The sequence below is a fragment of the Saprospiraceae bacterium genome (assembly GCA_016710235.1).
Classification (GTDB): Bacteria; Bacteroidota; Bacteroidia; order Chitinophagales; family Saprospiraceae; genus Vicinibacter.
The window spans coordinates 1,470,244-1,527,914 of sequence record JADJLG010000001.1 but is presented as its reverse complement, the minus strand read 5'-3'; the positions used below and the strand labels follow the sequence as shown (position 1 = coordinate 1,527,914).

At 38.9% G+C, this 57,671-nt stretch carries 45 protein-coding genes (2 of these 45 only partly in view); 26 read left to right on the top strand and 19 right to left on the bottom strand.

Features of this window, described 5'->3' with window-relative positions; all coding sequences use genetic code 11:
- Positions 1–297, bottom strand: partial view of a polyphosphate kinase 2 gene (ppk2, locus tag IPI99_06315; protein ID MBK7340124.1) — the 5' end (the start) only. Its footprint begins 669 nt before the window's first position; the window shows 297 of its 966 coding nt (coding positions 1–297); the start codon lies at positions 295–297; its stop codon lies beyond the left edge, outside the window.
- Between the two features lie 423 nt (positions 298–720).
- Between ppk2 and IPI99_06310 the strand changes: the two genes are divergently transcribed.
- The 4 genes from IPI99_06310 to IPI99_06295 are packed head-to-tail and all read left to right on the top strand — an operon-like array spanning position 721 to position 4,670.
- On the top strand, positions 721–2,721 hold the full coding sequence (locus IPI99_06310; GenBank protein ID MBK7340123.1) for a hypothetical protein: 2,001 nt from the start codon (positions 721–723) through the stop codon (positions 2,719–2,721).
- A gap of 30 nt (positions 2,722–2,751) precedes the next feature.
- Positions 2,752–3,453: an SDR family oxidoreductase gene (locus tag IPI99_06305; GenBank protein MBK7340122.1), complete on the top strand. Its 702-nt coding sequence runs from the start codon at positions 2,752–2,754 to the stop codon at positions 3,451–3,453.
- Complete coding sequence (locus IPI99_06300; GenBank protein ID MBK7340121.1) at positions 3,450–4,115, top strand: nitroreductase family protein; 666 nt, start codon at positions 3,450–3,452, stop codon at positions 4,113–4,115. Before IPI99_06305 ends, IPI99_06300 begins: the two co-directional genes overlap by 4 nt.
- 18 nt (positions 4,116–4,133) lie before the next feature.
- Positions 4,134–4,670 carry a dCTP deaminase gene (locus IPI99_06295; GenBank protein MBK7340120.1) on the top strand — a complete coding sequence of 179 codons (537 nt, stop codon included), beginning with the start codon at positions 4,134–4,136 and terminating at the stop codon, positions 4,668–4,670.
- Between the two features lie 412 nt (positions 4,671–5,082).
- On the opposite strand, the gene ftsH is transcribed toward IPI99_06295, so the two are convergent.
- Both ftsH and rsfS read right to left on the bottom strand, forming a co-directional pair.
- Positions 5,083–7,062 (bottom strand): ATP-dependent zinc metalloprotease FtsH, encoded by a 1,980-nt coding sequence (ftsH, locus tag IPI99_06290; protein ID MBK7340119.1) that lies wholly within the window; start codon positions 7,060–7,062, stop codon positions 5,083–5,085.
- 63 nt (positions 7,063–7,125) lie between these two features.
- Positions 7,126–7,521: a ribosome silencing factor gene (gene rsfS, locus IPI99_06285; protein ID MBK7340118.1), complete on the bottom strand. Its 396-nt coding sequence runs from the start codon at positions 7,519–7,521 to the stop codon at positions 7,126–7,128.
- 47 nt (positions 7,522–7,568) lie between these two features.
- Between rsfS and IPI99_06280 the strand changes: the two genes are divergently transcribed.
- Positions 7,569–8,351 carry a biotin--[acetyl-CoA-carboxylase] ligase gene (locus IPI99_06280; protein ID MBK7340117.1) on the top strand — a complete coding sequence of 261 codons (783 nt, stop codon included), beginning with the start codon at positions 7,569–7,571 and terminating at the stop codon, positions 8,349–8,351.
- On the opposite strand, the gene IPI99_06275 is transcribed toward IPI99_06280, so the two are convergent.
- Together IPI99_06275 and IPI99_06270 are read right to left on the bottom strand one after the other, a co-directional pair.
- On the bottom strand, positions 8,352–9,668 hold the full coding sequence (locus IPI99_06275; protein ID MBK7340116.1) for an ABC transporter permease: 1,317 nt from the start codon (positions 9,666–9,668) through the stop codon (positions 8,352–8,354). It lies immediately after the preceding gene.
- The gene (locus IPI99_06270; GenBank protein ID MBK7340115.1) at positions 9,661–10,569 is read right to left on the bottom strand and encodes an ATP-binding cassette domain-containing protein; all 909 of its coding nucleotides are present in this window, start codon (positions 10,567–10,569) and stop codon (positions 9,661–9,663) included. The genes IPI99_06275 and IPI99_06270 overlap by 8 nt, the downstream gene beginning before the upstream one ends.
- 164 nt (positions 10,570–10,733) lie before the next feature.
- On the opposite strand from IPI99_06270, the gene IPI99_06265 reads away from it, so the two are divergent.
- From IPI99_06265 to IPI99_06255, 3 genes are all read left to right on the top strand, one after another.
- Positions 10,734–11,402 (top strand): hypothetical protein, encoded by a 669-nt coding sequence (locus IPI99_06265; protein ID MBK7340114.1) that lies wholly within the window; start codon positions 10,734–10,736, stop codon positions 11,400–11,402.
- A gap of 344 nt (positions 11,403–11,746) precedes the next feature.
- Positions 11,747–13,252 carry a replicative DNA helicase gene (dnaB, locus tag IPI99_06260; protein ID MBK7340113.1) on the top strand — a complete coding sequence of 502 codons (1,506 nt, stop codon included), beginning with the start codon at positions 11,747–11,749 and terminating at the stop codon, positions 13,250–13,252.
- Positions 13,230–14,024, top strand: a complete 795-nt coding sequence (locus IPI99_06255) for an rRNA pseudouridine synthase (protein ID MBK7340112.1) — start codon at positions 13,230–13,232, stop codon at positions 14,022–14,024. The genes dnaB and IPI99_06255 overlap by 23 nt, the downstream gene beginning before the upstream one ends.
- Before the next feature lie 223 nt (positions 14,025–14,247).
- Here IPI99_06255 and IPI99_06250 read toward each other — a convergent pair whose 3' ends face one another.
- The 3 genes from IPI99_06250 to IPI99_06240 form a co-directional block, all read right to left on the bottom strand.
- On the bottom strand, positions 14,248–15,909 hold the full coding sequence (locus IPI99_06250) for an FAD-dependent oxidoreductase (GenBank protein MBK7340111.1): 1,662 nt from the start codon (positions 15,907–15,909) through the stop codon (positions 14,248–14,250).
- Between the two features lie 154 nt (positions 15,910–16,063).
- Positions 16,064–16,393: a hypothetical protein gene (locus tag IPI99_06245; protein MBK7340110.1), complete on the bottom strand. Its 330-nt coding sequence runs from the start codon at positions 16,391–16,393 to the stop codon at positions 16,064–16,066.
- Between the two features lie 4 nt (positions 16,394–16,397).
- On the bottom strand, positions 16,398–18,182 hold the full coding sequence (locus tag IPI99_06240) for a hypothetical protein (protein MBK7340109.1): 1,785 nt from the start codon (positions 18,180–18,182) through the stop codon (positions 16,398–16,400).
- Positions 18,183–18,308: 126 nt separating this feature from the next.
- Here IPI99_06240 and IPI99_06235 point away from each other — a divergent pair, with 126 nt between their 5' ends.
- From IPI99_06235 to IPI99_06225, 3 genes are all read left to right on the top strand, one after another.
- Positions 18,309–18,743, top strand: coding sequence for a DUF4293 domain-containing protein (locus IPI99_06235; GenBank protein MBK7340108.1), 435 nt, complete (start codon positions 18,309–18,311; stop codon positions 18,741–18,743).
- Positions 18,744–18,825: 82 nt separating this feature from the next.
- Positions 18,826–19,077, top strand: coding sequence for a 30S ribosomal protein S20 (locus IPI99_06230; GenBank protein ID MBK7340107.1), 252 nt, complete (start codon positions 18,826–18,828; stop codon positions 19,075–19,077).
- A 625-nt stretch (positions 19,078–19,702) separates the two neighbouring features.
- Positions 19,703–21,682: a T9SS type A sorting domain-containing protein gene (locus IPI99_06225; GenBank protein ID MBK7340106.1), complete on the top strand. Its 1,980-nt coding sequence runs from the start codon at positions 19,703–19,705 to the stop codon at positions 21,680–21,682.
- Between the two features lie 131 nt (positions 21,683–21,813).
- Here the strand turns inward: IPI99_06225 and IPI99_06220 are convergent, their stop codons facing one another.
- The 3 genes from IPI99_06220 to IPI99_06210 are packed head-to-tail and all read right to left on the bottom strand — an operon-like array spanning position 21,814 to position 24,934.
- Positions 21,814–22,494: a rhomboid family intramembrane serine protease gene (locus IPI99_06220; GenBank protein ID MBK7340105.1), complete on the bottom strand. Its 681-nt coding sequence runs from the start codon at positions 22,492–22,494 to the stop codon at positions 21,814–21,816.
- A 13-nt stretch (positions 22,495–22,507) separates the two neighbouring features.
- Entirely contained in the window at positions 22,508–23,536 is a 1,029-nt protein-coding gene (locus IPI99_06215) for a tetratricopeptide repeat protein (GenBank protein ID MBK7340104.1), read from the bottom strand.
- Positions 23,537–23,548: 12 nt separating this feature from the next.
- Positions 23,549–24,934: a Gfo/Idh/MocA family oxidoreductase gene (locus IPI99_06210; GenBank protein MBK7340103.1), complete on the bottom strand. Its 1,386-nt coding sequence runs from the start codon at positions 24,932–24,934 to the stop codon at positions 23,549–23,551.
- 107 nt (positions 24,935–25,041) lie between these two features.
- On the opposite strand from IPI99_06210, the gene IPI99_06205 reads away from it, so the two are divergent.
- Positions 25,042–25,971: an isoaspartyl peptidase/L-asparaginase gene (locus tag IPI99_06205; GenBank protein ID MBK7340102.1), complete on the top strand. Its 930-nt coding sequence runs from the start codon at positions 25,042–25,044 to the stop codon at positions 25,969–25,971.
- 22 nt (positions 25,972–25,993) lie between these two features.
- A complete protein-coding gene (locus IPI99_06200) occupies positions 25,994–27,523 on the top strand; it encodes an NAD(P)H-hydrate dehydratase (GenBank protein ID MBK7340101.1) in 1,530 nt (509 codons plus the stop codon).
- An 18-nt stretch (positions 27,524–27,541) separates the two neighbouring features.
- On the opposite strand, the gene IPI99_06195 is transcribed toward IPI99_06200, so the two are convergent.
- Complete coding sequence (locus IPI99_06195) at positions 27,542–28,834, bottom strand: methionine adenosyltransferase (GenBank protein MBK7340100.1); 1,293 nt, start codon at positions 28,832–28,834, stop codon at positions 27,542–27,544.
- A gap of 80 nt (positions 28,835–28,914) precedes the next feature.
- Positions 28,915–29,688, bottom strand: coding sequence for an AMP nucleosidase (locus tag IPI99_06190; protein MBK7340099.1), 774 nt, complete (start codon positions 29,686–29,688; stop codon positions 28,915–28,917).
- An 82-nt stretch (positions 29,689–29,770) separates the two neighbouring features.
- Between IPI99_06190 and IPI99_06185 the strand changes: the two genes are divergently transcribed.
- Genes IPI99_06185 through IPI99_06175 form a run of 3 tightly spaced genes read left to right on the top strand, consistent with a single transcriptional unit; the run spans position 29,771 to position 33,396 of the window.
- Positions 29,771–30,763, top strand: a complete 993-nt coding sequence (locus IPI99_06185) for a polysaccharide deacetylase family protein (protein MBK7340098.1) — start codon at positions 29,771–29,773, stop codon at positions 30,761–30,763.
- On the top strand, positions 30,753–31,847 hold the full coding sequence (locus tag IPI99_06180; protein MBK7340097.1) for a GNAT family N-acetyltransferase: 1,095 nt from the start codon (positions 30,753–30,755) through the stop codon (positions 31,845–31,847). The genes IPI99_06185 and IPI99_06180 overlap by 11 nt, the downstream gene beginning before the upstream one ends.
- A gap of 52 nt (positions 31,848–31,899) precedes the next feature.
- Positions 31,900–33,396: a polysaccharide biosynthesis protein gene (locus IPI99_06175; GenBank protein MBK7340096.1), complete on the top strand. Its 1,497-nt coding sequence runs from the start codon at positions 31,900–31,902 to the stop codon at positions 33,394–33,396.
- A gap of 501 nt (positions 33,397–33,897) precedes the next feature.
- Here the strand turns inward: IPI99_06175 and nadC are convergent.
- Together nadC and IPI99_06165 are read right to left on the bottom strand one after the other, a co-directional pair.
- Positions 33,898–34,734, bottom strand: coding sequence for a carboxylating nicotinate-nucleotide diphosphorylase (gene nadC, locus IPI99_06170; GenBank protein ID MBK7340095.1), 837 nt, complete (start codon positions 34,732–34,734; stop codon positions 33,898–33,900).
- 7 nt (positions 34,735–34,741) lie between these two features.
- On the bottom strand, positions 34,742–35,452 hold the full coding sequence (locus IPI99_06165) for an outer membrane beta-barrel protein (GenBank protein MBK7340094.1): 711 nt from the start codon (positions 35,450–35,452) through the stop codon (positions 34,742–34,744).
- A gap of 146 nt (positions 35,453–35,598) precedes the next feature.
- Between IPI99_06165 and IPI99_06160 the strand changes: the two genes are divergently transcribed.
- The 6 genes from IPI99_06160 (at position 35,599) to phoU (ending at position 41,110) form a co-directional block, all read left to right on the top strand.
- Complete coding sequence (locus tag IPI99_06160) at positions 35,599–36,663, top strand: hypothetical protein (GenBank protein ID MBK7340093.1); 1,065 nt, start codon at positions 35,599–35,601, stop codon at positions 36,661–36,663.
- A gap of 237 nt (positions 36,664–36,900) precedes the next feature.
- Positions 36,901–37,869, top strand: coding sequence for a PstS family phosphate ABC transporter substrate-binding protein (locus IPI99_06155; protein MBK7340092.1), 969 nt, complete (start codon positions 36,901–36,903; stop codon positions 37,867–37,869).
- A 9-nt stretch (positions 37,870–37,878) separates the two neighbouring features.
- Complete coding sequence (pstC, locus tag IPI99_06150) at positions 37,879–38,769, top strand: phosphate ABC transporter permease subunit PstC (GenBank protein MBK7340091.1); 891 nt, start codon at positions 37,879–37,881, stop codon at positions 38,767–38,769.
- Positions 38,762–39,634, top strand: a complete 873-nt coding sequence (gene pstA / locus IPI99_06145) for a phosphate ABC transporter permease PstA (GenBank protein ID MBK7340090.1) — start codon at positions 38,762–38,764, stop codon at positions 39,632–39,634. The genes pstC and pstA overlap by 8 nt, the downstream gene beginning before the upstream one ends.
- A 9-nt stretch (positions 39,635–39,643) precedes the next feature.
- The gene (locus IPI99_06140) at positions 39,644–40,396 is read left to right on the top strand and encodes a phosphate ABC transporter ATP-binding protein (GenBank protein ID MBK7340089.1); all 753 of its coding nucleotides are present in this window, start codon (positions 39,644–39,646) and stop codon (positions 40,394–40,396) included.
- A gap of 33 nt (positions 40,397–40,429) precedes the next feature.
- On the top strand, positions 40,430–41,110 hold the full coding sequence (gene phoU / locus IPI99_06135; GenBank protein ID MBK7340088.1) for a phosphate signaling complex protein PhoU: 681 nt from the start codon (positions 40,430–40,432) through the stop codon (positions 41,108–41,110).
- Between the two features lie 39 nt (positions 41,111–41,149).
- Here phoU and IPI99_06130 read toward each other — a convergent pair whose 3' ends face one another.
- The 3 genes from IPI99_06130 to IPI99_06120 all read right to left on the bottom strand — a co-directional run bounded on the left by IPI99_06130 (position 41,150) and on the right by IPI99_06120 (position 44,433).
- Positions 41,150–43,012, bottom strand: a complete 1,863-nt coding sequence (locus IPI99_06130) for an ABC-F family ATP-binding cassette domain-containing protein (GenBank protein ID MBK7340087.1) — start codon at positions 43,010–43,012, stop codon at positions 41,150–41,152.
- Between the two features lie 85 nt (positions 43,013–43,097).
- Entirely contained in the window at positions 43,098–43,358 is a 261-nt protein-coding gene (locus tag IPI99_06125) for a 4a-hydroxytetrahydrobiopterin dehydratase (GenBank protein ID MBK7340086.1), read from the bottom strand.
- 37 nt (positions 43,359–43,395) lie between these two features.
- The gene (locus IPI99_06120) at positions 43,396–44,433 is read right to left on the bottom strand and encodes a M42 family metallopeptidase (protein MBK7340085.1); all 1,038 of its coding nucleotides are present in this window, start codon (positions 44,431–44,433) and stop codon (positions 43,396–43,398) included.
- A 332-nt stretch (positions 44,434–44,765) separates the two neighbouring features.
- On the opposite strand from IPI99_06120, the gene prfA reads away from it, so the two are divergent.
- Complete coding sequence (gene prfA, locus IPI99_06115; GenBank protein MBK7340084.1) at positions 44,766–45,836, top strand: peptide chain release factor 1; 1,071 nt, start codon at positions 44,766–44,768, stop codon at positions 45,834–45,836.
- Here prfA and IPI99_06110 read toward each other — a convergent pair.
- On the bottom strand, positions 45,833–49,033 hold the full coding sequence (locus IPI99_06110; protein ID MBK7340083.1) for an ATP-dependent helicase: 3,201 nt from the start codon (positions 49,031–49,033) through the stop codon (positions 45,833–45,835). The genes prfA and IPI99_06110 overlap by 4 nt on opposite strands.
- 402 nt (positions 49,034–49,435) lie before the next feature.
- Here IPI99_06110 and IPI99_06105 point away from each other — a divergent pair, with 402 nt between their 5' ends.
- From IPI99_06105 to IPI99_06095, 3 genes are all read left to right on the top strand, one after another.
- Positions 49,436–51,562, top strand: a complete 2,127-nt coding sequence (locus tag IPI99_06105) for a T9SS type A sorting domain-containing protein (protein ID MBK7340082.1) — start codon at positions 49,436–49,438, stop codon at positions 51,560–51,562.
- A 289-nt stretch (positions 51,563–51,851) separates the two neighbouring features.
- Positions 51,852–55,343 carry a gliding motility-associated C-terminal domain-containing protein gene (locus tag IPI99_06100; GenBank protein ID MBK7340081.1) on the top strand — a complete coding sequence of 1,164 codons (3,492 nt, stop codon included), beginning with the start codon at positions 51,852–51,854 and terminating at the stop codon, positions 55,341–55,343.
- A gap of 288 nt (positions 55,344–55,631) precedes the next feature.
- Positions 55,632–57,671, top strand: partial view of a VCBS repeat-containing protein gene (locus IPI99_06095; protein MBK7340080.1) — the 5' portion only. It continues 1,521 nt past the right edge of the window; the window shows 2,040 of its 3,561 coding nt (coding positions 1–2,040); its start codon is at positions 55,632–55,634; its stop codon lies off the right edge, out of view.

The window sequence follows — 57,671 nt, the reverse complement described above, 5'->3', positions numbered from 1 at the left end:
ATTCTTGGCCTGAATCCACCGCTGCAATTTTACCAATTCAATTTGCAATTTCTCAAGTTCTTCTTCATACCTGATCGATTCGATGACTTTGGCTGCATCGCTGTTATTTTTCTGAAAAAGATTGCGCAGATCACTTTTGGTTTTGAGGCTGCTCAACTCACTTAACTTTATTGTAGCATCGCTACTATCAGTAGTAGAAACTATGTTTTCTGCCACTGTTTTAGGTGATTTGCCTTTTAGGAGAGTCTTCTCCACTCCATTTTCCTTAATTGGTTTTCGACCAGTTTGAATTGCCATATTTATGATTTAAATCCTTTAGTAAAATTCTAATTTTTAATGAGCTGTAATTTCGGACTTTTTAGTGTTTTATTTTTTAGCGTAACAATTAATTAACATCAGTGATTCCATCGAATACTTTTTGGGATGTTGAAATACAAATTTCTAGCCAAATTCAATGCTATTTGATGGTGAAAACAAGGATGATATCTTTCAATAATTCATGAGTCAAAAGCCTTATAGACCGTAAACCCGAATAAAATCAACTTTGCATTTACATATTTAATATTTATATGCGAATAATTATATTCTGTTACTATGCCAAATCAGCAAAATTATACTTTAGTAAGTATGAGAATATTTGTCAAAACCCAATGTGATGAGGCAACATTCTTGCAAAGCTGTCAATTTAACTGTAAATTAGGGCTTTAAAAAGACGCAAGCATGAGTAAATTTTTAATGTCGATCACAGGCATATTTTTTCTATGCAACGGAGCCTGGAGTTCTTCACCATTAACCTTGACAGTGTCTTGTCCTCCAACGATGAATATCGTCGAAGGAATGCGTACAGATACCGGAACTTTAGGTGCACCAAAAGTGACCAGCAATACCGGAGGTGCTGTTACCATCACTTACTTTGAAGCATTTAGCAGGGGAGATTGTCGTACGAAGTCAGATGTGATTACTCGATTTTTCACGGTATCCAATGCCGATGGCGAGCAAGTGCGCTGCATTCAATCTATCAATATTGCTTGGGTGAATGCGACATCAGTTTACATCACTCCTGACACTTTTATTAACTATGTGGATGGAATTGATTTTACAAACACCATTTTGAGATTGACCAGAGACCCCGGCAGCTTGATTATTAGTTATAAAGATTCATTGATCTCAGGAAATAACTGTCACGGTGACGTCAGAATGTTGAGGAGATGGACAATTCAAGACAAGTGTCTGCCCAATGTTACTAGGAAAGCGAATACATATGTGACAATTTACAACTATGCTCAGTCCTTTGATCAAAATCAACATTTTTCAGAGGCTGTCTGTGAGAAAGAAGGTTTCATTGAGCTGAATGCTAAAGGATCTTTCACTCCATACACCTATCGTTGGGCAGACAGCACTATATCCAATAGTCGCCATCAACTTGAATCAGGCATTTATATGGTCACTGTCACGGATGCGAACAAGTGTTCCAGTGTACTGACTTTCGAACTGCAGTCAATGTCAATTCGCGCAGATATCGGAGGAAGAATTCAAACCCTCAATGGATATCGAGTTTATCCCGATGAAATCAAAATAACAGATGCGGACAATGTTGAACTATTCTGTGTCTCAAGAAATGGAGGTTTGCAGTATGGGTATATATTGGACAAGATCAAAACGGGTTTTCATGAATTTAGCTTTAGTAAAAACTCTGAAGCATTGAATGGAGTCAGTACTAAAGATATTGTCATTATCCAAAAACATATTTTGGGTATCAAAAAGCTTGAAGATACTCTGAGGTATATAGCTGCAGATGTCAACTATAATTACAATATCACCGCATCAGACATATCTGAAATTCGAAGATTGATCCTTGGTATTAAGCTCAATTTTTCAGCTGTACCTTCTTGGTATTTTCTTAGACCCGATTGGGAGAGTGTAATCAAACCTTATCAGACTCTTAATTCGATCTTGTTCAAGGGACTTAGTATAAGCAACTTCCCTAGACAAAATGCAGACGTACTTGCTCTCAAATTAGGAGATATGGATTTGAGTTACAGAGACAACAATCTCTATTCCGGTCAAAGCAGAACTAGCGGTGCAAATGACTATAGGATCATTTATGGCATACCAAAAAAACAATCTGATGGACGAATGATCATGCCTGTAAAGTTGAGGAGTATTTCAAATTATCAAGGAATTCAATCAAAATGGGATATTGATCCGGCTATCGACAATTTTGAATTAATTTCAGCTATAGATGACGAAGAAGGAGTATTTCTGGATCAAGCTTCGAGAAGCATTACTTTAAGTTATAGCACGGGAAATGATTTAAAAGTAGATCCCGACAAGGCAATGTTTTATTTTGTTTATTCAGCTGATGTTACAAATCCTTCAACACCCTTGCATTTAAATCCTGAATTCGCAAACGAAATTTACATTGGTCCCGATCTGAACACTTTCAGCTTAACAGAGGGGACGGAAATCAATATAAATTCAGAGATACAACAGTTTCGTGTGTATCCAAATCCTGCTTCAAAACAGATTCACTTTTTATTTGATCCTTCTATTAAAACTCTGAAGGGATTTCCTCTTAGAATTTGGGATGTTTTCGGGCATGAAATTTACAGTTCAAAAGAATTTCTGGAATCCACAATAGCCACAGATTCTTGGCCTGAAGGATTTTACTTTATACAAAGCCCATGGCAGGTAGAAAAAATTGTCATCAACCATCAGTAGAGCTCATTCGAATTGTTTTAACTTGCCGCCATGCTAATTTTAATCACAGGTGCTGGCAAGGGAATAGGCAGAGCAACAGCTTTAAAGTGTGCTGACTTTGCTAGCGGACTAATCATACACTCGCGTACAGAAGTTGATTTGATTTCGCTTCAAAAGGAGTTATTGGATAAAAACCAAAATCTCAAGGTTTATATCTGCGTATCTGAGATATCGACAGGGGAGGGAATTAACAAGTTGAGCGAGTATTGCTTGAAGTCAGGTCTCTTGCCTGATGTACTTATCAACAATGCAGGGATTTTCCTACAAGGTAGTATCATAGATCCTATTGAGGACAATTTAGAGATCATGATGGATACCAACTTTTACAGCGTGTACCATTTGACTCGTGCATTACTGCCTGAAATGATCAAGCGCCAATCTGGGACCATCGTGAACATGTGCTCCATTGCCGGACTGGATTACTATCCCGGTGGGAGCCACTATTGTATCAGCAAGTTTGCTCTGAATGGATTTTCAATTTGCCTCAGAGAAGAATGTAAACCTCATGGTATCCGTGTTGTGACAGTTTATCCCGGAGCTACTTGGTCAAACTCATGGAAAGGTGTTGATCTACCCAAAAACCGACTTATGCCTGCTGAAGATGTTGCGGCAATGATATGCGCAACTATACAGTTAGGCCCTGATTCAGTCGTAGAAGAAATCATTATGAGACCACAACTTGGAGACTTATGAAATCCCAAGTATTCATTGATTATTGTTCTGTGCGCTATCCAGTTGAGACTATGCTGGATAGGGCGAAGAGTTTCTATGGATTCATGAATAGTAGGAGAACGGTTCGTGACTTCGCCCCAGATGAGATTCCGGATGATTTGATCAGAGACATTCTCCTTGCTGCAGGCACAGCACCATCGGGAGCGAATAAGCAGCCTTGGACATTTTGTGTTGTCCGAAATCCAGAAATCAAAAGAGAAATTCGCATTGCAGCTGAAAAAGAAGAATACGACAATTACCATGGGAGGATGCCTGAAGAATGGCTCAAAGATCTGGAACCCTTAGGAACCAATTGGGAAAAACCATTTCTTGAAATTGCCCCGGCACTTATTGTTGTCTTTCGTAAAAACTACGACATTCTGGAAAACGGGAGCGGTTCTAAAAACTATTACGTACACGAATCCGTTGGGCTGGCATGTGGCATTTTAATAACTGCAATTCACAATGCTGGGCTCGTTGCGCTTACGCACACTCCAAGTCCTATGAATTTCCTTCAAACTTTGTTGAAAAGACCTCAAAACGAAAAACCGTTTTTGCTTATACCTATCGGATTTCCTGAGCAAAATGCCAAGGTGCCTGATATTCACCGCAAAAAGCTGGAAGAAATTGCTATTTTTTATTAATTCAAATCTATACGACCAATGATTTTTAGTGACCAGAAGATACTTGAATCCATCGAAAAAAAACAGATTGTTATTATACCCTATGATCAAAACTGTCTAGGAACGAATTCATACGACGTCCACTTGGGAGGCACGCTTGCAGTCTATGAAGCAGCTGAGCTTGATGCTAAACATCACAATAAAATTAGATATTTTGAGATTCCTGATGAAGGTTATGTCATTCAACCTGGTGTCCTCTACCTTGGCGTTACCATGGAATACACAGAAACCCATAATGCCGTCCCATTTTTAGAAGGAAAATCCAGTGTAGGACGCCTGGGTATTGACATACATGCGACAGCCGGTAAGGGTGACGTTGGATTCTGCAATACCTGGACTTTGGAGATCAGCTGTGTGCAGCCTGTCCGAATTTATAAAAGCATGCCCATCGGCCAACTCATTTACTTCGCTGTAGAGGGCAATATATCCAACTTATATCATTCTAAATCTAATGCGAAATACACGGAAAGAACCGATAGACCTATCGAAAGTATGATGTGGAAAAATAAATTTTAATTCCAATTTTACTTTGGGATCTTTTTGAGAATCATATGGCCTATAAAATCAAGAGCTAGGATCTGACCGAAATGGTTTCGCAAAGCGATTATCGAGTGAAGGATTTCACTGGATAATGAGGGAACCGAGCAAAACTTTGCTCGGCATTGCGATTGCACTTTTGAGAGTAAACTTTGAGTACTCTTAGATTTTAATCGGATCAATTATTAAGGAAACAAGTCGAAGCCCAATTAACTAGATTAAAGTATTGTATAAAAAATACTAAGCTTACGAATCCTAAATAGAACAAAGCCTCGATATTAAGGTCATATTGCGTCTGAACAGATCTCATCGGTAATATTTGAATTTTATTACCTCGAATCTAGCACTATTGACTGTTGTACAGTCAATCTTTATATTCTTGTTCAATTATTTAATCCACGTTTTCTATTCCTGTACCAGGCTTTTCATCTGATACATGCTGCCCACTATGTGGGACAGGCTCTTGGTGTTTGTCTTTATGATAAGGTGATGGGCCGATCAAACGCTCTACGTCAGATTTCAGCAATACTTCTTTGTGCAGTAATTGTTGAGCCAATGTTTCCAATTCTACTTTGCGCTCCAATAGTAATTCCTGCGCACGTTGATATTGTTCTTCGATGAGTTGGCGCACTTCCTGATCCATCAACTTTGCAGTTTCTTCGCTGTAAGGACGCTGGAAATTTTCCTGAGCCATTCCATAAAAAGATACATTTCCAACTTTATCGTTCATTCCATATACAGAAATCATGCTGTAGGCCATTTTGGTAACCTGATCCAGATCGCTCTGTGCACCTGTGGAAATTTTGTCAAAGATGATTTTTTCGGCTGCTCTGCCACCCATAGTCATACATACTCTGTCCAATAGAGCATCTGTCCGAGTGATATACTCTTCTTTTGGTAGATACTGGGCATAACCCAATGTTCCAATTCCACGAGGCACTATAGTTACTTTCACCAATGGGGACGCATATTGCAAATACCAGCCACAAATCGCATGCCCCGCTTCATGATATGCGATCACTTGTTTTTCTTCCGGAGAGATCAGCTTATTTTTCTTTTCGAGACCACCAATCACCCTATCCAAAGCATAATTAAAATCGTCTAATGCGATTTCTGTTTTGTTTCGACGAGCTGCCACGAGAGCAGCCTCATTGCACACATTGGCTATTTCTGCTCCGGCAAATCCAGGAGTCATTTCTGCCAATACTTCAGGCGTAACCTCCGGAGAAAGTTTAAGTTTTTTCAGGTGCACTTTAAAAATCTGTGCCCTTCCCTTGAGATCCGGTGGATCTATGGATATCTGTCTGTCGAAACGTCCCGGTCTCAGCAAAGCAGTATCCAATATATCTGGACGGTTGGTAGCTGCCATTAGAATTACTCCTTTATCGGTAGAAAAACCATCCATCTCCACCAACAATTGATTGAGGGTGTTTTCTCTTTCGTCATTTCCACCCTGAATTTGCGTTCTTCCTCTTGCACGTCCAACCGCGTCAATTTCATCAATAAATACGATACAAGGAGCTTTCTCCCTCGCTTGCCGGAATAAATCCCTGACTCTGGATGCGCCAACACCTACGAACATTTCCACAAAATCAGATCCCGAAATCGTGAAAAAGGGCACTCCGGCTTCGCCTGCTACCGCTTTGGCTAGCAAGGTCTTACCAGTTCCAGGAGGACCAACAAGGAGCACTCCTTTTGGAATTTTACCACCCAGAGAGGTATATTTTTTAGGATTTTTTAAAAAATCGACAACTTCCATCACTTCCTCTTTCGCTTCCTCAAGTCCTGCAACATCTTCAAATGTGACATTCGTATTCTGGTTCTTTTCAAACAAAGTTGCCTTGGATTTGCCTATATTGAATATCTGACCTCCAGGTCCGGAGCCGCCTCCACTCATACGTCTCATGACGAACATCCAGATACCTAAAATAATGAGAAATGGTATTAAAAACTGTAAAATTGGACTTAACCAATTCTGTCTATCCTCATAGACGATATCCATTTTTGTGGGGAGTGTTTCGTTGATTTTGTCGACACGCTCCGAAAAATTTTCTGCCGGGCCAATGTTAAAAATATAATGCGCTCGATCGTTAAAACTGGATTTCACTGCATCCTCATATTCGGGTTTCCCTAATGCTTCTTTACGGAGGAAGATGCTCGCATATTTGTTATTTGAAATCTCTATTTTTTCAATATCGCCTTGCTTTGCCATAAGGTCAAAGCGGTTGATCGTGAGTTGACCTCCTCCGGGGTTAGCAAAATAAAATAAATTGACTCCTATGATTGCAAGAAAGAGTATGCCATAGATCCAGTATGCATTAAATCCATTGCCGTTTTTGCGTGGTGGTTGTGGATTCTGATCTTGTTCCATTGATTATTTGATATGGTTTTAATAAATAAAGAACGCCTGGTTTTAGTTCAGTGTTGCGGCCTTCTATAAATTTTGGTATTGCCTGAAGCTTGCGTCACTCCACAAATCTTCCAAGTCATAATAGGATCTTGTTTCTTTATCAAAGACGTGGAGCACCACGTCAAAAAAATCAACTAAAACCCATTTTGCTCCCGGTTGTCCTTCGATATGAGCGGCTTTTACTTTAGCTTCGTCTTTTGCTCTGCGATAGGCATTGTTTGCAATGGCTTTAATTTGGGTTGAGCTTTCGCCCTCACAGATCACAAAGTACTTTGCAGGTGCATCATGAAGAGCTGTGAGATCAAGCAAAAGTATATTTTTACCTTTGATGTCCTGAATACTGTCAATGATGAGTTCTAAAAAAGCTTGTTCTTGATTTCCCGGATGGGAAGTGGCAGAATTTTGTTTCGCTTTAGGCAAATGAATAAGGTTTGAACGAATTTATAATTTGATTAAACACAAAACTATTGAATTTAGATCATCTTATCGGTCAAAGAGACGAATTTAACTATAATTTAATCCACCTCAGCAAGACAAGCTCAACCAATGATTTTGCTATAGACATTATATCAAAAAGTGAGCCTGAAGGGATTTTTGTTGTATTTGCTGACGAACAGACAGCCGGGAGGGGACAATATGGCAGAAAGTGGCAGAGTGAGGCTGGGAAAAACCTCCTATTTTCTGTATGTTTCTCTTCTGACTGGCTCCCCTTAGACCGAATCTTCGATCTCCAGCTTTTGGCTTCCTGCGCACTGTGGGAATGTGTTTTTCCGCTTTTGAGCCAATCGATTACTCTCCAAATTAAATGGCCAAACGACTTGATTGCCAATCATTCCAAATTGGCTGGAATACTTATCCAAAACAGCATTCGCGATTACAAATTAAGCTGGTCAGTGATTGGTATCGGACTGAATGTGGATCAGACAGATTTTCAGTCTTTGGACAAAGCGACGTCCCTCAAAATACTGACCAATCAAAGTTTTGATCGCATGAAAATTTTAAAACAATTCATGAATGTATTTCTTGAAAGGCTCAATTTATTGAAAAACGGCCCTCAGGATATTTTCATGAATCTTTACAGAAAACACTTATACGGATCAAATGAATATTTGACAGCTGAAATTAATGGGAAAAAAATCGACCAAATAAAAATAATCGACGTATTACCAACCGGGCAGATTAACGTGGAAATCTCTGGCTTGCAGAAAATTTTTTCTTTTGGGGATATCAGGTTTTTTCTTTCGGACTAATTAATTTTTTGCCCATATCCACTTTGCCAGTTCTTTAAAACTTGCTTTTTTACCATACATCAATATTCCTGTTCTATATATTTTTCCTGACAACCAAATCATAAATATCGCAAATGCACACAGGATTGCAACTGACAAAATTATCTGCCACCAAGGTGGATCAAAAGCGAGTAATGCAGGCATCACAATAGGTGAAAACAATGGGAAAATGGAAGCAAAGAATGCCAAGTTGCTTTCAGGAAGCCGTATTGCTTGAAACATAATGTATATCGACAACACAATGGGCATCGTGACGATCAATGTGTAAGATTGGGAATCAGATGTATCATCTCCCATAGCAGCACCCAGAGCTGCAAATTGAGATGCGTAAATGTAATAGCCACCAATAAAGTACAAAATAAACAGGAAGAAGATCTTGAACCAATTCAATTGAAAGATTTCATGAAATACAGACTGAATTTCAAATTCATTGATTTGAGACTTTGCACCCGCCAAATCACCTGACATAGTCTGTACTTCATCAGGATTGAGTCCTGTAAGTTGTGTGCCAATCGTCATAATAATTGGAATCAAAACCATCCAGATCAACAACTGGGTGATTCCTACTAATCCTACTCCTGTAATTTTTCCTAACATCAATTGTGTTGGTTTGACTGATGAAATCACCAACTCAACTATTCGGTTGGTTTTCTCCTCAGATACTGATCGCATCAACATCGCTCCATACAAGATGATGACGATGAAAATAATGTAACCCATCACACCTCCAAGAACCATTGCGATTTTACCAGTAGAGGCAGTGCGGTCTCTTTGATCAAGCGCAATGGGCTCCGGATCTAGGGTCAGATTTAAATCCAGCTTTTTTAAATTTTCTGGGTCAATCTGTAGGATTCTGGATTTTTCATCCCGAAATGATTTTTCAAGAACTTTTTGCACATCTTTCTCTATTACAATGTCTAAAGCGTCATCCGAGTAATAATATGTTGTATAGTCTTTCACATCGACTCCTGAAAATCTAGGCAGTACCAATATACCGTCGGATTTACCGTTTTGATACTCTGACTTCAATTGGTCCAGGGTTTTATCAGACAAATGGAAGTTTAAGTTTGCCTTATTCTCGGGAAGCTTGACTCCCACACCACTTTGATTGATTACTTCAATATGATAATCCCGAGCGCTTTCATAACTAAATATCCATCCAACCGTCAAAAAGAAAAGTAATAGCACAAGAGGAGTGATGAGAGTGGTGATAAGGAATTTCTTATCCCTTACTCTGGTCAAGTACTCTCTTGCAATGATAAGCCCTATTTTATTCATGGTTGGCGTTGTTTACAAGGCGAATAAATATCTCATTGAACGTTGGTAGAATATCTTTAAATTCTGAAATTTCAACACCTGACTGGATCACTTCCAATAACAATTGAGTTGCCGGAATTCCTTCGCTTTTGAAATAGTATGATTGAGGAGCATAAGTCTCTAACTTATATTTATCAATTATAATGGGATCAAGGCTTGCCTCCGTCTTCAGGTCATATTTTGATTCTCTAAATGCTTTTTTCAGTTGATTTACTTCGCCTTGGAGGATAATCTTGCCTTTGTTGATCAATACGATTTCATCGCACATTTCCTCTACCTGTTCCATCCTGTGCGTTGAAAACAAAATGGCTACACCCTGATGCTTTAGATGGGCAATTTCCTGTTTGATCATCTGGGTATTGATAGGATCCAATCCTGAAAAAGGTTCATCCAGAATAATCAAGTTTGGCCTGTGCGCTACTGTGGCAATAAACTGGACTTTTTGGGACATGCCTTTCGACAATTCGTCAATCCGTTTATTCCACCAGCTGGTAATTTCAAATTTCTTCATCCAGCTCACAACTTCTCGTTCCGCATCTTTTGCGGACAAGCCCCGAAGCCTACACAAATACACCAGCTGTTCACCTACTTTCATTTTCTTGTACAAACCACGTTCCTCCGGCATATAGCCTATAGATGGGTCAGTGATATCCTGTACAGGCACGCCTGAAAGCAGAACCTGGCCTGAATCGGGTCTGGTGATTCCTGTGATAATGCGTATCAGACTGGTTTTTCCTGCGCCATTAGGCCCCAGGAGTCCAGTAACACAGCCTGTCGATAAGCTAAAACTCACCTGATCGACTGCACGGGCACTTTGATATTCTTTAATTACTGATCGAAGGTCAAGAAGGAGATTATTCATAAATCAATTCAGATTTCAAAGTTATGCACTTGGGGCTTCCTGATGGTCGAAATTTAGACAGAATAGACAAATTTTAGTGTAAAAGTGAATTTTCGGCCTCAAAATTGTGTTTTTTGGGCTGTTATTTCGTCTAAAAAACATTCAACAATTAAATCCACCAAAAAATGAAAAAATTTACATTATTGACTTTTATCGCATGTTTCTCAATCCTTTCAGGTACTGGTCTTTTAGGACAGGTAGCTCAAGCTAAAAAACAAATGAGCCTTGGAATCCAAAACGGATTTTCTATTTCCCTTCCAGATACTGAGGATAAGTTCATTGAAAAACAGTGGAAAAAGTTCACCAAGGACTATGGCAAAACAAAGGAAAATAAAAAAGCAGACGAAATTTTTATCGAAGGCGCAGTGATCAAAACGATCAATGGAGAGAATGCTATGGATATTTATACCGCAATAGAAAATAACTCTATAGCTGTATTTTTTGATAATAAAAACGGTTTTATCAACTCAATAGACAACCCTAAAGAAGCGAAATCCGCGGAAGAGTTCATTCAGGAGTTTGCCTATGAAGTTCAAAGGGAAAAAACAAGAATTGAGCTTGACAATGAGAAGGACCAATTAAAAAAATATGAGAAAAATCTGGAAAAACTAAAACGAGATTTGGATGGATATAATAAAGATATAGAGGTTGCCAAGGATAAAATCAAAAAAGCCGAAATGAATATCGTCCAAAATGGCAAAGACCAAGAGAAAGCACAGATCGATATCAATACCCAAATGAAAACAGTAGAAATGGTCCAAAAAAAGTTATCTGAAATTGGTAAGAGCAAGTAATATATTAAGATAAATAATATATAAAATATTTTTTCACATGTTCTTGCTCCTGTAAAACTTATCACCAGAAATTATCGCTTTCAGAGGCTAAACTGGTACAGCTGAGAAATGTATTTTATCGCAAGGTAATAATCACTATCTGTTTGATTATCAACTTCTGATTAATCTCCTTTAATTATATTGCAATTTCTTGTAATGTGTAAAGAAATTGTGCGAATATTGCTGATTAATTATCCACAAGTTTTCAACACTTTATCAACTGTTTTTCATTTTGTTGTAAAACATATGTAAATTGTAGATCATTTGATTAAGTCTAATTTTGCAAGCGCAAGCAAGACGAATATATGGCAGAGCCGATAAAAAATACCTTGAGACCTATCTCAGGATCTGGAAGACAGCAACAATCGGCTGATTTTTCAAACATTGCATACGAGAGAATTCAACCGCAGGCCAATGATATGGAAGAGGCCGTTCTTGGAGCAATCATGCTGGATAAAAATGCCATCAACGAAGCGCTGGAAGTTCTCAGACCGGAGTCTTTTTATAAACCTGTGCATCAGAAAATATTTGCAGCCATGATGACACTGTTTAACATGACTCAGCCTATTGATGTGCTTTCTGTCACAGAGCAGTTGCGCAAAACTCAAACTTTGGAAGAAGTGGGGGGAGTGCCTTTTATTTTGGAACTTTCCAATAAGGTGAGTTCTTCTGCAAATGTGGGACATTATGCGCGGATTGTCTCCCAGAAATATCTTCAACGTGAACTTATTCGAGTGTCAACACTAGTCATCAAAGACGCATTTGAGGACAGCAAAGATGTCTTTGACATGCTCGACAGTGCTGAACAAAACTTATATGCCATCACCGACAAAAACCTGAGAAGAGGATATGAAAGTGTTGGCTCATTGGCCTATCAGGCACAAAAGCAACTTGAAATATTGTCGCAAAATGCGGATCAAGTAGTGGGTGTTCCTTCTGGCTTCCCCGATTTGGATAAAATCACTTCCGGTTGGCAAAAATCAAACTTAATCATTGTAGCTGCAAGACCAGGTGTGGGAAAAACCAGTTTTACTTTGGCTTTAGCCAAAAATGCAGCCATGGATTACAAAAAACCGGTTGCGCTCTTCTCTCTGGAGATGAACAATCTGGAACTAGTGAATCGTCTTATATCTATGCATGCCGAGGTCAACGGATCGAGTTTGAGAAGTGGAAAGCTTTCTGACGATGAGTGGACGGGAATCCACCACGCCATTCAAGAATTGAGTGAAGTACCTATCTATATCGACGATACTCCTTCACTTAATATTTTCGAGCTGAGGGCCAAATGCAGAAGACTCCACCAACATCACAATGTCAGTTTGATCATCATCGACTACTTACAATTGATGACGCTGGGTACCAATGACAAACGCGGGTCGAGAGAACAAGAAATTTCGTCTATATCAAGAGCATTAAAAAGCCTGGCCAAAGAGCTCAATATCCCAGTAATAGCTTTGTCACAGCTCAATCGTGCTGCTGAAATGCATGGTAGTAAACGTCCGCAACTTTCGCATCTGAGAGAGTCAGGAGCGATAGAGCAAGATGCCGATATGGTTCTGTTCATCCACAGACCAGATTATTGGGATAACGCCGCTGATATGCCTGAGGTGCCCAAAGGGTATACAGAACTCATCATTGCCAAGCACAGGAATGGTTCAGTGGGCAGTATTTTCTTGAAATTTGTCTCGGATTATGCGAAGTTCTTGCCTGCAGAAAGTAGCTTTTCTTCCATGGGAGGAGGATTCCAAGATAGTATGCAGGTGATGATTAAACCTTCCAAACTCAACGATGATGACTACGTTCCATTCTAAGCCTCCAAGAGAAAAAAAACAGCGGACAGCTTCCGTCAAAGTGTCTGCACCTAAAGATGAATTGATGCGACTGAATAAATACGTCGCACATTGTGGCATATGTTCCAGAAGGGAAGCTGCTGAACTTGTCAAAAAAGGATTGATTTTGGTTAACAAGCAGGTGGAACTCAATCCATCATATATTGTCCAATCGAAAGACAAAATTTTTTACCAGGGAAATTTGATCACTCCCGAAGAGAAAAAAGTATATATTCTCATAAATAAGCCTAAAAACACGGTTACAACTTCCAAAGACGAAAAAAACCGCAAAACCGTCTTGGATATGGTCTCTAGCAGCGTCAAAGAACGCGTATATCCTGTTGGCAGATTAGATCGAAATACTACGGGTCTTCTGCTTTTGACAAATGATGGTGAATTATCACAAAAATTAGCACATCCATCTTTTCAAGTCAAAAAAATATACCATGTAGTTTTACACAAAAATCTTTCTGTCCCTGATTTTCAAAAAATATCTGAAGGCTTAATACTAGAAGATGGAAAAGCAAAAGTGGATGGAATCAGTTATGTAGATGGCAAAAAAAATGAAATAGGAATTGAGATACACTCAGGAAAAAATCGAATCATCAGAAGGATTTTTGAGAATCTCAATTATCAAGTTGAAAAACTGGATCGCGTCTATTATGCTGGTTTAACTAAAAAAAATTTACCACGCGGTAAGTATAGGCATTTGACCTCTCAAGAAGTGATTAACCTCAAGCATTTTTTGAAATAAATATCTGTCAATTAAGATTCATTTCCCCCTTGATCATAAATAAAGACTCGAAGATCTATTGCGCAGCTAATTGAATTTGAATTCAGGGATAATTGCAATAGTAAATTAGATATTGGAAAAAATTATAATTTGAATTGTTTGATACATACTTGGTTCCGTTCCTTTCAAGGAATGAATAAGTTGGAATGTTAGCCAACAATCTTGGCTCAATCCACAGAACTAATTAAGTAATCTGCAATTCCTTATCACAGAAACTCCAGGAATAGTAGCCGCCGGCCAAGTTGATCACGTCTGTAAAACCTCTTTGCCGCAAGATCCTCTCTGATAAATATCCGCGCAACCCCACTTGACAGTAAACGATCACCGGTTTATTCGGATCCAATTCTGAGATTCTGTCCCGCAGTTCGTCAATTGGAATGTGAAGGGCTTGTGGTATATGGCCTTTTTCAAATTCAGCCCGGGTACGTACATCCACAAGCTGGGATTCATTTGGTCTGAGTTTCAATTCATCCCATGTGATGGCTTTGCTTTTGCCTGTTAATCTGTTTTGTGCTACGAATGCTGCCATGTTCACCGGATCTTTTGCTGAAGAGTATGGAGGCGCATAAGCGTGTTCGAATTCTGTCAGTTCTTCAATAGAAGCTCCTCTCTGGACAGCAGTGGCCAGCACATCTATCCGTTTGTCCACTCCCTGAACCCCGATAGCTTGTGCACCCAACAATCTACCATCCAACTGTGAAACTGCCAATTGAATACTCATCAGATGTGACCCGGGATAGTATGTTGCATGTGAAGCGCTGTGAGTTGTTGATACTATATGTGGTACCTGAGCTATTTTCAGATGCTTGGAAGCCACACCTGAAGTTGCAATCGTTAAATCAAAGAGCTTCACGATAGCAGTGCCAATAGCGCCTTTGTATTTGGATTGATTTCCGAAGATTATATTATCTGCAACGATTCTACCCTGTTTATTGGCTGGTCCAGCAAGGTATGTAGGCATGGATTTGTGAAGGATCGGATGATCAAATTCAATAGCATCTCCCAAAGCATAAATATCCGGATCCGAGGTTTGTAAATACTCATTTACTTTGATAGCCTTGGTCGGACCTAATTCAAGTCCGGAGCTCTGAGCCAACTGGGTATCCGCTCTGACTCCAATGCTGAGGATGACTATATCAGCTTCTAGGGATTCTTTTTCCTTCAAATCGACAAATAAATGGGAATCCTCTAGGCGGATTCCGGTCATAGAGGTATTGAGATAAAGGTCCAGACCTTTGTGTCTTAAATGTTGCTGGGCGATTGCTGCGATCGCAAAATCTACAGGTGCTAAGATCTGTGACGCCATTTCTACTACACTAACATGCATGCCAAGATGATGTAGATTTTCTGCCATTTCAAGTCCAATAAATCCAGCTCCTATGACTACTGCTTTCGCATTAGACTTTCCCTCAGTAAATTTTTTGATTGCATCTGTGTCAGCAACATTGCGGAGTGTAAACACTCCCGGAAGTTGAAGACCGGGTAATGGTGGTCTGATAGGCTCAGCACCTGGTGATAAAATCAATTTATCATAATGCTCCTCGTAGGTCTCTTCAGAATTCAGATTCTTGATCAATACCGATTTTCTGTCTCGATCGATACGAATTACTTCACTACTAATCCGCGCATCAATTTGGAACCTCTGCCTGAACGAGGAGGGCGTTTGTACAAATAATTTTTGTCTATCATGTATCACGCCACCTATGTAATAGGGTAATCCGCAGTTTGCATAAGATATATATGCTGACTTCTCAATCAGAACGATTTCTGCGTTTTCGTCCATTCGACGCAACCTTGCTGCAGCGCTAGCTCCCCCTGCAACACCGCCAATAATCACTACTTTCATACTTTATTTATTCTCGTTGGGATCCCAAACGTACCCAATCTAATAAACTAAAAATGATTTTGTTTAAGATAACATCCAAAAATATTAAACAAAATAAAGCCTAAACAAAAATTGTGATATCCTCTATCCGTGATTTGGTCAAATCATAGAAACACTATTTTTTCCAGATATCTCTGACAAAAACAACTTCTTCCGAACAAACAGGTGGTTGGCACTCTCCGCAGATCAGGCATACTGTATCACATTTAGAATCAATAAAATAATCAGCACCGTCCACTGCTGCATGTTGTCTGTCCAGAAAGTACCAATTTTTCTCTCTAAATCTGTAAAGAGCAAAGCTGTGGGCATCCCCCAAACCCTTGAATTCCTCTAGTCTTTGTTGAACACATTCGCTTAGATCCGAATCAGTAAAATCACATTGTTTCTTGCATGACATAAGAAGTACGATGCCTGAAAACAATATGATTAATTTAAATGATTTCATAATATTATTGGATGATTTGTTTTAAAGATATAGGTTTTTCATTGAGTCTGGGTCTAAATCCTTCCAGAACTTTTGACTTTCCATCTTGTACAGGCAGCAGCTGTCCACTCGGCTTGATATAAAAATCTATATGTGATACTTTTTGATCTGGTGTAAAATGCAGGTTCATTCTACTGCATTGGATATAATTAGTTCCAATGTATTCTTTGGTGTCATCTTGAAGAAAATAAACTGACTCTGCATTTCCGGTGACAAACATTTGATGAAGCTTTTTTTGATTAAACACAGCGATGATTTCCCTTCCTTTAACCTGACTAATCAAACTATCCCTAGAGTCATTTAAAATAAACGCCTTTGGACGCATGGTTATTTCATCAAGGGAATTGTTTTTGAGCAATAACCAGACAGTATCTCCTGAAAACTGAGTGGTATCCGCCCACATTACAGGGTCTCCCAGCAGATGAAAAGTAGAATCTCGACTTTCAAAAAATACGGAATCACACTTCGCTTGGAGATTGTGGGACCATACCAAAACGTTTCCGTCTGCATTAAGCACTCGTGAGGAATCCGTTAGATAATATCGAATCTCAGAACTGAGTTGATCTGCCGCCAGATATAAAGAATCTTGATCAAGGACTGTAGCCAGATAAGGTCTATGCCCAAGTGCTTTAAAATATTGGTTCTGCTTGTGATAAATGAGTGTATCGGCAAACAAAGAATAATTGGCTATCGTATCTCTAACCTCCACCCGCCCTGTGGCTAGTCCGGAATCTGTAACAGATTGATAGTCCAATCTGTCCGAGATTATCGTCCTTGCTCCTTCCAATACTTCTGACCTACCTGTCATCAAAAGTGAAGATGTCTTACGATTGAATTGAATCGTGTCCCCTTTCAGGGTCCTTTCACCTTCCTTATACATGGAATTGCCTATGATGTATACCCAATTGGTGATTTCATTAAAATAGATACTGTCTCCTCTGGCTTCCTTTAGACTATCCCGAATCCAGGCATTGTTCTTCAAAGTAATGACGCCATTGCGTGTATCGTAACGAATGACCTCCGCATCTGCTTTCTGGCCTCCGTTTGTGTACTGCGGGTTATTCCTGAACTCGGATTGCTCTTTCTGAGTGTCGTAATAACCAGCTTCAGTATAAATTTTCAATTCCCCTTTGCGTATGGCTGTTGGGCCGGTGAAAACAACGATTTGCTTTTTCGCTTGATATACCAATGAATCCGCCAACAGCTGCATACTGTCTTTGAGTAGTACAATCACGGAGTCTTTGAAAAAAGCTTGTTCCTCCCGTGCGTGATAATAGCCTTTCTTACTGGTCAAATGTGTACTTCCACTGGTCAGGAGGGCGGATTGTGAATAACTGGCAATTCTACTCCTCAAATCATACCGCAACCTATTGGTAAACAGCTGTCTATCTCGATGCCTTAAGACTACCTTACCCGTAAAGTCAGCTTCAAGCTTATCGCCATCATAATAAAGAGTATCCCCAAAAATTTGCAGACTATCGCCTTCAACAATTCTCACATGACCCACTGCTTTAACTTTGTTGTCGAGGATAATCGCAGAATCGCAAAGCAGGTAAGTCTGTTTATGCTGAACCAATACATCGTGACTCAAATACTGGTATTCTTTACCATCAAATCGTTCAAACTTCCAAATATCTGCATGGATGACCGTGACTTTCCCACTGTCAGCTTGTGCGGCTATTTTGATAACACAGGAGACCAAAAAGATAAAAAGGATGAGACGAAATCCCAAAGTCGATGATTTTTGCAAATGAAACGCAAAAATAAAGCAAATCGTGCTTGTTAAGAATGAAATGGCTTGTATCTGATGAACAATGACTTCCAATGTCGTAAAATGCGGATGAAACAGTACATTTACAGCTCAAAAATCAAATCGATGATACAGCGAATTCAAACTTTATGGTTGTTCATGGCTGCACTCTGTTTTGGAATATCCCTAGTACCTCCCGTGTACTTACTTCAAACACAGTCTCCAGGGAGTGGTGTATTTTCAGACCAGATTCTTCACATCACTGAAAATAAGATATTATTGGGCGCTTGTATCTTATCTTCCTTACTTGCGCTGACGGCAATATTTCTGTTTAACATCAGAATCAGACAAGCACTTTTGAGTGGGATGGCAGCAATCATCCAATTGGTAGGGGTCCTTGGAGTTGGAATATGGTTGACTTATGAAAATCAACATCTAAATGACATGATCCCCGGAATTGCCATGTTACTCGGTGTCAGCGGCATATTATTTTGCTGGCTTGCTAATCGAGCAATTCGGAAAGACGAGACTTTGGTCCGATCCATGGATAGGCTTAGATAAATTTTAAAATTAAAAAAACATCCGTAGTTATTGAAAATATTGCTCAATGTTCACTATATTTGCGGTCCTTTAAAAAATATATATGGCAAATCACAAATCAGCTCTCAAGAGAATCCGCCAAAACATCGTGACCAGGATGGCAAATCGTTATTATAAGAAGTCTGCACGGACTGCAATAGCGAGGTTAAGGACAACGGAAGATAAGGCAGAGGCCAAGAAACAGTTACCTAAAGTAATTGGAATGATTGACAGGTTGGCTAAGAAAAATACATGGCATAAAAACAAGGCTTCTAATCTAAAGAGCAGCCTTATGAAGCGAGTTGCTTCTTTGTAGTAGATAGATATAGATACAAAATCAAGATAAAAAGGTCGGGTGGAAGATTTCATCCGACCTTTTTATTTACCGGCTTTCGGCATGAGAATCCTGTCAATCATTACATACCATTCATACTGCATTATTATTTATATATATATATTATTGTTTGTCAATACTTTGTGAAGACAAACAGCTTTTGTTCTGAAATGACAATCCATGCCAAATTTTTAGCAGAATTTTTTTAAAAAATAAAAAAAAACTTGACAGAAGTAAAAGTCGCTGTATATTTGTGCCTGCAACGCCAATACTTAGACTACTAAGAGAATTTTGTAAAATGTTGACAAAATTAATTGGGAAGTTTGCAAATAAATTTGAAATTTAGGGTGTTCTCATAGTGTTATTATTAAGGAGGTCGGGCCGCTCGGGTCCGGCCTCTTTTTTTTTTATATGTCATTTGCTCAAAGCCTAGTATTTTGTTCTCCTTGGAGATTCCACCTAACTTTTCGTGATGTTTGGATTAGTTAAAATTGGGTGCAATCCTAATCTTTTAAGAATTTTTTTACAACAATCGACCGAGAATGCTTAATATTGTTGACTTTTTTAAAAACCAACAATATTTTTACTTCACAACAAAAATTTTCCAATGAAAAGAAACTTTACTATTCTGCTTTCTTCGCTGCTCCTATTGTCTGTAATTACAGTGCAATCACAAGCGGTGAGAAAAGTATTGGTGGAGGAATTCACCAATGCTTCGTGTGGGCCATGTGCAGTGTATGGTCCTGCTTTTACTGAAAAACTTCGAAATCAGGCTGAACATGTCGTCGTTTTGAAGTACCAATGTGAGTTTCCGGGAGTAGATCCAATGAATGCGCAAAACAAGTCAGAGGTATCTACCAGATACAATTCAACTTATCCGGCAGTCCCTTCACAAGGAATCCCATATTGTGCGATGGATGGCAATAAATACAACGGACATATTGCAAATTTGACCGAACAACTTTTGATCAACAGAGCTGCCGTAACCAGTCCATTGGAAATGACCCTAGATCACAATTTGACTGAAAAAAATGATTCTGTCGCTATATCCGTTACGATCAAAAATGTAAGCAGTAATCCGATTGCTGCAAATGCAGCAATTCTACACATTGCTCTTATAGAAAAGGTGATTAAGTTTGCTTCCCCTCCAGGCACCAATGGGGACAAGACTTTTCCATCTGTGATGCGCAAAATGGTGCCAAATGCAAATGGCACTACCTTGACTACAGAATTGCCTGCCGGAGAAAGTAAAACATTCAATTTCACGATTCCTATACCATCATATATATATGACTACACTCAACTTGGTGTTGTGAGTTTTGTACAGATGAAAACTTCAAAAGAGATACTCCAAGCAAGGGAAAGTCTGCCTAAACCTTTGTTAGGGAATTTTTATGATGTTTCTGCCAATTATACTCCTGAAACAAGAACTAGTTATTGCGACAATATTTACAGTGTTTCCATAGAACTCACAAATAAATCTACAGGTACTGATACGATCAAATCTATCGGAATATTACCCTATCAAAATGGAGCCAAGCGCCCTCGATCTGTATGGAAAGGCACCTTACTTCCGGGAGAAAAAACAACGTATAAAATTAGTAATATTTCACTTCCAAACGGTATAGTGCGGTATAGCTGGACAATTGACACAATCATTACCAATAATGGAGTAGTAAAAGACGTTGGAAGTGTGAATAATCTGAGCGACGAATACCGTTTAATTGTTGTTCCAAATGCGGCTGCCTCTGCTCCTTTAAATTTCGATTTTGAAAATGTATCAGTTGGTAGTATACCTACTAATTTATATACTGAACTTGGTACTGGATTTAGAACTTTTGTCGCTGATAAATCCGCAGGTGGAGTGACTTGGGAGATGGGAGGCTTTGGACAATCTGCTAAGAGTCTGTTCATTGATTTAAATTCACCTGCGCCAGGAATTACAAGTAATTTTATTTTCAGCAAACTAAATTTCTCAGCGGTCAATAATGCAAAATTCTTTTACTCTATCGCGCATGCTCAGGCATATGATTTTTCTGACAACTCAATTGATTTGCAATACTCCACTGATTGTGGCGCTACTTGGAAATCAGCAGGTATTAAGTCGGGAAAAGAATTGGCCTCTGTTGCAGATCCGGTAGATCCATTGGTTACTTTTTTTGTACCACAGGTTGATCAATGGAAGACAGATTCATTTGATCTTAAAGAATTAGATGGTTTAGCCGATGTATTAATCAAGTTGGCTATCACTTCAGGTGGCGGTCAAAGCTTGTTCCTCGATGATTTTAGTTTCAGAGAAGGCGCAGCTCCGGTAGGTTTCCCTGAGATAGAAAATTTGCGCAGTATTACTGTTTATCCAAATCCGGTTTCTAAGGATTTAGGCATAGAGTTGATATCTGATGCTGTTCAAGTTCTTCGTTTTGAAGTGCTTGATCTCAATGGACGTGTCGTATCCCAATTTGGTCAAAAAAATATCAGTGCTGGTAAAAATATTTTACAATTCCCGATCGATTTGACTTCGGGAATGTACCAATTGAAGATCAGTTCACCAAATGGAGTGAGCACGAGAAAAATAAATGTGCAATAAGTTTTACACTTCATAACAAAATAAAAAGGGCTCGAAAACGAGCCCTTTTTATTTTAGAGAATATTACATTATAATTTTTCTTGAAGCTTTTGAGCAAGGATAAAAAAGTATAAATCCCTTTTATTATAAAATCATTCGTCTTCAATATATCTATATTTATTACGATAAGATTTTCGTGCCAAAAATCCCGCAAGCATACCGAATACAAACCCACCAATATGTGCCCACCATGCAACACCTGAGGATTCTTCACCTACTGGTTGCAGAGAGCCGATTCCCGCAAACATCTGCTGAATAATCCAAAAGCCTAGAAAAAAAATTGCAGGGATATAAACACTTGTGAATAAGATCAAAATCAGGACTTTGATCCTGGAAGATGGAAACATCACCAGGTAAGCACCCATCACCGCTGAAATTGCACCACTTGCACCAACCATAGGCATTTCACTTCCGGAATTCAAAGCAATATGGATTAGTGCTCCTACTATACCGCCAAGCAGATAAAATATGATGAAATTGAAGGTTCCTACTATGGCTTCAATGTTATCTGCGAACACCCATAAGAAAAGCATATTACCTATCAGATGCATCCAGCCTCCGTGAAGGAACATACTGCTCAGCAAAGTGTACAAATCCTGACCATACACGATTTCTTGTGGGATTGCACCGTAAGTGAATATAAAAGCTTCACTTCCTTCCAATCCAAGATTTAGTTCATATAAAAAAATGAGAACATTGGCTACTATTAAACTATAGGTAAATATGGGCTTCTGTCCGCCTTGAATCTGATCGTCTCCTATTGGAAAAAACATGCTTGTTTCAATTTTATTTTTCTGTAGTTAATAAAAGCTCTTTAGCTTCATTATCAGTTGGATTAAGGCTGGTGCATTTCAATAAATCTTGTCGAGCAGCAGTTTTATTGTTCTGCAATATATAAGCCTGAGCACGATGAAAATAATTGGATGATTCTGCCGGATTGAGCTCAATGGCTCTAGAAAACTGCTTGATTGCAGCATCAAGAGAATCTTCACTCTTGTAGAGTATTCCCAAATTATAAAAAGCCGGTTCGTATTGCGGAAAGCGGTCACAAATCTGCCGATACAATTCTATGGATTCTTGAACGCGGTTGAATTTCTGTAATGCATACGCTTTGTTGTGTAAAGTCTCCACATCATCCGGATGTATCCTGATGGCATTGTCGTAATACTGGATTGCACGCGGATTATTTTTTTCTGTATACAGATCCCCCAACTGTATCCAAGCTTCTACCAACTCTGGATCAAAATCCGTAGCTTTTTGATAACTGGATATCGCCTTTGTCGTATCACCCATTTCGTACAATAGGTGACCTGCGAGATAATATGCTTTGGCATTCTGTGGATCAATCATGAACACCTTGTCCATGACTGTCATCGCTTGGATATGTTGCTGTAAGATCAACTGAAGCCGTGCAATTTTGAGCAGTACCTCTACATTATCCGGAAACAAAGCAAGCGCGCGATCTAAAATCTCTTTTGCTGATTTAGATTGAGCATTCGCCAGATACACGTCTGACAGGTAGAGATAGTAATCTTTGTTTAATGAATCGAGAAATATAGCCTTATTTAGATCTGCGATTGAGGAATCCAATAATTGCCTTTGAAAGTAAAGATTTGCCCTTTGCAAATACAAACTGTCTGCATATGGATTGGCAGCGATCAAGCTGTGCATGAAACCGAGCGAATCCAGCGATCCGGCATTGTTTGTCTGAGCTTGTGGTTGGGGTGAATTGCAAGAGAATTGAATATGCACTAAAATCAATGCCAGAAGTGGAAAATGCTTCGTTTTCAATCTAAAAATTGAGCGGGAATTCATTGTTTGGTCCTATTATACTTTTATAAGTATTTGCTTTTTGGTTTTGCGACTTTTTTCCATCGCAAATCCCATAATATGTGACTCTATCGATGCTTCAATTGTAGAACTCAAAAGTTCGGGTTTATGTTGCGCAACAGCCTGCACCCAATCTGCAACCAGGTTGAAGTCACCTCCACCGTGTCCACTATTTTTATAAATTCCGACTTCGTCTTCATCTACATCCCATTCTGTTGTTGTGTCTGTCCTGAAATCTGTGTATGAGAATTTTTTCATATCTCCTACAATGTCACCCATAGATCCCATAATACGTGTTCTCCTGCCATGATATGAAGTAAAAGCTTCCATGTTGAAACTTGCAGTAATTCCATCTTCAAAAAGTACATTGCTGACGATATGATCCGGCTGGTCATTGTCCATCTGATAGACACATCTGCCGTAATTGGTAGTTTGTAATTGTTTATGAATAAAATCCGCATGCAGCTCTTGCTGCTCCGGGAGATCAAAAACATAAGTATAACTTCTTTTTCGAAGATAAATAGACAAAGCGGAATAAGGACATTCAGCTTCAATTTTGCAACCATCAGTACACCTCGGAGTGCTTCCCGGAGGTGCATTTTCGGGTTTAAACCAGCTCAATGAACCAAAAGCGCTCACCATCTTTGAAGGTTTATTTATCATCCATCTCATGATATCCAGATCATGGCAGGATTTAGCCAAAATGATAGGCGTAGTTGCTTTGGAATCATGCCAATTCCCCCTCACAAATGAATGAGCCATATGAATATGTTCGATAGGTTCGAAATGCTGCATGCTGATAAGCTCCCCTATCGCACCCGAATGGATAAGATTTTTTAGTTTTATGAAATATGGTGCATATCGCAAAACATGGCAGACTGCTACAATCCTGCCTGTTTTCTGCACCATTTTAAGGATATTGCGGCATTGTTGCTCAGTTTGAGCCATAGGTTTTTCAAGTAAAACATCATATCCAAGAGCAAGTGCCTGCATACAGGGCTCGTAGTGCAAATGATCCGGCATCGTGATGATTATGGCATCTGCAAATTTTGGTCTATTGAGCACATGTTCCCAAGTGATGAATGCCTTATCTACGTCAATTTGATGCTTTTTGATGTACCTTTCCTTCCTCAGCACAATCGGTTCAGCTACACCAACTATTTTAAGCTGGTCAGGATATTTAGTAGCATATGATCCATAAGTATTCCCCCTTGCTCCTGCACCGAGTGTAATTGCAGTCACGGGTTTTTGCAATGATAGATGACGAGGATCCCTTTGATGCAGTATCTGATTTGAATTCGCGATCCATTGCTCGATGGGAAAAGACTTTGTTCCTATAACTAAGCCCAGGGCTTGGAGGGCCTTTCTTCTTGAAAAACTCATGGTACAACAGGATTGATTGAGTGTAAAAATAAAGTTAAATGACGAGATTATGTGCCTTGAACGGAATACAGTCTGAATTTGCTTACTTTGCAAAAAAAACAAAACCAATGCATAAAATTGGGATAGCCATCCATGGAGGAGCAGGAACTCTTCGACCTCAGGACATGAATGAAGAAAGGGAGAGCCTTTATAAAAGAGAGTTGAAATTTGCCATTCAAAAAGGAGTAGAAATCCTTAGTGCCGGTGGAAGTGCTTTAGAAGCGGTAGAAAAAGCGGTGGTAGCACTGGAAGACTGTGAATTATTTAATGCTGGTAAAGGCTCTGTTTTTACTTCTAATGGAATCCATGAAATGGATGCTTCTATTATGGATGGCAATGGCGGAAAGGCCGGAGCTGTGGCTTTACTGCGCAATGTAAAAAATCCCGTTTCACTTGCTCGGCTAGTAATGGAAAAAACAAACCATGTTCTATTGGCCGGAGAGGGAGCCGAGTTGTTTGCAAAGGAAATAGGAGTGAAATTTGAACCAGATGACTATTTTTATTCTCAACACAGATATGATCAGTTGGAACATGCAAGACACTCTGACAAGGTAATTCTGGACCATAGCGTATTGAATGAAAAAAAGTTTGGGACAGTTGGAGCAGTCGCATTAGATCAAAGTGGAAATCTGGCGGCAGCTACAAGTACAGGAGGTATGACCAATAAAAAATATGGTCGAATTGGAGATAGCCCCCTCATTGGTTCTGGAACATATGCATCAAATGAAAGCTGCGCTGTTTCTTGTACAGGATCAGGCGAGTATTTTATACGTACAAATGCAGCTTTCCATGTTTCAGCGCTCATGAAATATGGAGGTAAAAATCTAAGTGAAGCGACGGGAGAGTTAATCCATCATATATTGCCAAAAATTGGAGGTGACGGAGGATTGATAGGCATAGATCGAAATGGAAACATTTCGATGGTATTCAATACCGAAGGCATGTACCGCGCCAGCTGGAATGAAGATGGTGAAATTCAGCTCAGGATTTATTCTTGAAAAATAAATAAAGCAGCTTATAGTGAAATTATTTACAGGAAAGCAGATTAAGGAATACGATCAATACACCATCCGTGAAACACCAATTACTTCCTATGATTTAATGGAGAAAGCCTCCAGATCACTTTCTTTCGAAATTTTAAAGAACTGCGGAACTGAATCCAATTATATCGTGGTGTGTGGGTACGGAAATAATGGAGGTGATGGCCTTGCAATTGCAAGAATGCTTCATACACGTAAAATAAAAGTGCAGGTCTTTCTGTGCAACCCGGGTGGTATTCTAATGAGTCCTGAGACAAAAAAAAATTTAGAATTGCTAGAGGATTTGATATCGGTATGTCAAGTCAATGCTGTTGAAGATTTCAATCCGGATATCGTAGAGAGAAGTATCATCATTGACGCTTTGCTCGGCTCAGGGACAAACAGAAGACCTCAGGGATTATATCTGGAAATCATCCGTCGGATGAATAACAGTAAAGCAAAAATCATTTCTGTGGATCTTCCTTCCGGGCTTAAGACGGAAGAAATATTATGTTCAACAGATATGGATATGGTGGTACATTCAGACTTCACCTACGCCATTGAACAGGCTAAGCTCAGCTTTTTTTACCCTGAAAATGAAAAAGCGGTAGGTGAATGGTCAGTGATCAAGATTGGTTTACATCCTCAGTTTTCTAAAATCACCGAAAGTCCCTATTACTTGATTGATGCAGAGGAAATAAAAAACATTTACAAGCCAAGGAGCAAATTTTCGCATAAGGGTACATTCGGACATTGCTTGATTATAGCCGGTTCAAAAGGTAAAATGGGTGCTGCTTCGTTAGCTTCAAAAGCAGCCCTTCGGTCAGGAGCAGGTTTGGTGACAGCGTTTGTTCCAAATGTAGGAATTGACATTATTCAATCCACTGTGCCTCAAGTGATGGCAATGGAAGGAGGACCTCATGAAAATATCAGTGAGGCAGTTGATAGAATAGAAGATTTTGAGGCAATTTGTATTGGACCCGGCATCGGTAAAAAGCAAGCAACGAAGGAGGTCTTGGAACGGTTATTGAAGTCATCCAAAAGACCTGTTGTTCTCGATGCAGATGCATTGAATCTTTTGGCGGAGCATAAGAATTTATTGAATTTTCTGCCAAAGGAAAGTATCCTGACTCCCCATCTTAAAGAATTTGATCGAATATGTGGTGAACATTCCGACAGCTTTTCGAGGCAGGAAGGTCAACAGAAGTTTGCTAAGAAATTTGGTGTTTATGTAATTCTCAAGGGTGCTCATTCCTGCATTGCAAGTCCTGACGGCAGCTTGTGGTTTAATGCAACCGGCAACCCGGGAATGGCTACAGCAGGTAGTGGAGATGTATTAACTGGGATAGTATGTTCCTTGTTATCACAGGGTTATACCTCTCAGGAGGCCTGTAAATTGTCGGTATATGTTCACGGTTTAGCAGGAGATTTGGCTCTTAGAAATCAATCTACAGAATCCCTTTGCGCTGGTGATATCATTGATTCTTTAGGTCTTGCTTTTAAGCAAATCCAGCACTTTTCATCTCATTAAATCAGCAAAATTGTATTATTATTTCAGATTGAATGCCTTTCGAATAGGTCTGACCATGTCCAGTTTTTCCCAAGTAAAAAGCTCCACTTTCACTATTTTCGAACTTCCTTCCGGAGTTGTAAACACTTTTTCCACAATGCGATTCTCTCTACCCATGTGACCGTAGGATGCTGTTTCGGAATAAATGGGATTGCGCAATTTGAGTCGTTGCTCTATGGCATAAGGTCTAAGGTCAAATAATTTTTCAATCCTTCTCGCTATTTGACCGTCAGTCAATTTTACTTTAGCGGTGCCATAAGTATTGACATAAAGGCCACAAGGTTTAGCAAGTCCAATGGCATATGAAACCTGGACCAATACTTCGTCACAAAGTCCGGCAGCAACCATGTTCTTTGCTATATGCCTCGTAGCATAAGCTGCGGATCTGTCTACTTTAGATGGATCTTTGCCCGAAAAAGCGCCACCTCCGTGAGCACCTTTGCCCCCGTAGGTATCTACTATGATTTTACGACCGGTCAAGCCTGTATCACCATGAGGACCGCCAATTACAAACTTTCCTGTAGGGTTAATGTGATACTTGGTTTCTGAATTGAATAATTTTTGGATGGCAGCTGGCAGTTTTCTCTTCACACGAGGTATTAAAATATGCTTGATATCATCGGCAATCTGCTCCAACATTACCTTGTCGGCTTTTTCTTGATTTGCTTGGGTCTTGGTTTTAGCAACAATAAACTCATCGTGTTGTGTAGATATCACTATGGAGTCAATGCGAAGAGGTCTGTTATCATCGTTATATTCAATTGTAACCTGACTTTTAGCGTCCGGCCTCAGGTAGGTCATCACTTTCTTGTCTTTTCGAATACGAGAGAGTTCTTGCAATAGCATATGTGCCAAATCAAGGGACAAAGGCATGTAGTTTTCAGTCTCATTCGTAGCATATCCGAACATCATTCCCTGATCTCCTGCACCTTGCTCAATTTTTTTCTTCTTGTCAACACCTCTGTTGATATCAGCACTTTGTTCATGGATTGCACTCAATACGCCACAGCTGTTTGCTTCGAACATATACTCACTTCGAGTATAACCTATCTTTGCAATGACATCCCGAACTATTTTTTGAACATCCAGATAGGTTTTAGTTTTGACTTCGCCTGCTACTACTACCTGGCCAGTTGTCACCAATGTTTCGCAAGCAACCTTTGATTCTTTGTCAAAAGCTAAAAAGTTGTCAATAAGAGCATCTGAAATTTGATCGGCTACTTTATCCGGATGGCCTTCAGAAACTGATTCAGACGTAAAAAGATATGGCATAAAATTATATATATAAATTTTGAATGTGCAAATATAAGATATTCATGCTTTTTGACAAACAAGCTCCCATTGGGGATTTATCAAAATTTCAAATGTCTTACTGTCATGGAATTGTTGATCAACTGCTTTAGGGAATCGATACCGATGCGCAAATGAAGTTCAGCATGATTTACAGTAACAGATTTGTCACTTTCTTCAGTTTTTACCCCTTCCGGAACCATAGGCATATCTGAAACGAGCAGAAGTGCTCCTGCAGGCATACGATTCTTGAAAGCAGCAATAAATATCGTAGCTGTTTCCATATCAATGGCCAGCGCTCTCAATCTGGTGAGATATCTTTTGAAATCCACACGGTGTTCCCACACACGTTTGTTCGTGGTATAAACTGTGCCTGTCCAGTAGTCCCTATCACAATCTCTTATCGTAGTAGAAATCGCTTTTTGGAGGGCAAATGCAGGCAGTGCTGGCACTTCAGGTGGCAAATAGTCATTCGAAGTTCCTTCCCCTCTGATGGCAGCAATAGGCAAGATGAAGTCCCCTACCTTGTTTTTACTCACCTTTAATCCACCACACTTTCCAAGAAAAAGTAAAGCTTTGGGTTGTATGGCTGAGAGAAGGTCGATGATGGTACCCGCATTTGGACTTCCCATACCAAAATTGATTATGGTGATATTGTCTGCTGTGGCATTGATCATACTCCGATCTCTTCCCTTGACTTCAACATTGTGCCATCTAGCGAATTCTTCTACGTAATGGCTGAAGTTCACCAACAAAATATACTGACCAAAGTCATTCAAAGCCGTGCCGGTATACCGGGGCAACCAATTTTCAACTATCTCGCGTTTTGTTTTCATATCTTCTGCAATAAAATTCCGTCAAATATAAGTCCATGCATAGTATGCTGTGTAATTTGCAGCTTCAAAAGCTAAAACTGCTATGGCAGGCTACCGGGATAAATTTATAATTAATTTTCATTCACTGACGACGCCAATGTCTTTGTCTTGGTGGTTAGAGCGCAGTCAAATCAAATTATTTTGTCCTGTATATCATCTTGTCAGTGACAAGATTCCAGACCATATCAAGCATTTATATCCGGTACGAAGCACGACACAATTTGAAAATGATCTCGATCTGATGTTGAAATTTTTTGAACCTATTAACATCGTTCAACTTAAAAATATTCTCAAAAACGGGAACAACTCCGGCAAGAGATATATGTTCCTCAGCTTTGACGACGGTTTGAGCGAGATGAATCATATCGTTGCGCCAATCTTGAAAAAAAAATCAGTTCCCGCTGTTTTCTTTATAAATCCTGCATTTGTTGACAATAAAAATTTGTTTTTCAGACACAAGGCCAGTATCCTGATAGAGTATCTTTCTAAAAATAAAATCCTTGACTTCATTACTAAGAGCCAACTAAAATCCTTAAACTATCTACAACAGAACCTTGCAGATGAAATCGCTAATCAACATCAAATCAATTTCGATAATTATCTCCAACAGAACACACCCTATCTCACAAAAACCGAAATCGAACAATTAATTCATCAGGGCTTTGATATTGGAGCACACAGCTGGGATCATCCACAATATGAGCTCCTTCCACAATCTGTACAAATTGAACAAACGATTAGAAGTATTGATTATGTAACATCTGCATTTCAGGTGGAAGTCCAGAGTTTTGCTTTTCCTTTTACAGATTATGGCGTTCAAAATAATTTTTTTAGAATTTTAGCTCAATATTATCCTGAATCTCTGACCTTTGGTTGTGCAGGATTAAAAAATGAAATTTTTCCAAACCATATTCAGAGAGTACCTATGGAAGTAAAAGATCTGAATGCTCAACAAGTATTGAGTGCAGAGTTGTGTTATTATAATATCAAAAAATTCTTCGGAAAAGATAAAATAGTAAGGGCTGATGGAATTTAAGTATTTCAATAAAAATCAATTAGAACGATATATACATTCAGATCAATTTTGGAAGGCAGATTATATTCCTATCAGCACTCATCGGGCCCTTTCTCAAATAAAAAATCCACGAGCAAAAAATGAAGACATTCTGCTCATAAGCGCTGAAGAAAATGGCAAGTTAATAGGGTATATAGGTATCCTGCCTGATGATATCGTTCAAGAAAATAAATCTGCAATACATTTTGGATGGTTTAGTTGTTTGTGGGTTGATCCTGTACTTCGAGGCAGAAGCATCGGAAAACAGTTGGTAAATCGTGCGCTTGAGGCCTGGAATGATCATATCTGCATTACCGATTACACGGATGAAGCCAACATCCTGTACAATAAGACAAACAAATTTCAACATGACAATCTCAATGAAGGAATAAGAATTTATCAAAGATTTGATACTGCTTTTATTTTATCTTCTAAACACAATTTCTTTAGGCAAATCAAAGGTATTCTTAAGCTCTCTGATCGAATATTGAATTATATTGCTGACAAGCGATATTTATTTTACAGCCCAGACTCTGATAAACACAATTTTTTTGAAGTCAATCAAATTGATCAAGGTCTTTCTGATTGGATTTTGGATAAAAATACTAAAAACAAGTTCCGGAGAACTCAATTGGAACTCAATTGGATAAGAGAGTATCCCTGGCTCCTGATGAAGCCTGAAAACAGCGAAAGTAAAAAATATTATTTTTCATCAATCAGCCAGTATTTTAAAAATCATTTGGTTGTACAAAAAGATTCGAATGGAGAATACTCTGATGTCTTGATGCTCAGCATCAGGAATTCACATTTGAAAGTTCTTTATGGTCATCTTACAAATCCTCAATCTACATTTTCATTTTTACGTCAATTTATTATACAGAATCGAATTTCAACGATTAGTATTTTTCATCCTGAATTGGTCTTACAAATGAAAAAACAATTTGTATTTTGTTTGTACAAAAAACCTATCTCAAAGAGATTCCGGATTTCAATGGATCTTTGGCCTTTCTTGAAAGATTATTTGAAGGAGATTCAGTGTGGTGATGGTGACAGTTGTTTTACCTGAGGTACAAATCTTCTAAAATACTACCTTTACATTGTAAAACCAAGTCCTAACTTTGAGTGTACTGCGATCACTGCTGAAAGAGACAGTTTTGTATGGCATGAGCTATAGCCTTGTCCGTGTATTGCATTTTGTGATCATGACACCTTACCTCACTTCCGTGTTCAAGGATGAAAAAGCATATTTTTCTTTACAGACCGAGATTTATTTTTTGATTGCGTTGATGGTTGGTATTTTGAGTTTTAGAATGGAAACGGCGTATTTCCGATTTGTCAGCGATAATCAATTTAAGAAATCAATCTACCCGACTGCATCACGAATGATACTAAGCGCGTGCGTGCTTTTTTCTATTTTTTCCATTGCATTCAGGAAGCAAATTGGTGAATGGCTGTCTTATCCAGATCTGGGCAATGTCTTGATCCCTGCATTCCTGATCATTGTCCTCGATGCAATGATTGGACTCCCTTTTGCAAGATTGAGATTTGAAAAGCAAGCACGTAAATATGCCTTGATTAAAGTTAGTTCCGTATTACTGACAATTCTGCTCACGGTTCTATTAATAGAATACAGGCATCTGGTGCAACCCTGGGTGAAGCTGAGTCAGGATGCTCATTTAAAAGTTTTCTGTATCCTTCTGGCAAATGTATTAGGAAGTGCCTCCTCTTATGCTTTGCTCATTCCCGAAATCAGACATACATTTGATCCACCGGACAAGAAATTATATCTAAAATTGTTTCATTACACCTGGCCTTTGGTATTTGTGACAATCGCATATACTATAAACCAGTTTGGAGGAATCAGTTTTCTAAAATATCTGATGCCCGGCACCGCTTTGGAAAACCTCAAACAATCTGCTGACTATTCAGCTGTATTGAGGCTTGCCGTCATCATGAATATTTTCGTAACAGCTTTTAATTATGCAGCCGAGCCATTTTTCTTCAGGAATGCCACAGCGAAGGACAGGGTGGAAATATATAGCAAGACCAGCTTGTATTTTATTATCGCTTCTTCTATACTTTACCTGATCGTTTGCCTGTTCAGAGATATTCCCGCTCTGCTGCTTAACCAGAATTTTAGGGGTTCGTTGTCCCTGTTGAGCATTTTGCTCATCTCCAATATTCTTGTTGGTTTGTCTTCTAACTTCTCTACATGGTATAAACTGTCAGATCGAACATTTATCGCTGCCTGGATCAGCCTGATATCACTTTTGATAACTGCTGTGCTAAGTGTATGGCTAATACCACTCTATGGTACAACAGCTACTGCCTGGATACTATTGGTGTGCAATCTTTTTATCACTGTCGTATCCTACCTGATCGGAAATAAATATATGTCTCAAAGTTATCCGTTGATGAGAATGAGCGGATACTTATTGGCAGCGGTAGGGATAAGTATCCTCACAGATTATTTTTATTCCTCAATAAGCCTCTCCGCTTTGATGAAGTACTTCATCAATATTTCAATCTTGCTCCTTTATATAGGAATCTGCTACCGACTTGAGTTTTCAAATCATGCCAGAAAAAGCAGGAAGGAATTTCATCCTGAGGCTTGATTTCAGGCCCAAAAATAATTCAAAAAAAAATCTTTTATTTCGAACTCACATGATGATTTTTTATCACAGGATACCTGAAAACACTGTATACTATGTCATATTACATGAATCTGTTATGGCATCATTTTTGAAAAGTATAGGATGTCTGAATAAACCGATCAGGCTTGAAAAATAGCCACCTTGTTTTGCCGATAGATTTTTGACCAGGGGACAACTCCGGTTGTTCTGTATTGCGCTGACATGATGATGTCGGGGTCGTGTGTGTGTATTGTATATTCGGAAAAGTAAAAATGAATAGAGTATTGAATCATTTTGCTTGTGCTATGCAATACTCACCAACAACAGTGAAGAAAACGATTTATTGTTAATAACCAAAAATCAAAAGTGTATGAAGACGGACCAGTCCCCAGTGGCATTCTACAAGGATCTTAGGTTTTGGTTGGTGATGATATTCACAACTGTATTGGTTGTATATCTTCTAGCAACTTATCCGGCCTGAGCTTATTGTATCTTCAAGCTTAAATCGAGGCTTCCGGCACTGTGAGTGAGTGCTCCTACGGAAATGAAGTCCACTCCGCATAAAGCGATCGGACGTACAGTTTGTAGGTTTACTCCTCCGGAAGCTTCGGTTTCAAAGCGATGGTCTATCAAACTGACCGCTTCCTTCAACAATCCCGTATCAAAGTTGTCCAACATGATACGGTTCACACCTCCGATAGACAGCACTTGCTCACATTCATCCAGGTTTCTAACCTCCACAGTGATTCCTATTTGTTCCATACCATTCTGATGTTGATAAGCTTTGACTGCTTTGATGGCATCTGTAATGGAACCACAAGCTTCGATATGATTGTCCTTGATCATAAACCAATCATACAAGCCATCCCTGTAGTTGTGGCAACCTCCGATACGCACAGCCCACTTTTCCAATTGGCGATTCAGGGGCGTGGTTTTCCTCGTATCCAAAATAGTCACAGGAAGTCCAGAAACGGCCTCGGCAAATTTTCTACTCAAACTTGCAATACCGCTCATTCTTTGCATGGCGTTCAATACTAATCTCTCAGCTTTTAACAAATCTCTGCTGGATCCACGCACCTCAAAAGCGATATCGCCATACTTTACGGAAGTCCCATCAGAAATCGTTTGCTCAAATTGAATCGCAGGATCGACAAAGTCGAAAACCATTCTTGCGAATTCAACTCCTGCCAGTACACCGTCATCTTTGACTTTTAGATGTGCTACAGACTTGTTAGTGATTGGTACACATGCCAACGAGGTGATATCTCCAGACCTGACATCCTCAGATAGGCTTTCTTCAATAAACCGTTTTAAGTCCATTTTGAATCTAAAATAAGACACCTATCCTGAAGTCGATATTGTAGATGGTTCCCTTGGAATCTTCCTTGCTTCCATCGAAATACCTTCCACTGTCATCGGTTATGTCAGTGATACTCTGAAAATATCTAATCCCTGCGATAATAGCCAGATTGTCTGAAAGAGAATATTCTGTCCCTATCCCGGCAGCCCAAGAAATGTTCAGAAATGCGATTTCCTTAGAAATATTTTCCTTGGTCGAATTATTGATATTTTTATCAATAGAACCCCGTGCTCTTGATTTAAGTCCGATCGAAAACTCCGGAACATTCGCATAAAATCGCCATTTTCCAAATGGATCCGTTCTCATTTTAAATCCGAAAGGTATTTCTGCATAATTTACCCTATATCCCAGTACAACTCCATTTGACAATGAATCTTTTTTCGGGATGCCCAATTCTGCTTCAGACCATAGATTTCCACCTTGGGCAAAACTCAGTTTACCCCCTTGTAGAAAACTCAAACCCAAACCACCTGTGAAAGAGTATCGATCATTGAGCAAATATTCCCCTAGAACATGCATTTTGAAGCCCAAATTGGCTCCATCAGAAGTAACTTTAGAGTCATTTGATCCCATCCAACTCAAATTCGGGCCAAGAATAAAGCTTACTTTTAGATTTTCGAATTGAGCTGAAGCTGCCAAAGGCAGTAAGAAAAGTAAATAGATTACAACTTTTTTCATCTGTTTGATTTTATAAAGAACTGTAGTTATTTAAATATTTCATTGCATTGCATTCGCCATTTTGTAGACTGCAATGTGTAAAAATTGTTTGTAAAAAGAATCGTTTGATATAAAAAGAACAATTTGTTCGCAGTTTAATACCGCATATGGCACAAACATACGACTTCAAACTCTTGTTCGCCTGGATTTTTGTGGTGGGCTTTTCTTGTAACCAAAACCAAAGGGCAAATGTTCCAAATGTGAGTAGTATAGATCCACAAACCAGCTGGTATCGATCTGAAGAACAATTTTTCCTAGGTAAGGAGGATTCCTTAAGCTCTTACCTGAATGATTGGCAGAAAACACAACCTGAGTTCTATAAATTGTACTTTGGAAACATTCTAGGTTTTGATCGAAAGGTTGACCCCAAAGACAGCTCTTTTACCGGAGAATTGAGGAGACTCAGACATGACAGTCTCACTGAAAAAGTGCTTTCACTGATTCAACAACAGTACGGTAATATCGAAGATATTAAGGAACAAATCGATCAAGGTGCCCGATTCATGAGGCATTATTTTCCCGGATCTCTCCCTATTCATTTTTATACGATGTACAATGAGTTTTCTGTTGGAAATTTCATATTCGCTCCCGATCAAAAAACAGAAGGAATTGGTATTGGTCTGGATTTTTTTCTCGGAAATGCCATTCATTACAAGGATCTCGATCCAAGAAATTCTGCGTTTTCTGAATATATCACACGCAGTTTTAACAGGGACCATGTAGCCAAAAAAACCTGGGAGATATGGGTGGAAGATAAACTGGGGACCGAAACAGGAGCTAAATTTATTGATAATATGATCCAACAGGGTAAGAAACTTTATATACTTTCCAGAATATTACCCCAGGCACAAGACAGCGTATTGTTTGAATTCAGTGCTTCCCAAATGAGATGGTGTCAAGAAAATGAAGCCAATATTTGGTCATACTTTTTGAATGAAAAGCTGATGTATGAAACCGATCGAATGAAATTTATTAAGTACGTGGATTACAGTCCTAATTCTCCCGGTATGCCAAAGGAAGCACCCGGTCGAACCGGATGCTTCATAGGATATCAAATCGTTTCTTCTTATATGGACCGACATCCCGGTATTTCTTTGCCGGACTTAATTGCTGAAACTTCCCCTCAAAAGATTTTGGAAGAATCAAAATACAGACCTCGAAACAGTAAGTAAATGTTTCCTTCTTCATAAATGGAGGACTCTCCTCTTTTAATACTATTTCGCAAGGCCAGAAGGATGGCTCCGCTGCATTGCAATAAGAATTAATATTTACTTAATATTGGAAATCGGGACAGCTGCATGCATCCCAATACCTTTGCAATGAATTATCAGATAACGGTAAAAACTTATTAGATTCTGATACTACATTTCGAAGGAATTATCATTCAAACACAAATTAACTTTCATTTCATGAAAAACGCTTTACTCGCATTAACAGCAGTTATGCTGTTGGGAACTGCATGCAAAAATTCAAGCCCTGAATCGGGTGCTTCAGGAAGCAAAACTCAATCGATCACCATAGACGGTTCGAGTACGGTATATCCCATTACAGAAGCTGTTACAGAAGAATTCAATAAGAAATTTCCAAATGTCAAAGTAGCTGCCGGGCTCTCAGGTACAGGCGGTGGATTCAAGAAATTTGGCAGAGGCGAAATTGATATCAACGATGCATCCAGAGCAATAAAACCTGCTGAAGACAGTCTGGCAAAAGCTCATAATATAGAATATTTAGACCTATTGATCGCATATGATGGATTAGCAATAGTGGCAAATCCTCAAAATACCTGGTGCAATGATTTTACTGTAGAAGAACTCAAAAAGTTGTGGGAACCAGCTGCACAGGGAACTATCAAAAAATGGAATCAAATCAGACCTGAATGGCCAAATGAAGAAATCCATCTCTTTGGCCCTGGAGTCGAAAGCGGAACTTATGATTATTTTACAGAAGCAATTGTAGGCAAGAGTCACTCGAGTCGTGGAGATTACACTGCCAGTGAGGATGATCATGTATTGGTGCAAGGTATCATGAATGATAAGCTAGCATTAGGATTTTTTGGACTGGCTTACTACGAAGAAAATATGAATAAATTAAAACTCATCGGATTGGATGATGGAAAAGCTGAAAACGGTGCCGGTGCAATAAAACCTTCGATCGAAACAGTTAAAAATAAAAATTATGCCCCACTCGGCAGACCACTCATGATCTATATCAATAGCAAAGCTGCTGAAAGACAGGAGGTCAGGGATTTTGTTCAGTTCTACTTTGAACATGTGGAAACATTGGCCAAAGAAATAGGATATGTTCCACTGACCACTGAGGAAATTAACCAGCAACATCAAAAATGGGACTCTTTTGTCGCCAATATTCAAGTGAAGTAAGGAGCTATTATGCTACTCAAGGGAATTAAAACGAAGGAAAAATTAATTGAAACATTTCTGCTTGCATGTGCAGCAGTGAGTGTACTGACCAGTATTGGAATACTGTGGGTGCTCTTTACTGAGTCTATGATTTTCTTTCGTCATGTTTCTATCGTTGAGTTTCTTACAGGGACAGAATGGACTCCGCTTTTCGCAGAAAAAAAATTTGGAATCCTACCCTTGGTATCAGGTACAGTATTGACTTCTTTGATTGCCATAGCAGTCGCCTTACCCCTTGGTCTGACTATTGCGATATACATCAATGAATATGCCCCGAAATCTTTTCGAAGAATAGTCAAACCTGTCTTAGAAATACTGGCCGTGGTACCTACCGTAGTCTATGGCTATTTTGCTCTCATGGTCGTCACACCTTTCCTGCAAAAGTGGATACCCGGAATGTCCGGATTCAATGCCTTATCTCCAGGAATTGTGATGGGAATTATGATCATTCCCTTTATATCTTCTTTGAGTGAGGACGCCTTATTTGCTGTCCCCAAGTCTTTGAGAGAAGCTTCCTACGGATTAGGCGCGACAAAATTTCAGACTTCATTCAAAGTATTGCTTCCCGCAGCATCATCAGGCATCATCATGTCAGTGATACTAGCCATTTCTCGAGCCGTGGGAGAAACCATGATCGTGGCCATTGCTGCAGGTCAGCAACCCAGACTGACAGCAAACCCTCTGGTACCTATTGAGACCATTACCACGTTCATCGTTCAGGTGAGTCTTGGGGATGTCGTTCAGGGTTCTCTGGAATACCAAACCATATTTGCAGCCGGGATAGCGCTTTTTGTTTTAACATTCGCGTTGAACAATCTCAGTTTTTGGATGAAAAAAAGATTGCAGGAAAAGTATGAGTAAATTGTCTAAATCGAACAGTTCGACATCTATGATGATGGATAAAATGTTCCGCTACTTTGGTTTGGCTTGCACGTTTTTTGCATTGATGATACTCGCTTTTTTTCTCATCAAATTATTGAGCGAAGGGGCATCAAGAATAGATTGGACTTTCCTAAGTTCATTTCCTTCAAGATCCCCTGAAAAAGCAGGAATCATCGTACCTCTTGTTGGATCCTTTTACATACTTGCCTTGACCTTGGTCATTGCTATTCCTCTTGGTGTATTTTCAGGAGTATATCTGGAAGAATATGGACGAAAATCAAAGCTCAACGCATTGATAGAAATCAATATCGCCAATCTGGCAGGTGTACCATCGATCATTTACGGACTACTTGCATTGGAAATTTTTGTGAGGTGGCTTGGATTAGGAAAAAGCTTACTGGCCGGTGCACTTACACTTTCTCTCCTCATTCTGCCTGTCATCATTGTGGCTACAAGAGAAGCCTTGAAAGCTGTGCCAAAGACCATTCGGGAAGCATCTTACGCACTTGGAGGAACAAAATGGCAGACCATACTGCATCAGGTTTTGCCGGCAGCCTCAGGAGGAATTCTAACAGGTGTGATCCTTGCGATGTCCAGAGCAATTGGCGAGTCAGCTCCACTCATTGTCATCGGAGCAATGCTTTATATATCTTCACTACCGAGTACACCACTTGACGATTTTTCGGTGTTGCCCATCCAAATATTCAACTGGTTGTCCAGACCACAACCGGGCTTTATTATCAATGCATCTGCTGCAATCATTATTCTTTTGGTCATTATTTTGATCTTGAATGGATTGGCAATTTATTTGCGTAACAGATGGCAAAAAAAAGTTAACTGGTAATGATTTTATATGACAAAACTGACAGCTGAAAATATAGACGTTTACTACGGCTCTAAAAGGGTGATCCATGATGCCAGTCTTTCGATAGAGAGCAACACTGTCACTGCATTCATCGGGCCTTCCGGATGTGGGAAATCTACTTTTTTAAGATGTATCAACAGAATGAATGATTATATCGAAGATTTCCGAAAAACAGGTGTCATCCGAATCGATGGGAAGAACATTTATGATAAAGATGTCATAGTAGAAGATTTGAGGAAGAGAGTTGGGATGGTTTTTCAAAAACCAAATCCCTTTCCAAAATCAATATATGAAAATGTTGTTTATGGGTTGAAAATCCAAGGAGTTCGCCAAAAAAGTCAACTGGACGAAATTGCCGAAAAATCTCTCATTCAAGCAGCACTTTGGAATGAGGTCAAGGATGAATTAAGTAAATCCGCTCTCTCACTTTCAGGAGGACAACAACAAAGATTATGCATAGCGCGTGCACTGGCTGTGGATCCGACGATCCTGCTAATGGATGAACCAGCGTCTGCCCTCGACCCGATATCTACAGCAAAAATTGAAGAACTCATATACCAACTCAAAGAAAATCTTACGATCATCATTGTGACACACAATATGCAACAAGCAGCCAGAGTAAGTGATAAGACGGCATTTTTTTATTTAGGAGATCTGATCGAATTCGACCAAACAAAAAAAATATTTACCAATCCCAATAAAGAGCTCACCCAAAACTATATCACAGGCCGCTTTGGTTAAATGGATTATCATTGAATACAAAAAGAAAGGAATATGAATCATCTCGAAACTGAATTGCAGGAACTCAGACAGACCACTGTGCAAATGTGGAATCTTGTCATTTCTCAAATTAAAAAAACCAGGATGGCATTGCAACAATTCGATTCTGATATTGCGAGAGAAGTAAATGCTACCGAGAAAAGAGTTAATGCCATGGAACTGAAAATAGATCAGGACTGTGAAAATATTATAGCATTATTCAATCCTGTTGCAATAGATTTGAGATTTGTTCTGGCTATATTAAAAATAAATAATAATCTCGAAAGAACAGGTGATATCGCTCAGGGGATTGCCAAACTCGTCATCCAATCCAACGCTGCTTTTGAACCTAATTTAGTAGCACAGAGCGAAATTTATCGCATGATGGACGAATCCATTGAGATGTTGGAGTCCTTGTTAAAATCCTTTGAACAAGAGGATTCACAACTTGCAAGAACAATTTTTGCAAGAGATGAAATACTTGATGTTATTAACCGCAATGCGAATGAAAAAATCGCAGAATACATTCGACAAAATCCTGAGAACATTGAACAATCTTTGAATTGTCTTTCCTCTATCCGAAAGTTGGAACGAGTAGGAGATCAGTGCAAAAACATCGCTGAAGAAATCATTTTCTATCTGGAAGCCAAGGTGCTCAAACATTTGAAGAAAAAATATAAAATAAATCCTGAATAAAAATATTTGAGTGCGTTCATTATAGGGGCAAATATTCTTTTATTCCATCTCAGCGAGTTCCATCCATCTCATCTCATTCGTATCGATAATACGTTGAATTTCTATGAGTCTCTTATTTAGATCGCTAATGCGATCATTACTCATTGTTTCTTCTGAAAAAAGCAGAACCAGTGCATCTCTTTCTTTCATTAGTTTTTCATTCTCAGCTTCTATTTTGTTCATTTCTTTTTTAAACTGATTGCTGAGCTTGTTATTGCGTGGCCTCTCGACTTTAGGTTGATCCACAGGAGGGTCAGAACTTGATACAAGAGCTGATGTTTCTGCTTTTAAAGACTCTCTATATCGGGAATAATTTCCGGGAAAATCTCTTAGTTGACCATCTTTTTCCAGAACAAAAAGATGCTCCACAATCTTGTCCATAAAATACCTGTCATGGGAAACAATCACTACTACACCAGGAAAATCAAGCAAAAATTCTTCCAATACATTGAGTGTGATGATATCCAGATCATTTGTAGGCTCGTCGAGGATGAGAAAATTAGGATTACTGATCAGCACTGTGAGCAGATAAAGTCTCCTTCTCTCCCCTCCGCTGAGTTGGGAAACAAAAACTTGCTGTTGAGGTCTTGGAAATAAAAATTTTTCCAACAATGATTCGGCTGAAAGTTTGTGTGATTTTTTTAATGGAATATAGTCAGCGATTGACCTGACGACGTCTATTACTTTCCTGTCTTCATCCAGGATCAATCCATCTTGCTCATAATATCCGAAATGGACTGTTTCACCGATAATAATTTTGCCCTGATCCGTTTTAATTTGTCCAGTAAATAATTTGAGTAAAGTTGTTTTTCCCGCACCGTTGGGACCAACTATACCCACACGATCCTTAGGTTTAAATTTGTAAGAAAAACCATTGATGATTTTTCGATCGGAATAGGACTTGATAACCTGATGCAACTCAAGCACTTTTGTACCTAGTCTTGGGGTCTCGATTTCAAATTCTATTTCGCCAGGTTCCTTTGGCCCTTGTAAACTTTCTTTGACATCATAAAACTGATCTACTCTGGATTTGGACTTGGTCGTTCTGGCCTTTGGCATTCTTTGCACCCATTGCAGTTCTTTTTTAAGCCATTTTTCTGTTTTGTCTTTTTCAACTGCTTCATTGAGTTGCCTCAGCGCTTTCTTTTCAAGGTAACTTTCATAATCACCGATATACTTGTAAAGTTGTCCACGATCCAGCTCGAGAATGACATTGCAAACTCTATTTAAAAAATATCTGTCATGCGTCACCATGAGCAAAGTAATCTGCGATTGATCCAGGTATTTTTCCAACCACTCTATCATTTCAAGGTCGAGATGATTGGTGGGCTCGTCCAGAATCAGAAAATCGGGTTGGTGACAGAGAGCATGAACAAGTGCGAGGCGTTTTCTCTGACCTCCTGAAAGTTTTCTCACAGGAAAGTTAACATCCGGAAGATTGCACCTACTCAGTAGCTCGTTGATATTCGTTTCAATCTCCCAAGCCTTACTTTCCTCCATCAGGTGTAAAGCTTGCTCTATTTTTTGGGGATCATGGGATGCTTGTGCTTCATGGAGTGCTTTAAGCGGTTTTAACCAATGTTCGTCAGAATGTAGCAAAGATTCCAATATGTTGCCTTCATCCTGGAGATTGGGCTCCTGAGCCAAATAAACTGCTTTGATATCCTTATTGATCCAATAGTCAGCTTTTTCACCTTCAGGTGTGTCTATCCCGGCAGCTATCCGGAGCAAGCTTGATTTTCCACTTCCATTGCGAGCAATGATTGCAACTTTATCACCCTGATTGATCAATAGATCGATCTGATTGAAAAGCAGCTTTTCACCGTAAGACTTACTTATTCCTTCGAGCTTGAGATAATTCATTCAGCAGACTATGAGTGCTCAAAGATAGCGGAGTATTTGTAAGATTTGCGGACCTTCAAAGCGATTCAACTCCTGGGACTATGATTCACTCAGGTCTCGCTTCGATTTTATAGCGTCGGTACGTTTTTTCCATCTTGTCTGCAAGCAACTTATCCTTATCTGTAATGATACCACCTGCACTATGTGTGTTTAATTGAACATCCACTTTATTCCAACTATTTGACCAATCAGGATGATGATTGGTTCTCTCACAAAACATAGCGACTTCTGTCATAAAGGCAAAGGCTTCAGTGAAATCTTTGAATCGAAAACTTGCACATAGTTTGTTGTCCTTCTCAACCCACATAATACTTCATTGATTTTTATTAAGACTGATTACTGAATCAGAACGAAAAATCATAGCTGTCTATTTTTATCATCGCTTCAAGGCAAAGGTCAATAGTATGTCTGACGTCATTGCGATTTACCATTTCAATGACTTGGTGAATATGTCTTGTTGGAATTGAAATGGCTCCTGCAATACATCCTCCGGCCGCTTGTTGCACTACGCCGGTATCTGTTCCCCCCGCAGGAAGAAGTTCGGGTTGCCAAGGTATCCCTCTTGCGACAGCACAAGATTTGAGAAATCGGATTAGCCTTTGGTCACAAAGTACGCTGGAGTCCATCCACTTAATAGCTGTACCCTGACCAAGCCTGGTGACTACTTCATAAGATTGTGAGCCCGGCACATCAAAAGCAATTGTAGTATCCAGATTGATCGCATAATCTGCCTGGACCCTGTGAGCTGCTACCTTCGCACCACGCAATCCGACCTCTTCCTGCACACTAAACACTGCATAGGTGTCCAGGGAGGGTTCTGAAATTTCGAGAATTGCCTGGAGCAGAGCATACACAGAAATTCGATTGTCCAGAGACTTTGCATTGATACAATCTCCCATTTCAATCAGCTCTCTTTCTCTGGTGATCGGATCTCCCACTGAAATGAAATCTTCAAGTTCTGTCTTCGTCAAACCGGTATCAATAAAATAATCCTTGATGGCAGGGACTTTATTGCGCTCCTCGGGAGACATCAGGTGTATGGGCTTGCTACCCATGACTCCGATAATGTTTTTCTTACCCTGGATAATAACTCTTTGTGCGGTAAGTGTCTTTGGGTCAAAGCCGCCTAGTGGCAGGAATTTGACGAATCCATCATCATCTATATGCTGGACAATAAATCCGATTTCGTCCATATGAGCGGAAAACAAGAGCTTCTTTCTACTGCGACCTCGTTTCATCGCAATGATATTTCCCATAGGATCCACTTCAAGATGATCTACTTTACCTTCAAGCTGAGATAAAATCAGATTTCGGATCTCATTTTCATAACCGGGTGCACCCTGGGCTCTGCAGATATCTGAAAGCAATTGAATGTTGATCATTGCCCAAAGCTAAACAATATCTGATTATTTCATCCAAAGTCTATAAGGCACCGGCATTTCAAGCAATTGTTCAGGTACCCGGAAAAGCTGAACATTGTTAAATTTTTTCAGGTGGTACTGATTGAAAACCAAAATTTGGAGCTTACATTTTAATCCATTCAAATGATCTGCACTACTAGAAGTAAACAGAGGCTTTTGAATGGTTTTTACATTTTGTCCAGCAGTGAATGAATAGGATAATGCTGGAGCGAAATCACCTTACATCCGTTCCTTAGTTCGACAGGCAAAGAAAAAAATTGTAGGTTTGCGCCGCCATTTCTATTTCTATGGATCTGATCAAAAGACTGCAAGCCGTGTACGAGCGATACCAATACCTTGAAGAAAGGATGTCAGATCCTTCCATTGTATCCGATGTGAAAGAATATACGAAGATCAGCAAAGACTACAAAGACCTGCTACCGATCATCAAACATTATGAAGAATTCAAAAAACTTGAAAATGACATCCTTGGCGGCAGAGAAATGATGGATTCAGGTGATCCGGAGATGGCAGATTTAGGTCAAACTGTTCTTCTTGAAGCTAAAGATCGACAGAGCGTATTGGAAGATGAGTTAAAACTCATGCTCGTGCCCAAAGATCCCGAAGATAGTAAAGATGTCATTTTCGAAATACGATCGGGCACCGGAGGTAACGAAGCGAGTTTGTTTGCTGGAGACCTGATGCGGATGTACAGCAGGTATTTTGATATGCAAGGCTGGACTTATGAGGTGCTGTACGAAAATCTTGGAAGTGTAGGAGGGTATAATAAAATCGTTCTGGACATTTCTGGTCAAGATGTATTTGGAAAACTTAAATTTGAATCCGGAGCTCATCGAGTCCAACGCGTTCCGGATACTGAGTCTTCAGGTAGGGTACATACCTCCGCAGCAACTGTCGTAGTCATGCCAAAACTGGAAATGGAAGACGTAAACATCAATAAAGCTGATCTCAGAGTTGATACATTTCGCTCCAGTGGAGCAGGCGGTCAACACGTTAACAAAACGGAGTCCGGCGTTCGTTTTACGCATATTCCTACAGGAGTGGTGGCTGAAAGCATGGACAGCAGGAGCCAACACAAAAATCGTGAAATCGCTTTTGGCCGATTACTACAAAAAATCAAAGATGCTCAGGTAGAAAAATATGAAAATACCGTGGCAGCAGCCAGAAAATCGCTGGTTGGATCAGGGGACCGCTCTGATAAAATCAGGACTTATAATTTTCCTCAAAACAGATTAACTGATCATCGTATAGGTCTTACACTTTATAATCTGTCAGACATCATGGAAGGCAATATTGAAGAAATTATTGAGGCATTGCGTGTGGCAGAAAATATGGAAAAACTCAAAGGCGAAGATCTAGATTAATCCTCGTCAAAAGTCTCATCCAATTCCGAATCATTTTCATTAATAATTTTTGCATCCCCCAAATCTATGTACTGACACCACCTGCATTCCGGCTTACCGCAACCTGGATTGAAAACTTTATTCTTTATTTTTTCGTATACGTCCACAACCATAGCTCCTACTATTTCTTTTTCCGAAGATGTCAACATGATTTCTGCCTTCACAAATTCGTCTTCCTTATTTTTATTGACAAAGTAAAATGCTGAAGAAAGGTATTTTCCAGAAAACTCTTTGAATTGGTCGAGCAATAATCCATAAAAAATCATTTGCCGCCAATATTCTCCTCCATGTGGAAGATTATTCTTGATCGGACTGGTTTTCTCTTTTACTTTTGAAGAATTACCCGTTTTGTAATCCACGACCTGACACTTATCCCCTAATATATCTATTCGATCTAGTTTTCCACTGACGGGAACACCCTGGTAATAAGCTGCGCTAATTGGCTTCTCAAAAAAACGCTCTTCCTGTTGACTCCACTCCTCAATATAATATGCTACAAATGGGAATAAAGTTCGTTTGCCCTCGTCAAGATAATGATCCCATTCTTTTGGTGAAAAATGTGAACGATACTTTTCCATACCAATGACAAAAAATGAATGCAGCTGATCTTCATCCAAAACACCTTCTTTGAAGTATTTCTTTCCATAAATTTCCAAGGCATAATGTACTGCATTACCATAACCCAATACCGCAGTTCTGGCTGCAGGTATTTTCAACACCTTTTCATAATAAAATGATACCGGACATCGAATATAGCTATTGAATGATGTTGGACTGAGTCTGAAATTTTCAAGGAATGAATTGTATTTTACTTCATCAGAAAGGTCTATTTTCTTGAGATCTTCGGACAATTTAGAAATGACCAATTGTCCCAATTTGAACTCAGTAGTCTGGTCTACAATACTTCTGTTAAGATGATCCGAGGCATCCAAATCCACCAAAAGTTCTGACATCTGGGATTTGGATTTTGATTCATGATCTTGGTGATATGAAATGTAAAGTTCCTTTTTGGCACGTGTCATCCCCACATAAAATAGTCTCCGGTTTTCTTCTCTAACTTCAGATTTTTCATCTTCGGTTGATTCCTTGACTGAAGCTGATTGCTGCGAAGACCAAGCGCTTGGAAGTTTGAATTTTTTGTCAGGCCCTTTATCCCAACTTGAAGTGACGACATCCGGAATAAATACCTGCTCATATTCGAGACCCTTGGACTTGTGCACTGTAAACAACTGCACTCCTGTCCGATTGCCAATTACTAACTGCAATGGCAGTGTGATATTGTGTTGCACCATCAACTCCACCATTTGCAAAAAAGCTACCAAATCAAGGTCTGGATTCTTTGCAGATTCATTTTTTACCATTTCAAAATAGCTCTGCATTATATCCAATCTCAGGTATTTATCTTCACTTTTTATGGTGTGAGAAAGAATATGACAACTGTGAAATATTTTTTCAATCAACATCTGCAAGGTGAGGTCAAATGATGACTTCACAAGCTCCTGCATGATTTGTACAAAGCTCACAAACTCTGATATACTCTCTGTACTCAAGCTTTCCTTGAGTGTAGAATCAGTGACTAACATACTCTGCAGATCTGATGGAGATTTGTTTTCTGATCCCTGTAATGATATTCTAAAGCTCTGATGATGCCATGCCAACTTCGAAATGGAATATTGGTTGATATTAAAGTAGGGAAAATGCATCATCTCATAAAGCAAATCATCATTCTGTAGTGGATTTCGCCTTTCTTCTAAAATGAATTTTAAAACTAGCTGTATATGTTTGATCAGGGATGTTTTCAAAACATTCAGTTCCTTACTTACTGAACAAGGAATTTCCCTGCTTTGCATGTAAGAAGCATATTTTTCTGCACCTATATTTTTACGGAATAGAACGGCAATTTCTGAAGGAGTGGTTCCGGCTTCTATCAATCGTTCTATCCGATCCACAACTTCCACCATTTCAATATCTGGTGAGGAATAAGAAGTCAAATTGACCCGGGGCCCTCCTGCCAATCCTTCACCCCTGGATTTTAAGTTTTTACTAAGGTGAGGGATTTGGTTGATTAACCTTTTCCTGTTGGGTGTTATGAGCAACTTTGCAGCATCCAAGACAGCTTGAGTCGATCGATAATTGTCTTCGAGGACGATCAGCTTAGGATGGAATTTATCTTTGAATTCCAGCATATTGTCCATTTTGGCTCCCTGAAACCTAAAGATCGCCTGATCATCATCACCCACTACAAAAATGTTGGGTTGTTGATCGAATGACAATAATGAATAGAGTAAATCATTCTGACTTCCATTCGTATCCTGATACTCATCTACCAAAATGTAGAGAAACTGTTCCTGATAACTTGCCAAAAAAGCATCATCCATTTTAAATTTATCCAGAACCCATCTGATCATGTCGTAGTAGTCATAGAGTGATCTTTCAGCCATTTTTTCATCTATGCGCAGGGACAATCTGCAGAATGATCTGGTTCTTTCCCAGGAAGCTCTGGCTTTATTGAGTTTATTTACATTGAGATCTCCTATTTTGAAGGGCTTACGATTGATCTGGTACTGAAACTGTGGATCGTCGGGAGCATTTTTTTCTTCCTCATCCAGTAATGCAATGATGTCATTTGGATCCCAGTTTTCTTTTTTTCTCAGTTCGTGAAACTGCTTTAATCTGTATATATTATTTTGATTGAATTGCTGCGAATGATAGAGTATATCTTCCGGTGACAATTCATCGAAAATTTCTTCGAGCAGTTCAGCATATTCCAGGTCTGAGACTTTCTCCTGACCATCTCGGATTCTAAACTCATCGGGATGATCTTTGATGATTTTATTGCAAAAGCTGTGAAAAGTAAAAATACCCACTGAATATGCATCACTTCCAATAAACTCGAGCAAGCGTTGTCTCATATTCATCGCTCCGGAATCTGTGTATGTGAGACACAATATACTTCTTGGATCAGTATCCGTCTTTCTGAGAATATTTCCAATACGTACAGAAAGAATCTGTGTCTTACCGGTACCGGGACCCGCTATTACCATAACAGGACCCTCAATACTTTCTACAGCTTCACGCTGCCTTGGGTTTAGTCTTGTATACGCTTTATCAAATTTTACTTTGTTTAAAGCACGATCAGATACTGAGAAGAGATCCATAATAATCAAATAGTCTTACAAGTTGAAATAAAATAGGCAATCACATCTATAAACGTTAAAGGATCAATGAAGTTTGTGCGGTAAATCCTTCTCGACATATTATTTTAAAAAATATATTAAATATTTATTGACAATTCGTTGTATTTTTCTTAACTTTGAAAATAGAATACTAAAAAGTACTGCCTATGGTTCAAAAAGAATAAAGCAACACAGTCGATTCCCAAAAACCGGAATTTTTTTTATTAACCCATAAATTTATTATAATGAAACACATTGTCTTAAAGCAAAATTTAATTTTAACCACATCCCACATCCCACATCCCACATCCCAGAATCTTTCTGCGAAAAACCCTATTTCTGATTCTTTCATCCATATTTTTGTTCACTCAGTCAAATGCACAAGTGGATACATTCATTTGCGATAATGGAGGATTCGAGCAAGATTTTCTCTACTACCAAGGTCGTGCTGCGACAAATACAAGTGGAAGCAAAACTTGTACACCTTTGAATAGTGGGAATCCGTCAGTCTATTATAACGTAAGTTTACCATATTATCGGAGGTTTGAAATTGTGTCTGGAGGTACTGATCCACTCATTGGAATTCCAAGGACAAAGTTCGGCTCCAAGTCTTTGATGCTCAATAATAGGTACGGTAATTTAGATCAATGTGATGGAGATAAAGATGTGAACAGGATTCAAAAAAGATTTAGAGTGACAGAGGAGAATCGTCATTTTGCAGTTTGGTTTGCTGCAATATTGGAGAATCCTGATGGTCATGGAGATAGCCAACCTTGGTTCAGTATATCTTGCGATTTAGTACCAGAACAAACTCTTTGTTTTGATGCGGATATGTTAGAATGTGATAATATAAGAACAGATACTTTGTGTAATTTTGAGAAGATAGATACAGTCGATTGGACGTGTCATAAAATAAATATACCACAAAGCGCAGTTGGTCAAATTGCAACTTTAAGTATCATTGCTGCTGATTGTGGATGTGGAGCACATTTTGGCTATGCTTATGTGGATGGAATCTGTGAAGATTGTTCCATTAGCTCATTTGGAACAAATATATTGTATGATCATTCCTTGAATAGTTCTGGTTTGGGGATTGATAAATATTCTTGTTATGGAGATACGATTAGGATTTGTGGTACATTCCTTTTACCATCAATATGTGGTAATTGGATAATAGATACGATGTATGTCCCAGGTTTCAACATATCAAATTATTCAATCAACTATATTAATAATACATATTGCTTTGACATTCCAATAAGTAATTTTGTGGTGGGGCAATGCCGAGATTTGTATACTGTGTTTGTCTATGAATCCAATGGTGTTTCATTACCTCCTGTAAATAGTAATGCTGTCGAAATTTGTTATGATGACTTTATTGCTTTTGGGGTTAGTCATGCCATCGGTCAATGTCAAAACAATAATACCACCAACCTTATGTCTGATGATTATTATTATGTTCAATTAGATATGATTAATATTGGCAGTCACTCGTATATCATCCAAAGACAACTGAATAACCCATATCCAAATGAACCAGGTCCCTACACGCTTAAAACAGGAAATGGAAGTGCTGTCATAAATCTTGGACCTTTTATCATACAAGAAGGCCCTTGGACTTTAACTGTAAATGTGGATGGTTGTTTATTTAGTTTCCAGATCACTCCACCTGCATTTTGTAGTGCCTTATGTCAAGATTTTAATAATTTATCCATCAGAAATGTAACTTGCTATCCCAACAATACTTGGACCTTTGATCTTACTGTACCTACGGGGGGGCCATACATGGTTACAGATTTGAGTAATAATTCATTTACAAATTGCAGTTCCGGCGCCATCCCTTGTACTATTAATGGAGGAAACATCGGGACAGAGTGTAAGAATTATAAGATTGAATTTATAAATAATGGTTGCGATATTGCTGTATTGATTAATGTTTGTCCTCCAAAACCATGCAGTGCGAGCTGTGGTCTGGAAGTCTATAGGAAGGATTTGTATTGTAATGAGGAAGGCAATTTGTATTATTTTACCTTAGATGTCAAGTCCACAGGCAATTTTTTGTGTTACAAAACCATGCCTGGAGGAGTCATGGGGCCACTTCCATCCGGCCCTCTTGGACCTTACAGCTCAGACATTACATTGACCGTTTATGAGTGTAATAATGCTGCCTGTAATTGTCCTGCACCATCCTGCTTCAAAACTATTTTTATTCCTAAGCCGGATTGTTCAAGACTCAACTATCGTAGTAAAAAGCAGAAAACGAATCTAAATACGGTGGACCTGTTAGTTTTTCCTAATCCTTCTAACACAGGGATTATTACGCTCCAATCTAGTCATGAAAATATTAAGTTTGAACTATTTAGCATAGATCAGAAATTGATATTGCCTCACCAAAAAATTGAACAAAGAAAAGAATTGGATCTTAGACATTTACCTTCAGGTTTGTACTTTATTAAGTATTTCACTCCGGGGGGGAAAATGAAAGTCGTTAAATTTATTTTACAACATTAAACCTTAAAATCAAAATAGTCGGGGGTAGGTGCCCCGACTATTTTGATTTTTCTTTGATATGAATAAGCTATTCTCTAGTTTTAACTTTCTTGTATTTAGTTTAATACTTATTGGTTTAAATTCAAAAAGGCTATGCAGTCAAAATTGCATTGATTATACCGATACCTTAAAATGTTACAGAAGTTCAAAATTTGAAAAAAAACCTATCAAAATTGGAACTAAAACTGTTCCGGCAGATACCATTGATTTTTATGATTTTCCCTTAGTTACGGATTGGAATGGAGATTGTATGCCAGAAGTTATAATTAGTAATTATAATTATTATTTGAAATTATTTAATTTAAAAAGTAACATTTTATTAAATGAATTTCCTATCCCTCAAAATGATAATAATACAAGTACAAGAGCTTTATTTGATATAGATGGAGATCATAAATCAGAATTACTTTTTATATTTGAAGATTATTTTGATCGGACTAAAGATAAAATAAAATGCTGTGATTACAATGGAAATATAAGATGGGTTTCTGATATCCCAGGGAGTCAATTTAGACCTTATTATAGAACAGGAGGATTAGCATTGTCCGATTTTAATATGGATGGGGTTCCGGAATTGTATATCAACAATAAAATATTTAATGCACAGACGGGAGTGTTACTAGTAGATGGAAGCAATAATGCAATAGGCATAAGTCGTGACACTTTTTTAACAGTGCCTTTTCCTATTTCAGTAGCTGCACAATTGGATGATGATCCTGCAGACTTAGAGCTTGCTGCCGGTTATTCCATTTATAAGGTAAAAATTACCAACAAGAATGGTCGTGTCGGAAATACCATGACCGCAAGCAACATAATGGTGGACAAAGAATATCGAGATGGACTTACTTCTATAGCAGATGTAAATCTTGACGGAAAATTGGATGTAGTAGTAGCTTCGGCAAGGGCCAATAATTCCGGACTGGTCTATGCATATTGCCTGGACAACACAGGGAATCCAAAATTAATAGCCAAATGTTATCCTCCCTCTCCATACAATTTTATAGGAATTGTATCTATTGGAAAAATCTCAAATTCTATTTATCCGAGTTTGATATTTGATCGGGTGAATATTACTTATTCTTATATCTATGATGGAACTACACAACTCAAATTACAGTGGTCATTGCCCAATCAAGACGAGTCCGGCTCATTGGGAGTGAGTCTATTTGATTTTGACGGTGATGGCAGACAAGAAATGGTATTGCGGGATTCACTTCACCTTAGGATTCTGGCATTCAATGATACCATTCCTTATGTGGTGGACAAAGTAGAGTGCATGGCTGGAACATGGTTCGAGTATCCCACAATAGTAGGTATTGATGAGCATGGAAGTTCTAGAATATGTACCGTATGTAGGGACACAAATTATATCGGCCACCTCACGATCTTTGGTCCACCGGACAGTCTGCCCTGGGCACCTGCCCGTCCGATCTGGAATCAATACGCCTACAATCCACTCTACATCAATGATGATCTCACAGTGCCACGAGTACAAAAAAATCAGGCAACTTATCAGAATGGACGATACAATAACTTCATGGCCCAAAAAACCCTGTTGGACTCGGCAGGAAATTACAAAGTTCCTGCGGCGAGTTTGTACGGAACAATATTTTGTATTCGCTATGATGAAAGTACAAATGAGTATATTGTAAATTTTGATTTGTACAATCGCAGCGATGCTTCTGCACAAGCAGACAGCAGTCTTGCCGTTTCGTTTTATAATGGCAATCCGGAAACAGGCGGTGCATTACTAGGCATCTATTATACACAAACCAAACTACTTCCCGGCGATAGCCTGATAGGATTGGAGATCAGCCTGACAGCACAAAATCTCAGAGAGCTTTATCTTGTGGTAAACAGCAACAGAAATAATTCAGGTCCCTTCGAAGACAAAGATTTTATTTTATTGGAATGTGATTACACGGACAATTTTTTTCATAGCCTTGATTTACCTGAATTGGAATACCGCACTGCAGAAATCTGCAGAGGATATTCCTATGATTTTTATGGAAGACCGATCCAGGATACAGGAAGATATGTACACGTTCTCAGCAATGAAAAAGGCTGTGATAGTCTGATCGTATATCTTGATCTCAATTTGTTGGATTCAGTAACAGTAATGCAGAACATTTCTGTCTGCGAAAAATATGTATGGAACGACAAAGAATACACGAGCAGCGGAAGGTATATGCATGATACATTGAGTGGAAACGGATGCGACAGTTTGACAATCCTCGATTTGCAAATTTATCCAAAATCCGAGCAAATTATTTTTGATACCGCATGTACATCGTACAAATGGAATGGAAATATTTACACCAATTCCGGAACATACACATATCAAGGACAGACAGACCATTCCTGCGACAGCATCATCATCCTCAATTTGACAATTTATCCCACCGACACCATTATACAAAATGCAAGAGCTTGCGGCAATTACAAATGGAATGGAAATGTTTATACCAATTCCGGGACATACACATTCAATGGACAAAATGAAAATGGCTGCGATTCAATAGTTTTTCTGAATCTGAGCATCGATACCATTTTGTACAGCAATGAGTTCATTTCTTCCTGCGATCAATATGTGTGGAACGGAAAATCATACAACACAACAGGTCAGTACAGAGATACATTTTCTTCTATCAATGGTTGTGACAGCATCGTGACTTTGAATCTTGCATTGAACCAAAGTAAATCCTTCATTCAAACACAGACAGCATGTGATTCATTATTATGGTTGGGAAAGAATTATAAACAAAGCGGATTATATTATGATACCTTGAGCACAACCAAAGGTTGTGACAGCATCATCAAACTAGATCTGACCATTCATTCCACAAAAAGTATAAAGCAACAAAAAACCGCCTGTGATTCTCTCGAATGGAATGGCTCTACATACAAACAATCCGGCATTTATATTTCAAAAAATCAAACACAGCATTCTTGTGACAGTATTACAGAACTGGAATTGACCATCCATCCAAGTGCGCGGTCGATCCTGATGCATTCTGCATGCGATTCATTCGAATGGAATAGAAATGTAATCAAACAATCCGGCATTTATACTCAAATACTGAGCAACCAATATTTATGCGATAGCTTAGTCACACTCCATATTGAGATTTTCCCTTCTACACGAATATTGGATACGGTTCACGCTTGCGAAGAATATATCGACCCAATTACCGGAAACAGAATCACAAAAGACGAGGTATTGTCTTTCAATCAACAGACAGAACATGGCTGTGATTCTGTATTAAACAAGGTGGTATATATTCATCCACAATATTTTTATTCAGATACGGTTTATACCCAACAAAATTATCATTGGTCTATCAACAACCAAAATTATGGTGAATCAGGAACCTACACCGCAAATTTTCAAACCAAAGAACAGTGTGATTCTATATATACTTTATATCTGATCATAGAAGACGATATTGAAATTTATGCACCGAATGTAATCCATCCGGGAAGTGGCATTGCAACGAATAAATATTTTTATCTCATCACAAGCGGAGAAATAGATCAAATCCAAGAATTGAAAATCTACGATCGCTGGGGAGAGTTAGTGTGGGAGAAAACTCAATTTCAAGCCAACATACCGGAGCTGGGATGGGACGGAACATTTAAGTCACAGATGGTCAATCCTGGAGTTTTCGTATGGCTTGCAATAGTAAGACTCAAAGACGGAAGAGAAATCAAAGTTACAGGAGATTTTACGGTATTGAGATAGAAAGCAAAAGAAATTTATAAAAGTGGAACAAATTCAATCCCTCAAAAAAATAAATAGTACGATACGCTTGACAATCCGGAAATAAGGGATTAGATTTGAACCATTAATGTCACTATCATTTATTGTATGATAAGGCTATTACTTTATTTAAAATTAGTAGTTTACACTCTAATATTTTTTTATTCTAACTTGCAATATGCATTCTGCCAAAATTGCATTGATTATACCGATACCTTAAAATGTTACAGAAGTTCAAAGTTTGAAAAAAAACCAATCAAAATTGGAACAGTGACAAAATTTAAGGATCCTTATTTAAATTGTAATGGGATTCCTTTATTAGCTGATATTAATTCTGATTGTATTCCTGAAATATTTATTAATAATGGAGATTCACTATATATATATGATATTAAAAATAATACAAAAAAATTTAGTATAAATATTCCTTTCTCTGATGTATATACAAGTTCAAATCTGATAGCAGATATTGATGGAGACGGTAAAATGGAGATTGTGATTGTGCTATCGAATTTTATAAACCCTCTTAATGATCAAATTAAATGTTTTAATTCTGACGGAAGCTTACGCTGGATTTCAGATGCTCCGGGCAGCCAATATCGCCCATATTATAGGTCCGGAGGATTGGCTATGGCAGACTTTAATATGGATGGAATTCCGGAATTGTATATCAACAATAAAATATTTAATGCGCAAACAGGAAAATTATTGGTGGATGATAGTATGAGTGGTATTGGAGTAAGCCGAGATACATTTCTAAGAATTGCCTTTCCGGTTTCAGTAGCCGCACAATTGGATGATGATCCTACAGACATAGAGCTTGCTGCCGGTTATTCCATTTATAAGGTAAAAATTACCAACAAGAATGGTCGAGTTGGAAATACCATGACCGCAAGCAATATTATGGTGGACAAAGAATATCGAGATGGACTTACTTCTATAGCAGATATAAATCTTGATGGAAAATTGGATGTAGTAGTAGCTTCGGCAAGGGCCAATAATGCAGGAATGGTCTATGCCTATAGCCTGGACAACACCGGGAATCCAAAATTAATAGCCAAATGCTACCCTCCCTCTCCTTACGACTTTATAGGCATTGTATCTATTGGTAAAGTTTCAAATTCTATTTACCCTAGTTTGATTTTTGATCGTGTCAACATCACCTATTCTTATGTATATAACGGAACAGGTCAATTTAAACTTCAGTGGTCATTGCCCAATCAAGACGAGTCCGGCTCACTGGGAGTGAGTCTGTTTGATTTTGACGGTGATGGCAGACAAGAAATGGTATTGCGTGATTCACTTCACCTTAGGATTCTGGCCTACAATGATACATTACCGTATGTAGTTGATAAAGCAAAATGCAGATCACCTACTTATGCAGAATATCCAATTATAACTGGAATTGATGAGCAAGGCAGTTCTAGAATATGTACTTTATGCGGGGATCAAGATTATCGAGGTCCCCTCACGATCTTTGGTCCACCGGACAGTCTGCCCTGGGCACCTGCCCGTCCGATCTGGAATCAATACGCCTACAATCCACTCTACATTAATGATGATCTCACAGTGCCGCGAGTACAAAAAAATCAGGCAACTTATCAGAATGGCAGATACAATAACTTCATGGCGCAACAAACCCTGTTGGACTCGTCAGGAAACTACAAAGTTCCTGCGGCGAGTTTGTACGGAACAATATTTTGTATTCGCTATGATGAAAGCACAAAAGAGTATATTGTAAATTTTGATTTGTACAATCGCAGCGATGCTTCTGCACAAGCAGACAGCAGTCTTGCCGTTTCGTTTTATAATGGCAATCCTGAAACAGGCGGTGCATTACTAGGCATCTATTATACTCAAACCAAACTACTTCCCGGTGATAGCCTGATAGGCTTGGAGATCAGACTGAAAGCGCAAAATCTCAGAGAACTTTATCTTGTGGTAAACAGCAGCAGAAATAATTCCGGCACATTCGAAGACAAAGATTTTATTTTATTGGAATGTGATTACACGGACAATTTTTTTCATAGCCTTGATTTACCTGAATTGGAATACCGCAATGCAGAAATCTGCAGAGGATCTTCCTATGATTTTTATGGAAGACCGCTCCAGGATACAGGAAGATATGTACACGTTCTCAGCAGCGAAAAAGGCTGCGATAGTCTGATCGTATATCTCGATCTCAATTTGTTGGATTCAGTAACAGTAATGCAGAACATTTCTGTCTGCGAAAAATATGTATGGAACGACAAAGAATACACGAGCAGCGGAAGGTATATGCATGACACATTGAGTGCAAACGGATGCGAC

What these genes read in the sequence shown, in the direction of transcription:
- IPI99_06310 (MBK7340123.1), top strand. Translation starts at nt 721, where the DNA reads ATGAGTAAATTTTTAATGTCGATCACAGGCATATTTTTTCTATGCAAC.
- IPI99_06245 (MBK7340110.1), bottom strand. Translation starts at nt 16,393, where the DNA reads ATGAAATCATTTAAATTAATCATATTGTTTTCAGGCATCGTACTTCTT.
- IPI99_06305 (MBK7340122.1), top strand. Translation starts at nt 2,752, where the DNA reads ATGCTAATTTTAATCACAGGTGCTGGCAAGGGAATAGGCAGAGCAACA.
- IPI99_06130 (MBK7340087.1), bottom strand. Translation starts at nt 43,012, where the DNA reads ATGAATTATCTCAAGCTCGAAGGAATAAGTAAGTCTTACGGTGAAAAG.
- IPI99_06190 (MBK7340099.1), bottom strand. Translation starts at nt 29,688, where the DNA reads ATGAAAACAAAACGCGAGATAGTTGAAAATTGGTTGCCCCGGTATACC.
- IPI99_06250 (MBK7340111.1), bottom strand. Translation starts at nt 15,909, where the DNA reads ATGAAAGTAGTGATTATTGGCGGTGTTGCAGGGGGAGCTAGCGCTGCA.
- IPI99_06255 (MBK7340112.1), top strand. Translation starts at nt 13,230, where the DNA reads ATGATGACTACGTTCCATTCTAAGCCTCCAAGAGAAAAAAAACAGCGG.
- IPI99_06110 (MBK7340083.1), bottom strand. Translation starts at nt 49,033, where the DNA reads ATGGATCTCTTCTCAGTATCTGATCGTGCTTTAAACAAAGTAAAATTT.
- IPI99_06140 (MBK7340089.1), top strand. Translation starts at nt 39,644, where the DNA reads ATGACAAAACTGACAGCTGAAAATATAGACGTTTACTACGGCTCTAAA.
- IPI99_06125 (MBK7340086.1), bottom strand. Translation starts at nt 43,358, where the DNA reads ATGTGGGTTGAGAAGGACAACAAACTATGTGCAAGTTTTCGATTCAAA.
- IPI99_06160 (MBK7340093.1), top strand. Translation starts at nt 35,599, where the DNA reads ATGGCACAAACATACGACTTCAAACTCTTGTTCGCCTGGATTTTTGTG.
- IPI99_06230 (MBK7340107.1), top strand. Translation starts at nt 18,826, where the DNA reads ATGGCAAATCACAAATCAGCTCTCAAGAGAATCCGCCAAAACATCGTG.
- phoU (MBK7340088.1), top strand. Translation starts at nt 40,430, where the DNA reads ATGAATCATCTCGAAACTGAATTGCAGGAACTCAGACAGACCACTGTG.
- IPI99_06275 (MBK7340116.1), bottom strand. Translation starts at nt 9,668, where the DNA reads ATGAATAAAATAGGGCTTATCATTGCAAGAGAGTACTTGACCAGAGTA.
- IPI99_06270 (MBK7340115.1), bottom strand. Translation starts at nt 10,569, where the DNA reads ATGAATAATCTCCTTCTTGACCTTCGATCAGTAATTAAAGAATATCAA.
- IPI99_06220 (MBK7340105.1), bottom strand. Translation starts at nt 22,494, where the DNA reads ATGTTTTTTCCAATAGGAGACGATCAGATTCAAGGCGGACAGAAGCCC.
- IPI99_06100 (MBK7340081.1), top strand. Translation starts at nt 51,852, where the DNA reads ATGCCAGAAGTTATAATTAGTAATTATAATTATTATTTGAAATTATTT.
- IPI99_06195 (MBK7340100.1), bottom strand. Translation starts at nt 28,834, where the DNA reads ATGCCATATCTTTTTACGTCTGAATCAGTTTCTGAAGGCCATCCGGAT.
- IPI99_06210 (MBK7340103.1), bottom strand. Translation starts at nt 24,934, where the DNA reads ATGAGTTTTTCAAGAAGAAAGGCCCTCCAAGCCCTGGGCTTAGTTATA.
- IPI99_06155 (MBK7340092.1), top strand. Translation starts at nt 36,901, where the DNA reads ATGAAAAACGCTTTACTCGCATTAACAGCAGTTATGCTGTTGGGAACT.
- IPI99_06235 (MBK7340108.1), top strand. Translation starts at nt 18,309, where the DNA reads ATGATACAGCGAATTCAAACTTTATGGTTGTTCATGGCTGCACTCTGT.
- dnaB (MBK7340113.1), top strand. Translation starts at nt 11,747, where the DNA reads ATGGCAGAGCCGATAAAAAATACCTTGAGACCTATCTCAGGATCTGGA.
- pstC (MBK7340091.1), top strand. Translation starts at nt 37,879, where the DNA reads ATGCTACTCAAGGGAATTAAAACGAAGGAAAAATTAATTGAAACATTT.
- IPI99_06295 (MBK7340120.1), top strand. Translation starts at nt 4,134, where the DNA reads ATGATTTTTAGTGACCAGAAGATACTTGAATCCATCGAAAAAAAACAG.
- nadC (MBK7340095.1), bottom strand. Translation starts at nt 34,734, where the DNA reads ATGGACTTAAAACGGTTTATTGAAGAAAGCCTATCTGAGGATGTCAGG.
- IPI99_06120 (MBK7340085.1), bottom strand. Translation starts at nt 44,433, where the DNA reads ATGATCAACATTCAATTGCTTTCAGATATCTGCAGAGCCCAGGGTGCA.
- pstA (MBK7340090.1), top strand. Translation starts at nt 38,762, where the DNA reads ATGAGTAAATTGTCTAAATCGAACAGTTCGACATCTATGATGATGGAT.
- IPI99_06225 (MBK7340106.1), top strand. Translation starts at nt 19,703, where the DNA reads ATGAAAAGAAACTTTACTATTCTGCTTTCTTCGCTGCTCCTATTGTCT.
- IPI99_06165 (MBK7340094.1), bottom strand. Translation starts at nt 35,452, where the DNA reads ATGAAAAAAGTTGTAATCTATTTACTTTTCTTACTGCCTTTGGCAGCT.
- IPI99_06300 (MBK7340121.1), top strand. Translation starts at nt 3,450, where the DNA reads ATGAAATCCCAAGTATTCATTGATTATTGTTCTGTGCGCTATCCAGTT.
- IPI99_06265 (MBK7340114.1), top strand. Translation starts at nt 10,734, where the DNA reads ATGAAAAAATTTACATTATTGACTTTTATCGCATGTTTCTCAATCCTT.
- IPI99_06180 (MBK7340097.1), top strand. Translation starts at nt 30,753, where the DNA reads ATGGAATTTAAGTATTTCAATAAAAATCAATTAGAACGATATATACAT.
- IPI99_06215 (MBK7340104.1), bottom strand. Translation starts at nt 23,536, where the DNA reads ATGAATTCCCGCTCAATTTTTAGATTGAAAACGAAGCATTTTCCACTT.
- IPI99_06185 (MBK7340098.1), top strand. Translation starts at nt 29,771, where the DNA reads ATGGCAGGCTACCGGGATAAATTTATAATTAATTTTCATTCACTGACG.
- IPI99_06205 (MBK7340102.1), top strand. Translation starts at nt 25,042, where the DNA reads ATGCATAAAATTGGGATAGCCATCCATGGAGGAGCAGGAACTCTTCGA.
- ftsH (MBK7340119.1), bottom strand. Translation starts at nt 7,062, where the DNA reads ATGGAACAAGATCAGAATCCACAACCACCACGCAAAAACGGCAATGGA.